Annotated in this window: 46 protein-coding genes, 1 tRNA gene and 3 pseudogenes (1 of these 50 running past the window's edge); 19 read left to right on the forward strand and 31 right to left on the reverse strand. The window is 49.9% G+C overall.

All coding sequences use genetic code 11. The features are described 5' to 3' along the window. The 3 genes and pseudogenes from CCB157_RS04640 to CCB157_RS17965 all read left to right on the forward strand — a co-directional run. On the forward strand, positions 1–320 hold a 320-nt coding region (locus tag CCB157_RS04640), incomplete at its 5' end, for a transposase (protein ID WP_193432254.1). A gap of 769 nt (positions 321–1,089) precedes the next feature. After that, positions 1,090–1,203 (forward strand): annotated as a pseudogene (locus tag CCB157_RS17960) (transposase); the annotation flags it as partial. A gap of 96 nt (positions 1,204–1,299) precedes the next feature. Further along, positions 1,300–1,713, forward strand: a pseudogene (locus CCB157_RS17965) (transposase); the annotation flags it as partial. A 494-nt stretch (positions 1,714–2,207) separates the two neighbouring features. Here CCB157_RS17965 and CCB157_RS04650 read toward each other — a convergent pair. From CCB157_RS04650 to CCB157_RS04665, 4 genes are all read right to left on the reverse strand, one after another. Then, positions 2,208–5,273 carry a type I restriction endonuclease subunit R gene (locus tag CCB157_RS04650; protein WP_077614761.1) on the reverse strand — a complete coding sequence of 1,022 codons (3,066 nt, stop codon included), beginning with the start codon at positions 5,271–5,273 and terminating at the stop codon, positions 2,208–2,210. Between the two features lie 31 nt (positions 5,274–5,304). Beyond that, positions 5,305–6,543 (reverse strand): restriction endonuclease subunit S, encoded by a 1,239-nt coding sequence (locus CCB157_RS04655; RefSeq protein WP_077614762.1) that lies wholly within the window; start codon positions 6,541–6,543, stop codon positions 5,305–5,307. Beyond that, positions 6,540–8,087 (reverse strand): type I restriction-modification system subunit M, encoded by a 1,548-nt coding sequence (locus tag CCB157_RS04660; protein ID WP_077614763.1) that lies wholly within the window; start codon positions 8,085–8,087, stop codon positions 6,540–6,542. Before CCB157_RS04660 ends, CCB157_RS04655 begins: the two co-directional genes overlap by 4 nt. Positions 8,088–8,589: 502 nt before the next feature. Further along, positions 8,590–10,530, reverse strand: a complete 1,941-nt coding sequence (locus CCB157_RS04665) for an N-6 DNA methylase (RefSeq protein ID WP_077614764.1) — start codon at positions 10,528–10,530, stop codon at positions 8,590–8,592. 698 nt (positions 10,531–11,228) lie between these two features. Between CCB157_RS04665 and CCB157_RS04670 the strand changes: the two genes are divergently transcribed. From CCB157_RS04670 to CCB157_RS04695, 6 genes are all read left to right on the forward strand, one after another. Then, a complete protein-coding gene (locus tag CCB157_RS04670) occupies positions 11,229–11,555 on the forward strand; it encodes a DUF485 domain-containing protein (protein WP_077614765.1) in 327 nt (108 codons plus the stop codon). Beyond that, positions 11,552–13,093, forward strand: a complete 1,542-nt coding sequence (locus CCB157_RS04675; protein ID WP_238594593.1) for a solute symporter family protein — start codon at positions 11,552–11,554, stop codon at positions 13,091–13,093. The genes CCB157_RS04670 and CCB157_RS04675 overlap by 4 nt, the downstream gene beginning before the upstream one ends. Positions 13,094–13,117: 24 nt before the next feature. Next, entirely contained in the window at positions 13,118–14,920 is a 1,803-nt protein-coding gene (locus tag CCB157_RS04680; protein ID WP_077614767.1) for a LytS/YhcK type 5TM receptor domain-containing protein, read from the forward strand. Beyond that, complete coding sequence (locus CCB157_RS04685) at positions 14,874–15,611, forward strand: LytR/AlgR family response regulator transcription factor (RefSeq protein ID WP_077614768.1); 738 nt, start codon at positions 14,874–14,876, stop codon at positions 15,609–15,611. Before CCB157_RS04680 ends, CCB157_RS04685 begins: the two co-directional genes overlap by 47 nt. A 206-nt stretch (positions 15,612–15,817) precedes the next feature. Continuing rightward, complete coding sequence (gene acs / locus CCB157_RS04690) at positions 15,818–17,773, forward strand: acetate--CoA ligase (protein WP_077614769.1); 1,956 nt, start codon at positions 15,818–15,820, stop codon at positions 17,771–17,773. Between the two features lie 79 nt (positions 17,774–17,852). Beyond that, complete coding sequence (locus tag CCB157_RS04695) at positions 17,853–18,428, forward strand: acetate uptake transporter (RefSeq protein WP_077614770.1); 576 nt, start codon at positions 17,853–17,855, stop codon at positions 18,426–18,428. A 173-nt stretch (positions 18,429–18,601) separates the two neighbouring features. On the opposite strand, the gene CCB157_RS04700 is transcribed toward CCB157_RS04695, so the two are convergent. The 5 genes and pseudogenes from CCB157_RS04700 to CCB157_RS04725 form a co-directional block, all read right to left on the reverse strand. After that, positions 18,602–18,844, reverse strand: coding sequence for a hypothetical protein (locus CCB157_RS04700; protein ID WP_238594594.1), 243 nt, complete (start codon positions 18,842–18,844; stop codon positions 18,602–18,604). A gap of 195 nt (positions 18,845–19,039) precedes the next feature. Further along, positions 19,040–20,182 carry a glycerate kinase family protein gene (locus CCB157_RS04705; RefSeq protein ID WP_077614771.1) on the reverse strand — a complete coding sequence of 381 codons (1,143 nt, stop codon included), beginning with the start codon at positions 20,180–20,182 and terminating at the stop codon, positions 19,040–19,042. Positions 20,183–20,536: 354 nt separating this feature from the next. Continuing rightward, positions 20,537–21,091: pseudogene (locus tag CCB157_RS04710) on the reverse strand (GNAT family N-acetyltransferase). A 500-nt stretch (positions 21,092–21,591) separates the two neighbouring features. Next, positions 21,592–21,667, reverse strand: a tRNA-Val gene (locus CCB157_RS04715). Between the two features lie 275 nt (positions 21,668–21,942). Further along, positions 21,943–22,491: a phosphatidylglycerophosphatase A family protein gene (locus CCB157_RS04725; RefSeq protein WP_077614773.1), complete on the reverse strand. Its 549-nt coding sequence runs from the start codon at positions 22,489–22,491 to the stop codon at positions 21,943–21,945. 169 nt (positions 22,492–22,660) lie between these two features. On the opposite strand from CCB157_RS04725, the gene CCB157_RS04730 reads away from it, so the two are divergent. Further along, a complete protein-coding gene (locus tag CCB157_RS04730; RefSeq protein WP_077614774.1) occupies positions 22,661–23,380 on the forward strand; it encodes an alpha/beta hydrolase in 720 nt (239 codons plus the stop codon). A 174-nt stretch (positions 23,381–23,554) separates the two neighbouring features. Here CCB157_RS04730 and CCB157_RS04735 read toward each other — a convergent pair whose 3' ends face one another. After that, a complete protein-coding gene (locus CCB157_RS04735) occupies positions 23,555–23,989 on the reverse strand; it encodes a GNAT family N-acetyltransferase (RefSeq protein WP_077614775.1) in 435 nt (144 codons plus the stop codon). Between the two features lie 6 nt (positions 23,990–23,995). Continuing rightward, positions 23,996–24,511 (reverse strand): 2'-5' RNA ligase family protein, encoded by a 516-nt coding sequence (locus CCB157_RS04740; RefSeq protein ID WP_077614776.1) that lies wholly within the window; start codon positions 24,509–24,511, stop codon positions 23,996–23,998. Between the two features lie 285 nt (positions 24,512–24,796). Here CCB157_RS04740 and CCB157_RS04745 point away from each other — a divergent pair, with 285 nt between their 5' ends. After that, entirely contained in the window at positions 24,797–25,486 is a 690-nt protein-coding gene (locus CCB157_RS04745) for a DUF421 domain-containing protein (protein ID WP_077614777.1), read from the forward strand. A gap of 227 nt (positions 25,487–25,713) precedes the next feature. Here the strand turns inward: CCB157_RS04745 and CCB157_RS04750 are convergent, their stop codons facing one another. The 5 genes from CCB157_RS04750 to CCB157_RS04780 all read right to left on the reverse strand — a co-directional run bounded on the left by CCB157_RS04750 (position 25,714) and on the right by CCB157_RS04780 (position 32,132). Then, complete coding sequence (locus CCB157_RS04750; RefSeq protein ID WP_077614778.1) at positions 25,714–25,965, reverse strand: hypothetical protein; 252 nt, start codon at positions 25,963–25,965, stop codon at positions 25,714–25,716. 125 nt (positions 25,966–26,090) lie between these two features. Then, positions 26,091–27,074, reverse strand: coding sequence for a hypothetical protein (locus CCB157_RS04755; RefSeq protein WP_077614779.1), 984 nt, complete (start codon positions 27,072–27,074; stop codon positions 26,091–26,093). Positions 27,075–27,417: 343 nt separating this feature from the next. After that, positions 27,418–28,608, reverse strand: a complete 1,191-nt coding sequence (locus tag CCB157_RS04765; protein ID WP_077614781.1) for a BMQ_0737 family morphogenetic spore coat protein — start codon at positions 28,606–28,608, stop codon at positions 27,418–27,420. A gap of 665 nt (positions 28,609–29,273) precedes the next feature. Then, the gene (gene fabI / locus CCB157_RS04770) at positions 29,274–30,053 is read right to left on the reverse strand and encodes an enoyl-ACP reductase FabI (RefSeq protein WP_077614782.1); all 780 of its coding nucleotides are present in this window, start codon (positions 30,051–30,053) and stop codon (positions 29,274–29,276) included. A gap of 252 nt (positions 30,054–30,305) precedes the next feature. Further along, a complete protein-coding gene (locus CCB157_RS04780) occupies positions 30,306–32,132 on the reverse strand; it encodes a monovalent cation:proton antiporter family protein (protein WP_077614784.1) in 1,827 nt (608 codons plus the stop codon). 319 nt (positions 32,133–32,451) lie between these two features. Here CCB157_RS04780 and CCB157_RS04785 point away from each other — a divergent pair, with 319 nt between their 5' ends. Continuing rightward, the gene (locus tag CCB157_RS04785) at positions 32,452–33,621 is read left to right on the forward strand and encodes an FtsW/RodA/SpoVE family cell cycle protein (RefSeq protein WP_077614785.1); all 1,170 of its coding nucleotides are present in this window, start codon (positions 32,452–32,454) and stop codon (positions 33,619–33,621) included. Between the two features lie 214 nt (positions 33,622–33,835). Further along, positions 33,836–34,582 (forward strand): bis(5'-nucleosyl)-tetraphosphatase PrpE, encoded by a 747-nt coding sequence (gene prpE / locus CCB157_RS04790; RefSeq protein WP_077614786.1) that lies wholly within the window; start codon positions 33,836–33,838, stop codon positions 34,580–34,582. Here prpE and CCB157_RS04795 read toward each other — a convergent pair. From CCB157_RS04795 to yjbM, 3 genes are all read right to left on the reverse strand, one after another. After that, positions 34,558–35,436, reverse strand: coding sequence for an RluA family pseudouridine synthase (locus CCB157_RS04795; RefSeq protein WP_238594599.1), 879 nt, complete (start codon positions 35,434–35,436; stop codon positions 34,558–34,560). The genes prpE and CCB157_RS04795 overlap by 25 nt on opposite strands. Before the next feature lie 271 nt (positions 35,437–35,707). Further along, positions 35,708–36,502: an NAD kinase gene (locus tag CCB157_RS04800; RefSeq protein ID WP_077614787.1), complete on the reverse strand. Its 795-nt coding sequence runs from the start codon at positions 36,500–36,502 to the stop codon at positions 35,708–35,710. 4 nt (positions 36,503–36,506) lie between these two features. After that, positions 36,507–37,157: a GTP diphosphokinase gene (yjbM, locus tag CCB157_RS04805; protein ID WP_077614866.1), complete on the reverse strand. Its 651-nt coding sequence runs from the start codon at positions 37,155–37,157 to the stop codon at positions 36,507–36,509. A gap of 93 nt (positions 37,158–37,250) precedes the next feature. Between yjbM and CCB157_RS04810 the strand changes: the two genes are divergently transcribed. The 4 genes from CCB157_RS04810 (at position 37,251) to CCB157_RS17230 (ending at position 40,438) form a co-directional block, all read left to right on the forward strand. Continuing rightward, entirely contained in the window at positions 37,251–37,865 is a 615-nt protein-coding gene (locus CCB157_RS04810) for a CYTH domain-containing protein (RefSeq protein WP_077614788.1), read from the forward strand. Further along, positions 37,840–38,682, forward strand: coding sequence for a lytic transglycosylase domain-containing protein (locus CCB157_RS04815; protein ID WP_238594595.1), 843 nt, complete (start codon positions 37,840–37,842; stop codon positions 38,680–38,682). Before CCB157_RS04810 ends, CCB157_RS04815 begins: the two co-directional genes overlap by 26 nt. A 656-nt stretch (positions 38,683–39,338) precedes the next feature. Next, a complete protein-coding gene (locus CCB157_RS04820) occupies positions 39,339–40,187 on the forward strand; it encodes a DsbA family protein (protein ID WP_158077206.1) in 849 nt (282 codons plus the stop codon). A 44-nt stretch (positions 40,188–40,231) separates the two neighbouring features. After that, positions 40,232–40,438, forward strand: coding sequence for a hypothetical protein (locus CCB157_RS17230; protein ID WP_143286929.1), 207 nt, complete (start codon positions 40,232–40,234; stop codon positions 40,436–40,438). Positions 40,439–40,644: 206 nt separating this feature from the next. Here CCB157_RS17230 and pepF read toward each other — a convergent pair whose 3' ends face one another. The 4 genes from pepF to mecA all read right to left on the reverse strand — a co-directional run bounded on the left by pepF (position 40,645) and on the right by mecA (position 46,998). Then, positions 40,645–42,459 (reverse strand): oligoendopeptidase F, encoded by a 1,815-nt coding sequence (gene pepF / locus CCB157_RS04825; protein ID WP_077614790.1) that lies wholly within the window; start codon positions 42,457–42,459, stop codon positions 40,645–40,647. Positions 42,460–42,840: 381 nt separating this feature from the next. Next, positions 42,841–44,070: a competence protein CoiA gene (locus tag CCB157_RS04830; protein ID WP_077614791.1), complete on the reverse strand. Its 1,230-nt coding sequence runs from the start codon at positions 44,068–44,070 to the stop codon at positions 42,841–42,843. A 287-nt stretch (positions 44,071–44,357) separates the two neighbouring features. Continuing rightward, positions 44,358–45,866, reverse strand: a complete 1,509-nt coding sequence (cls, locus tag CCB157_RS04840; RefSeq protein ID WP_077614793.1) for a cardiolipin synthase — start codon at positions 45,864–45,866, stop codon at positions 44,358–44,360. Between the two features lie 478 nt (positions 45,867–46,344). Further along, positions 46,345–46,998 carry an adaptor protein MecA gene (mecA, locus tag CCB157_RS04850; protein WP_077614795.1) on the reverse strand — a complete coding sequence of 218 codons (654 nt, stop codon included), beginning with the start codon at positions 46,996–46,998 and terminating at the stop codon, positions 46,345–46,347. Between the two features lie 302 nt (positions 46,999–47,300). Here mecA and CCB157_RS04855 point away from each other — a divergent pair, with 302 nt between their 5' ends. Next, positions 47,301–47,978: a TerC family protein gene (locus tag CCB157_RS04855; RefSeq protein ID WP_369688659.1), complete on the forward strand. Its 678-nt coding sequence runs from the start codon at positions 47,301–47,303 to the stop codon at positions 47,976–47,978. Positions 47,979–48,184: 206 nt separating this feature from the next. On the opposite strand, the gene spxA is transcribed toward CCB157_RS04855, so the two are convergent. Further along, entirely contained in the window at positions 48,185–48,580 is a 396-nt protein-coding gene (gene spxA / locus CCB157_RS04860) for a transcriptional regulator SpxA (protein ID WP_077614796.1), read from the reverse strand. A 184-nt stretch (positions 48,581–48,764) separates the two neighbouring features. Next, positions 48,765–48,893, reverse strand: coding sequence for a hypothetical protein (locus tag CCB157_RS18205; protein WP_274519616.1), 129 nt, complete (start codon positions 48,891–48,893; stop codon positions 48,765–48,767). Positions 48,894–49,198: 305 nt separating this feature from the next. On the opposite strand from CCB157_RS18205, the gene CCB157_RS04865 reads away from it, so the two are divergent. Further along, positions 49,199–49,738, forward strand: coding sequence for a flavodoxin family protein (locus CCB157_RS04865; protein WP_077614797.1), 540 nt, complete (start codon positions 49,199–49,201; stop codon positions 49,736–49,738). Between the two features lie 783 nt (positions 49,739–50,521). On the opposite strand, the gene CCB157_RS04870 is transcribed toward CCB157_RS04865, so the two are convergent. The 6 genes from CCB157_RS04870 to CCB157_RS04895 all read right to left on the reverse strand — a co-directional run. Then, positions 50,522–51,526: an ABC transporter ATP-binding protein gene (locus CCB157_RS04870; RefSeq protein WP_077614798.1), complete on the reverse strand. Its 1,005-nt coding sequence runs from the start codon at positions 51,524–51,526 to the stop codon at positions 50,522–50,524. Continuing rightward, complete coding sequence (locus CCB157_RS04875; RefSeq protein ID WP_077614799.1) at positions 51,523–52,545, reverse strand: ABC transporter ATP-binding protein; 1,023 nt, start codon at positions 52,543–52,545, stop codon at positions 51,523–51,525. Before CCB157_RS04875 ends, CCB157_RS04870 begins: the two co-directional genes overlap by 4 nt. A gap of 12 nt (positions 52,546–52,557) precedes the next feature. After that, positions 52,558–53,574 carry an oligopeptide ABC transporter permease gene (gene opp3C, locus CCB157_RS04880; protein WP_077614800.1) on the reverse strand — a complete coding sequence of 339 codons (1,017 nt, stop codon included), beginning with the start codon at positions 53,572–53,574 and terminating at the stop codon, positions 52,558–52,560. After that, on the reverse strand, positions 53,574–54,503 hold the full coding sequence (gene opp3b / locus CCB157_RS04885; protein ID WP_077614801.1) for an oligopeptide ABC transporter permease: 930 nt from the start codon (positions 54,501–54,503) through the stop codon (positions 53,574–53,576). The genes opp3C and opp3b overlap by 1 nt, the downstream gene beginning before the upstream one ends. Before the next feature lie 162 nt (positions 54,504–54,665). After that, positions 54,666–56,354 carry a peptide ABC transporter substrate-binding protein gene (locus CCB157_RS04890; RefSeq protein WP_077614802.1) on the reverse strand — a complete coding sequence of 563 codons (1,689 nt, stop codon included), beginning with the start codon at positions 56,352–56,354 and terminating at the stop codon, positions 54,666–54,668. Positions 56,355–56,708: 354 nt separating this feature from the next. After that, positions 56,709–57,671 carry the 3' portion of a peptide ABC transporter substrate-binding protein gene (locus CCB157_RS04895; protein ID WP_077614803.1) on the reverse strand. 723 nt of this gene lie beyond the right edge of the window, so 963 of the gene's 1,686 nt are visible here — the last part of the coding sequence; the start codon falls outside the window, past its right edge; it ends in the stop codon at positions 56,709–56,711.

Below are 57,671 nucleotides of genomic sequence, written 5' to 3' on the forward strand. Positions count from 1 at the left end.
TGCAAATCCTCGAAGAGGGATTCGAAGACGCCACCGCCGTATTGGACTATCCGGACCGTTACCGGCGGCGCCTGCGCACAACCAATGGCATCGAACGGCTCAATGAGGAAATCCGCCGCAGAGAACGGGTGATCCGCATTTTTCCGAACCGGGAATCGGTGTATCGTCTCGTAGGCGCCGTGTTGATCGAAATGGACGAAAAATGGATATCGGCACGCAAATACCTGGATATGTCCGACTATTGGCAGTGGCGAAAAACGAAAGAGTTAGGCGTTCAAACGATGAACCAGGAAGTTTCGGCGATCAAGAAAGTGGGATAATGACTTTGTCGTGTCAAGGTGAACGTGGAATACCGGAGCGAAGCGAGGATATGCCGCGAAAGCTCCTTGACTCGCCTGTTCCTTGACAACATGATCATTTGTCCGGGAAGGCGACCGGCAGGGAGACTTTCCGGTCTTACCTACCATACGTCAAGTCATCAGGTCCATGTTTCTATCAAAGGAAAATTTACACAATAAAATGGACTTGACCAACTTAATCTCGTTTGGTAGTGAAAAGTATTGTCGAGTCAGTTCGTGAAGACCCAATAACGGGAAATGGAATCCTACACCTTTTATATGTGGATTCGTAGAATTTATTAGTTGATATATAATATATGCACATTTAATCGTATTAACATTTGTCATGGTAGTCGCTCCTATACCTCATAAAGTAATATATTTAATTATAACATGTCTATTTTAAATATTAACATTTCAAAGACTATTAGAATTTACTCTTGACAAATTTGATATATTCATTTAAATATTGTGGATTCAGTATTTAAGGGATGACTCAAAAGTGGTAATAATTAAAGTTTATGATTATATGGTTACAGTCTTAAGTAGTAGTGTAAATTTTAAATCCCTTGATTGACAAAAAAGCCATCGAGTGCAATCTACTAAAAGTGACAATCCAAACCATTAGTAGGAGGTGCAACTCGATGGCTTCCATTGATAAGTTACCTTGTTGGACTTGATTCGAAAAGTGGGCATGGAGGGGGATGTCGATTTCTTACGGGAAGGCCTGAAAGTACTGGCAGAAGCGTTGATGGATGCAGAGGTGAGTCAGCACATTGGTGTCGAACGTTTTGAACGCTGCGAAAACCGCAAGAATGATCGAAACGGATATCGGAACAGGGAATGGGACACATGGGTCGGAACGATTGGCCTTAAGATCCCCAAATGCAAAAAGGCAGTGATCTCCCCAGCCCTCTTGAACCGCGGCGACGGGCTGAAAAAGCATTGCTTTCCGTCTTCGCAGATGATGGTGTCTGCGATTGTACGCACCATTTTTGCACAGCCGACGCAAGCCGCCGCGAAACAACAACTGTCCCCTTGTGGTTCGCCAGCTGGAAGAACGGTTTCCCAAAGCGATGGAGGTACTGAAACAGGCCGAAGAAGACGTCTTAGCTTATATGGCGTTTCCTCGTGAGCATTGGAAACAAATCTGTTCGACAAACCCGTTGGAACGCCTGAACCGGGAGATTAGCCGCCGAATCGAATTGGTTGGTATATTCACTAACCGTGACTCGTTCATTCGTCTAGTGGGCGTCATTTGCAAGAGCAGCATGAGGAATGGACGGTGGGACGGCCTTACTTTAAAAAGGAGTCTATGGCAAAACTCACTGGCGGACAGAACTTTTTGGACCCAACATCCATCCTTCAAAAATGAATCTTGTCACTGAGTAGATGCACTTGATAAATTTAAACCACTTGACGGGACACTACCTTCTTGGATGTTGGTACTTCCATTTTTTCGGAGAAGGGTAAATTCGCTTTTAATATTTTGCCCGCACGCAACCAACGATAATTGTTTTTAATGATGGCATTTCATCCTTTAGACGTTCAACTATTGATTCTGGTGACCAAGTCCATCCAAGCTTATCCTCAATATCTTGAGCAATCCCTTCGTCCATTTTAAGTGATGTTTAGAATTGAGACTTTACTTGGCAGTTAGCGGATTGACATATAAAAAAATTGGGGATTTCGTCACTTTGTTTTGCGTAGGCTAAAAAAGGTCCACATAAAAATGCGGCTCATCAATACGGCCTATAATCACATAAAAATGATAAACTCCTCAACAACATAGTGGTAAGAATACCCAATCGATGATTAAAAAGGGCTGACCATACTTTATTGTTACCTATGGGTCAGCCCTTCTCATTGTTACGCATTCATCGGCCAGTCTTTATACTGCCGTTCGGCTTGTTCCATGAATTTGTTCGTCAAGAATTGCAATTGTTGGCCCGTAATTTTTTCCTTCATTAACACTTGCTTGACGGCTAATTTCACTTTAGAGTAGACATCCCGGCGATGAGGACTTATCCAGTCGACGGCTAATTGTTTCTTTAAGGCTTTGACCACCTTATGGATTAAATCCGCTAGAAACTCGTTTGAAAACACTTCCTGCTCCATAGCAGTGATCGCTTTGTAAAATTCAATTTCTTCTTCTGACAATCCCAAGTCGTGTCGCTTGTGAATTTCTTCTTTCATTTCTTTGCGCATGTTAATCATAACCCTGACCACATCGGCAGCCTGAATAACACGATTATGATAATCCCTTAACGTTTTCTCTAGAAGTTCGCTAAGCGCCTTTGACTGTGGGCTTCCTTGGCGAAATGTTACCTTAATTTGATCCTCGACAAGTTTTTTCAGCAACTTCAATCGCAAGTCTTCATGCTCTTTTTTTGTTAAATCCGCCAAGAAGGCATCGTCCAAAATGCTGATATCTGGGCGTTCAATTCCTGCTATTTGGAAAATGTCAACGGTTTCTTTTGCTAACAGACTGTTATCAATGAGTTCTGATAATCGCTCTTCTAATGTTTGATTTTCACTCGGTTTTTCAATTGGTGGCCGCAAATGTTTGCGAAGTTGCGCTTTCATCATTAAATAGAGCATGACTTCGTCGGCAAGTTCAAGTGCTTTCGGCAGATGTTTCACCAACTGATACGATTTTTCCAGTTTGGAGGCTGCCTGGATATATTCCTCGGGGTCTTGATTTAAAAGAGCGTTAACAAGGTCGGCGATGAAGTCCTCGCGCTCTATTTTTGGTTTCATCCGCCAGTTTTGCACATCGATCTCGCTTGGAATAAATCCTCTTACTGTCTTCAAATGATCCATGAAGATGTTAACGGCCTCTGAAATATCATAAGTAGGACTTCCCGTGCCGCCGCTTTGCGTATATTTATGAGTTGCTTCTTTCAGGGAAGTGGCAATGCCAATATAATCAACGACCACACCGCCTTCTTTTCCCGGAAACACACGGTTTACACGGGCAATGGCCTGCATCAGGTTATGGCCCTTCATGGGTTTGTCGACGTAAAGATAGGAAAGCGGTTTAGCGTCCATTCCTGTCAGCCACATATCGACGACAATGACAAATTTCAATGGATCTTCCGGATCACGAAGTTTGGCCTTCACTTCTTCCTGCTCTTTTTTCGATTTAATATGCGCATATTTGCTTCCCGGCTGAACTTCGCGCCACTCTTTAGGATCCTTTGATACATCCCCTGTCATGATCACTTCAACAGGAGGGCATTCCGGAATTTTCCTTAGATGATCATACAATTCCACCGCAATGCGCCGGCTCATGCAGACGATCATCGCTTTTTGAAACGGATTGGCGGCTTGGTTAAAATGTGATACGATATCGTTTGCTAAACGACGGAGACGTTTGGGAGTACCGACGACTTTTTCCAGAGCAGCCCATTTTCTTTTATAGTTCTCTGACTCTTCATCGTCTCCTCCAGCCTCTATGATAATTTCCTTGTATTTTTCATCAATATCCCCGGCGGATAAATCAAGCGGAATGAGGCGGCTCTCATAGTAGATTGGCAATGTCGCATTGTCCTCGACCGCCTGAGCCATATCGTAGCGGTGGATAATATGTCCGAAAATTTCTTCCGTATTGTTATCAACAAAATCGACCGGAGTTCCTGTAAATCCAATATAGGAAGCGTTTGGCAAAGCATAACGCAACTGAGCGGCAAATCCGCCCGCAAAACCGGCTTGGGTGCGGTGTGCTTCATCAGCAATCACAATAATGTTTCGTCTTTCCGATAAAACCGGATGCTGAGTTTCTCCTTCTTTTTTACGGAACTTTTCAATGGTGGAGAAAATAATTTGCCCCGCTTCCCCACTCAGTAATGTTCGCAATTGTTCGGTATTTTCCGCGTGATGCACATGGCCGATGTATGATTTTCCTTGCACAAATGTATCATGCAACTGTTCGTCTAAGTCATTACGATCCACTTGAATGACAATAGATGGGTTTTCCATTTCAGGATGGCGAGACAAAATTCCTGCGAAAAATAACATGCTTAGCGATTTGCCCGAACCCGTTGTATGATACATAACCCCGATTTTCCTGTCTCCGTCAGGCCGTGTCGCACGTATCGCTTCATTGACAGCGAAGTTCACGCCGAAAAACTGGTGATATTTCGCGCCAACTTTTGTAATTTTACTACCTTCCTCCAAAAAGACAATGAAATTACGAATATAGTTTAGTAGACGATCTTTCGGGAATAATCCTTCAATCAGTGTGCGCATCGTATTGGCGCGGTTGTTGTCGATATTTCGCCCATCAATCGATTTCCATGAGGCAAAGAAATCGTAATCGGCAAACGGCATCCCATGCTTAGTTTCCACGTTATCGGAAATAACAACAAAAGCGTTGTAGTTAAATAATTGCGAGATATCATACGTATAGTTTTGAATTTGGGTATATGCATCATAAACAGTCGCTTGCTCGTTGTTTGGATTTTTTAACTCAAATACAATTAGCGGTAAACCATTAATATATATAACGATATCTGGTCTACGGGACATGCGCCCTTCGATCGGCAATTGATTAACCACTAAAAAGTCATTGTTCTCCGGATGTTCCCAATCGATCGGGAAGACATGAGGTGTGTACGTTTCATCGTTTACCTCATAAGAAAACTCAAGTCCTTTCGTCAGCATTTGGTGAAAATGCATATTTCGGTTAATCAATTTTACACCATCTGGCGCCGTAAAGACTTGGGCAAGCCTTTTGATTTCTTGTTCCGGTATGGCCGGATAAACCTTCTTTAAGAAGGCTTCCAACCGACCATAAAGAACTACTTCATGAAGACTGTCACGCTCTCCGCGCTGAAACAATTCCTGCGCATGAAGATAGTCATAACCTAACCGCTTTAAACGTTCAATCGTCGTTTCTTCAAATTCCGTTTCACCTAGAGGTCTCGTTGCCATGCTGCTTGCACCTCCAGTCGAATCACTTTGTTTAAAGTACAACCTCCACTTGTTTTTGCGCTTGAGATACATCAATTTCACCAGACAAAAGGCGGGGTAGGAGGTAGTCTCTAATATTTGTTAATTCCTCTATTTCAATTAAATTACTTTCGATTAATTTGAATAGCATCTCACATTTTCGGGTGAACTCTTCTATATTTTTAGGTTTTAAAATTTTTAACTTTTTAAAGTTTGTTTTACTTACTTCTTTAAAAGTACTGCCGTTTGCAATGGACAATATTAAATCAATATTAGTTTTTAACCAAAAATATAATTGGTACATTGTAAATGTTTCATTTGGAATTAAAGTAATAAATCCTTGATTAGTACATGCTTCTTCTTTATTAATAGAAATTTCTCCTATCGTCGCTCGACTTGTCATCATTACGCAATAAGGTGGAAATAGTTTAGCCGAACTTTTTTCAAGACCAAGTTTAGTAATTTTCTTTGACGATTTTGAGATAAATAAAGATTTTTGAGTAGTTAAATCAGTGGGAGAGAACCAATTAATATCTCCATTCTCCCAATATTCCTTTACACTAGTCTTTGGTGTACCTCCTCCTAATACAGATACAGCCTCACCAATTTCAATACACTCCCACCCTTCAGGTATCATCCCTAATTCCGACTCCACAAACTCTCCGTCTTGAAACGGTCCAAAATCAACAAACCAGTGCTTGTAAAGCGTCATGGCCGTTTCTTCGAGGGTTTTGTTCATCTCTACATTGAGTTCAATTTTCTTATCAATACTGCCTAGAATGGATGAAATTCTTTTTTGCGTTTCAAGGTCAGGTATCGAAATTATTTGGTCCTCAAATTGTTGTTTATCTACCCTCTGTCGCCCCGATGTACCTACCATCAACCTTTCAGCATTTTCACGGAATGCCTTGTTAGTCGCAAGATAATACACAAAGTCTGTATCTGTGACACCCTCTTTACCGCGTAGTACGATAAACTCCGTTGAACCAAAACCTTTCCCATTTTTAAGGTTTTTCACCTGTGCAATTTTGCCATTCTCAAGGCAAGGTGTTATTCGCGCGAAAAGTATATCACCATTTTCAAATTTTGCTCCGCCAGACCTAAATTCTCTTTCTTCCTTTGCTTCTACTGGTTTATAAAATGGTTGAATAACATCCATACTTACAAACGGATATCTTTCACCCTTTATAAGTTTTACGGTAGGGTTTACCTCGACTAAGTCCCTTAATTTCCCTTCAATCCATTTTGTCACATCAATTCCTCCAAGTCTTTCCTAATCATCTCTTGAAGGCGGTTCGATTCTTCAAATTGTTCCAAGAGACGCTGTGTCAATTCAGCCATTTTTTCTTCAAACGGTACATCGTCTTCATCAGGTACTTCCGTCCCAACATAAATCCCCGGTGTTAATTTATAGTCATTGGCTCGTACTTCATCAATTGTTGCAACTTTACAGATTCCAACAACATCTTCGTATCCTTCTGCCCCTTCGTATTTGTAGGCACGATAAACGGCTGCGATTTTATCAATTTCCTCTTTAGACAGCGCTTTTTGCTTGCGGCTGACGAGCCTTCCCATTTTACGGGCATCGATAAACAAAATTTCATTTTTTCGCGCCCGATAGCCTTTTTTGCCATCACGGTTTTTGCTTAAAAAGAATAAGCAGCATGGAATGCCTGTTGTAAAAAACAGTTTCTCAGGTAATTGAACAATGCAGTCAATATATCCTTCATCCACTAATTTTTGACGAACCGCTTTCTCCTCTTTCACATTCGTCGTCATCGCTCCGTTTGCCATGACAAATCCTGCGGTGCCTGCATCGTTTAAATGGTATAGAAAGTGCTGCATCCACATATAGTTCGCATTGCTGTTTGTGACCGGCCCGATTAAGCGCGGGTCATTTTTCGATAAACGGTCTGCTCCCCAGTCTTTTTGGTTAAACGGCGGATTGGCAATCACGTAGTCGGCCTTCAAGTCTGGGAACTGATCATTTAACAGCGAATCACCCAAGCGAATTTCCGCGTTGATGCCATGCAATAAGACGTTCATTTTTCCAAGGCGCACGGTCGTTACCACATTTTCTTGCCCGTAAAACGAAAGCGCGTGTTTGTTTGGCGTATATTCTTCACTTTGGATAAACATCCCACCGCTGCCACACGCCGGATCAAACACGATCCCGCTTTTCGGCTCCAGCATGGCCACAAGCAGTTTTACAATGCTCGATGGCGTAAAGAATTCTCCGCCCCTGTTGCCTTCGGAAGCGGCAAAAGAACTGATGAAATACTCATAGGTACGGCCCAATATATCCACACTGTCATCCGTATTGGCGCTAAATACATCTCGGGAAAAGATTTCAATTAAACCTGCCACGTTTTCAGGCGGCAAGTTCGAACCTTGATAAATACGCGGCAAAATGCCCTCAAGTTCCGGGTTCTCCTCTTCAAGGCGCTTCATCGCATTATCGAGAATCTCTTTGATATTCGGCTGCTTGGCGTTTTTCATAATATAGGACCAACTGGCTTCTTCTGGCACGACAAAGACGTTTTCCGCCTTATATTGATCCGGATCGGTGATGATGACTTGCCGCATATCATCGTCTTCCGTATACCAATCGCTGCTTGGATCTTTCACGATTTGCTCTAATTCTTTTCGGCGCTTTTCGTACTTGTTAGAAAGGTAACGCAAAAAGATTAACGGAAGAACATAATGTTTATAATCAGCGGGAGCCACACTCCCGCGCATTTTATTGGCCGCCTCAAACAAATCCTTCTGAAAATCGATGTCTGCTTTTACAGTCATACTTTTTCCTCCTGCTACTTTTTCATGCTAGGTTTGTTGAAAAATAGTATGGACTTTGGGCTCTAAAGTATTCCAACTCTAATTATATAGTGTTTCAATACGCCTTAGAAACTCACATTATAACAACTCTTACCAGTATACATTCTAATTTAACGCAAATATATGGTTAGCAAATCCGCTATCTAATTCCAATATAGGGAGGTCTTTGTCCAGATTAAGGTTTCATCAACAATGGACTTCTTACAGTCTTGAAACAGAAAACAAATTCCATCCTTGCCGCTGAAAAAAATCTATTGGCTGGAAATAGTTTACATTCGAAACAAGGGTACTCGGCTTTAGCCAAATCCCTTGTTTGCCATGCTGACACCAAACGAACACTCTCCATGAAATCGTTTTTTGAATACCATAGATCCTAAACTAATCCCTCATCTACTACGTTCACCCAAAGTCCTCATCTTCTTAAACCATTTCTTAATTCAAGAAGAAGTTACTTTTTCAACGCTCATTCCCCCCGATTTGTCATTGGTCGGATATAATCCCCGACGCCAAATTTTTGATAAGCATCAAAGTATTTTTTCTTTCTCTCTTCATAAGCTTTGCGAATTAATTCATCTGCTTCTTCCAATTGTCTAATCATATCCTGTTGCTGCTCAATAGGAAGCAAAGGTAACTCAATGGAACGAATATCATTTGGAGTTAAAACTGTTGCAATGGATCCGCTTTGATGAGCTTCAAAATAGTATTGTCCAATCGGACTTTCTAAGAAACGTTTGACATAGGCTGGATCAACTTCTTCCTTCGAATGGAGGCGAATGATAATAAACATATTCGAAACTAAAATCGTACCGTCGTATTCCGGAACAATGGCAATCTTCTGTTGGGTACCCCTGCTTGAGACTAAAATGTCCCCCGGCTGTGCGGCAACGCGCTGTACATCTCTTGTTTGAATCATGAATTGATCAATGGTTTCAAATCGTATTTCTCCGTTTTCGATATCCCGTATTTGAATAACCGGGAATAACTCCCCGTCTGCACTTTCGACTTGTCTACGGGTTGGAAGATTCACACCGCGGATGACCTCCGCAATGTCCCCGATCTGCACAAGGTTTTCCGCTTCAACTTCGTATTTCTTCCTATTAAAAACAATCTTGCCGAATTCTGTTTCCAGTTCCACATGAATTAAGTAGAGAGATGGGTTTAAGTCCCAATTGTTTTCGGCAATTTCATCTATAGTAACAATCCGTGAGTATTTTTCTTCATTTTCATATACCTCGAGCGTTTCAATGATTTTCTGGACATGTTTTGCGGTCAAGTAGTTTTGTGTTCTCGTTCGCTCATAACCCCCTTCGGCATTAATGAATTGCACTTTGCCTTTTTTGTGGCTTGGTTTATGTTTATTCAATAAAAGAAGCGCCACCTGAATACCTGTTCCGCTAAATAAATTGCTTGGAAGGGACACAATGCTTTCGATGACATCGTCTTTTAATAAGATGGAGCGGATTTTTCTTTCTGCCGCACCTCTGACCAGTGTTCCAAAGGGAACGATTAATGCCGCTTTTCCTTCCCGATTTAAAGAAGCCAATGCATGTAATATAAAGGAATAATCTCCTTGCGATTTTGATGGAAGATCATATAGTTCAAATCGATGATAAGGGTCATTGACGGCAAACTCATATCCCCAATCTCTTAAACCGAATGGGAAATTCATCATAATAAAGTCAAATTGCATCAAACGACCATTTTCAAGCCATTTCGGGTCACGTATGGTATCCCCTAATTTTATATCTCCCCGTTCGGGCAAGATGTGATTGACAAACAAATTCAGCTTGCCAATAACAAATAACTCTTCGTTAATCTCTTGACCATAAACAGTAATATCTTTTCCTTTGCTTTTGGCGTATCGGTAAGCATCAACCAGTAAATTTGCAATTCCAGCGGATCCGTCATATACGGATCCCGTGGTTGGCTTTAATGCTTGAATCATAAGCTGTGAAAGGCCATCCGGTGTGAAGTCATAACCCTTTGAAGGTGCAAGCAGCTCTTTTATTAATGCTTCAAAAAAAACTGCCGCAGCCTCGTTATTTTGATATTCCGTTTTCGTTAATCCATAGCGTTCAAGCAGGACCACTAATTTATAAAGAGTGGTTTCCTCAATTTTCTTAAATGTATCGTTAAGAAACACGCCAGAGAGTGAAGGCTCTATACTTTCAAGCATACGATATAAAGATTGGAGGGTTTCTTTTACATTTCCACGTCGATTTTTAAGTTCTTCCCTTGTTATGATGTTTGTGAGATTCTCACCATATTTTTCATTCTCCATGGCAAAAAACAGAGTATGCAGCTTTAATAACTCTACTGTTAATCCTTTTTCCGCTTCAATTTCTTTTTTACCAAATTGATTTTCTAACTCTTGAATAAATAACAACGCTTTGTCACGACTCATCGATTTACCTCCCAATTTTTAAATAAAGTATTTTTAATACCTTTTGGTTTTAAAGCCAAAAAGAACCATTCTTAAGCAATAATCCCATTGTCACAAGGATTATCCTTATAGACATAACTTCTTACTAAAGTAACTTATGGGTGATCATTTCTGTGTTTTTAATATATCATATAACGAAATTTTTGTAAAGGGTATTTTGGATTCTTTTTATGATAAATCCTAATCCCTTTACATCATTAATTATGCTGCGATAAACTTAGTAGGATTTTATTCCCCCTGATATATTGTTTTGCACCGTCTCAGCTATTTGGAGCGTATGTCGTCAAATCCAACGTCTAATATTTTAATCCCCTTTTGGGCTTTGTCACCGTCCCCCTCAACAACTTTCTCCATCAGAAACTTTACCGTCTCCATATCGGAGCCATCTGATTCTTGATATCCAAACCATATCAAAAGTTCCTTCACGGATGTCATTGGTCAAAATCCGACCATGGGAGAGCTGATTTTATTTCTTGCCACATTTTTCAACCAGCGCGTCATCAGGTTTTTGCATGAACGGAAGCGTATGGCACCGATGAATGGAATGCTGTTTGTACAGCGCCGACAAGGGTGAATAGACCATTTTAGTGCGCTTTGCTTCGCTATTTTATTGACTATTGGTAAAATTGTTTTAAAAAGACGAAAAAGGGGGGCGTGGTATGGATCAAAGCCGGGAAAGAATGAGAGAAGCGTTGGAGGAATCCGAAGAATGGCCGGAGCCGATGGAAGAACTCATCAAAAAGAAAAACCGATTTCTCGTCCGAATCACGCTTGGTTTTCTTGGTGTTTATTTCGCCTTACCTCTTGGCATCCTCTTTTTTCCGAACGGGATGGCCTTAGAAGTCTTTCATCATTCTACGGTCGCTTGGGCCATGGCCTTTTTTCAATTCGTCGTGATTTGGGGATTGGGGAGTCTCTATTATTTTAAGGCCAAACGCTTCGATCAACGGATGGAAAAAGCCGCGCCTTGGAGGCGGAAAACGTGAACCTGACCTACTTTTTGTTCTTTTTAGCTATTTTGTTCGGCACTTTAATCATTACCTATTGGGCTTCGCAACGGGAAAAAACCACCCGGCAATTTTACGTGATGTCGAGCGGCCTGACGGGAATGCAAAACGGGTTGGCGATCGCCGGCGACTTCATCAGCGCGGCGTCCTTTTTGGGCGTCACCGGTTCCATCGCTTTAAACGGGTTCGACGGATTCATCTACGCCCTCGGCTTCCTCGGTTCCTTTTTGCCGCTGTTCTTTCTGATCGCGGAACCGGTTCGGAATCTCGGCCAGTACACCATCGGCGACGTGATCTACTTCCGATTTCCGGAGGCCCGCATCCGCCTGTTGACATCGATGAGCACCATGCTTGTTTCGATGTTATACATGATTCCGCAACTCGTCGCGGCCGGCCTCGTCATCCGGTTCTTGCTCCACGTGCCATACCATTTGAGCGTCCTCATCATCGGGACGCTGATGGTGATTTATGTCGTCTTCGGCGGCATGATGGCGACGTCTTGGATTCAAATCGTCAAAACCATCCTGCTCTTATCCGGTGCCTTTCTCATGGTGCTGATCCTCCTTTCCCGCTTTCATTGGAACGTCTTGGCCATTGTTGAGCAAATTCCCGAAAAAAGCCCTTTGTCCGACCGCTTCTTTCGGCCCGGACAATTATTCGCTCACCCGGTCGACGCCCTATCGCTTCATTTGAGTTTGATCGCGGGCACCGCCGCTTTGCCGCATATCCTCGTCCGGTTTTACACCGTCAAGGATCGGCTGGCCGTGCGGCAATCCGTCCTCGCTTCGATCTGGCTGATCGGGCTTTTTTATCTCATGACGCTCATTTTGGGCTTCGGCGTCGTCTTGCTCGTCGGTACCAGCCCGCTCGTCGCCATGGATCCGAGCGGAAATCTCGCCGCGCCGCTGTTGGCCGATGCGCTCGGCGGAGACTTCTTCGCGGCCTTCATATCCGCCGTCGCCTTCGCCACCGTCTTGGCCGTTGTCACCGGACTGGTCGTGACCGCGACCACTTCGTTTGCCCACGACATTTACAATCACTTTCTGAAAAAGGGAAAAGCGACGGAACCGCAGCAATTGAAGGCGGCGAAAATGGCCGCGCTCATCATCGGCACTTTCGCGATCGGATTGTCTTTATGCATGCAAAATATGAACGCCACGTTCTTGGTGTCTTTAACGTTTTCCGTCGCTGCCGCCATGCACTTGCCGCTTCTCATCTTGACCCTTTATTGGAAACGCTTTAATAGCACTGGGGCGGTCTCGGGGATGATCGCCGGTTTCGCCGCGTCCTTCATTTGCGTTCTGTTGGGGCCCGCGGTGATGGATCCCGATCACGGCCTCATCCCCCACCCAGCGATCGTGCCTTTGGAATATCCCGGCATCCTTTCGATACCGGCGGCTTTTCTCGCCGCCGCAGCGGGCGCGTGGCTTTCCAAGCCCCATTCGGATGACGCTCGCTTTCGCTTGCTCCGATTCCAAAGCCATACCGGAATCCGCTTGGAACCAAAAGATTTTTAAGATCGGTAGGACGTGAGGCGAGGCATGGAAAAACTGACCCTCATCTTGTTCGAAAGAATCGGTTTGCTTCTGTTGTTGGCGCTGGCCATTACAAGAATTCCGGCCTTTAAAAATGTCGTCGAGCGAGACATCAAAGGAAAAAAGTTTTTTTATCATTCCGCTTTTTTCGGGGGATTCGGGATCGCGGCGACGCAGGCGGGCGTGATTTTATCAAACGGAGAAATCCAGACGCATTTATGGACGTCTTCCGTGCCGGATGGGGCGATGCTTGTCAGTGCAAACCTCGTCGCCACGGCCATCGCGGGACTGTTCGGCGGCCCGAAGGTTGGCGTCGGCTCCGGACTGATCGTGATGGTTTATACCTTTTCCCTAGGCGGGGATGGCGCCTTGGCCAACGCCGTCGTCCACCCCATCGCCGGGTTGATCGTCGGTTCCACCGCCCGCTTTTTTTCAAAGGAACGGGTGATTGCGCCGGAAAAAGCGTTATTCATCGGCATGTTTACCCCGATTTTGAACATGTGCCTTTTATTGATGTTCACCCGTCGGCCGGAACATACCATTCAACTGGTGAACACGATCGGGATTCCGTCGGTGATTGTGGACAGCATCGCCATCGCCGTGTTTACCGCGGTGATCCATTTGGTTTTAAGGGAAAAAGAACAAGAAGCCGCATGGGCGACGGCGCGGGCACTAAAGATCGTGGATGCGGCGCTGCCGTTTCTCAAGCAGGCCTTCCACCCGAAGTCGGCCGCAAGCCTTGCCGAACTTTTGTTGAAGGAATTGGATGTCGCCGCCGTCGCGCTGACAGATCGCCATGAAGTGCTCGCCCATGTGGGGGACGGTTCCGATCACCACATGCCGGGGCAACCGATCCAGGCCGTCCTTTCAAAGAAAGCCATTGAATCGGGCGAGATGCAGGTGGCGTATCAACGCGAAGACATCCGTTGCCGGGATGCGCGCTGCCCGCTGCAAGCGGCCATCATTGTCCCGCTCCTCCAATCCGCTGAAGTTCGCGGACTTATAAAAATATATTTTAAACGGGCCCAACACATCCGAAAGGTGGAACTGGCTTTGGCTAAAGGGCTCGGCCGGCTGCTTTCCAACCAATTAGACGTGTTGGCTGTCGAAAAAATGAAACACCTGATTCATGAGGCGGAGCTTCGAAATTTGCAGGCGCAAATCAACCCGCATTTTCTGTTTAACACTTTGCATTCCATCGATACGCTCGTAAGGATCGATCCGGACAAAGCGAGACACTTGATCGTTCAACTCAGCACCTTTATGCGCTTTAATTTGAAACTGACGGCCTTGCCGCTCATTCCTTTAAAAAAGGAGATCGAACACGTCAAAGCTTACGCGGAAATCGTTCAAGCGCGTTTTCCCGATCGGCTGGACATTCAGATTCGCGTTCCGGAAAAAGTGGATGAAGCCGTGATCCCGCCTTTTACGATTCAACCGCTTGTCGAAAACAGCCTCGTCCACGGCTTGAAAAACGTGGAAAACGGCGGCAGGATTGATGTCGATATTGCGGAACAAGCGAACGGCTTTCTCGTCAATGTAACGGATAACGGCCAGGGGCTTCCCCGGGAGCATTTGGACCGGCTCGGCAAGGAACCGCTGGCCGGCGAAAACGGGAACGGGACCGGGCTTTATAATGTCAACCAAAGATTGATCACGGTGTTGGGCGAAGGCGCACGGCTTTCCTTCACCAATCTCGAAGCAGGCGGATGCCGCGTTTCTTTCCGATTGCCAAAGGCGGTGAAAAAGGGGGAAGAGGAAAATGAAATTCAAGGCGTTAATCGCGGAAGACGAACGGCTCGCCCGTGAAGAATTGGCCTATCAGCTTCAGCGGGAAAAAGATATCATCCTGTGTCCTTCCGCGGAAAATGGTAGACAGCTTTTGGAATGGAACGAAAAATATGAACCGGACGTCATTTTTCTGGACGTCGAAATGCCCGTCCTGTCCGGCATCGAAGCGGCCAGAAAAATCGTCGAGCAACGTCGGAAAACAAACAAGCCCAAGCCGCTCTTTGTCTTTATTACCGCCTACGAGGAATATGCGGTGGAAGCCTTCGGGATCGAAGCCGTCGATTATTTACTGAAACCTTACGGCGTCGAGCGATTGCGGGAGACGTTGGGCCGGATTCGGAGCCGGCTCAATGAACCACCGCAACCTATGCACGGCGCGAAACTATTGATCGAAGACGGGGAAAAAATGGTCGTTTTGCACCCCGGAGAGATTTACTATGCCGCAAAGATCGACCGCTGGATTGAAATTTATACAAAAAATGAACGCATCCAAACGAAAATGACGTTGCAGAAATTGGAAAAAAAACTGTCCGGCTACCCCTTTTTGCGCACGCATCGCAGCTATTTGGTCAACCTCGATTATATTCAGGAAATCGTGCCGTGGTTTAATGGGGCTTACAATTTGATACTCAAAGGAAAAAAGGAAGTGAAAATTCCGGTGAGCCGGGCGGCCGCCAAGAAATTGTTTGAGCGCCTGCAAAACGTCTGACATTCCGCCCTTCTTCCTCGCGTTTGCGCGGAGGATATTTTTGTTTTTTGCAAGTTTTCACGCCGTTCGCGATGATTTTTCTGCATTTTAGGCACGATTCTGAACAATTGAAGCCCGGGTTATTCACATGAGGTTAATCCTTTATATATTTATATTTAGGAAGCGCTTTCATCATCCGTTTTTATCTCTCGGAAAGGGGTGGGAAAATGACTGTTGATGACCAACACCTTGACACGTTATTGAAGGAAAATCGCCGGTTCAGTCCCCCTGAAGCCTTTAAGGCGCAAGCCAATTTCAACGATCCGGCGATCTATGAAGAAGCGGCCAAAGATCCGGTCGCTTTTTGGGCGAAGCAAGCGGAGCATATTTCATGGTTCGAGCCGTATCAGGAGGTGCTCCAATGGGAGCCGCCCCATGCGAAGTGGTTTATCGGCGGAAAATTGAACGCGGCTTATAACTGTGTCGATCGCCATCGCGAAGGGGCGCGGAAAAACAAAGCGGCGATCATTTGGGAAGGCGAAAACGGCGGCAGCAAGGTTTACACCTATGACATGTTGGGCCGGGAAGTCGACAAAGCGGCCCATATGTTGAAAAGGCTCGGGGTCAAAAAAGGCGACCGGGTGGCCATTTATTTGCCGATGGTGCCGGAACTCCCGATCACCATGCTCGCCTGCGCCAAAATCGGCGCCATTCATACGGTTGTCTTCGCCGGCTTCTCGGCCAAATCCTTACGCGACCGGATTGAAGATGCCCAAGCCAAGCTGCTCGTCACCGCCGATGCCAGCTGGAGGCGGGGCAGCCAAGTTCCGTTGAAGGCCTATGCCGATGAAGCGGTGGACGGCACCACCGTCGAACAAGTCCTCGTCGTAAGAGTCGTCGGCGATTCGGCGGATTATTCCATGACCGCCGGCCGGGATTTGTATTGGGAAGATGAAATGGGGAAATCCCCCACCACGCCTTTTGCGCCTGAGAAAATGGATGCCGAAGACATTCTCTATGTGTTATATACGTCCGGCACGACCGGCAAACCCAAAGGGATCGTGCACACGACCGGCGGCTATATGGTCGGCGTGAACACGTCGTTGCGCAGCGTTTTTGACATAAAGGACAGCGATGTGTTCTGGTGCACCGCCGATATCGGATGGGTGACCGGCCATACGTACGTCGTTTACGGGCCGCTTTCGACCGGCGCCACGGTCGTCATGTATGAAGGTGCACCGGATTATCCGGACCGCGACCGCTTTTGGGAAATCATCGAAAAATACGGCGTTACCATCTTTTATACGGCGCCCACCTCCATTCGCACCTTCATGAAATGGGGGCCGGAACACGTTCAAAAGCACGATTTGAGTTCCCTACGCTTGCTCGGGTCAGTCGGCGAACCGATCAACCCGGAGGCTTGGATGTGGTACCACAAATATATCGGCGGCGAAAAGGCGCCGATCGTCGACACGTGGTGGCAAACCGAAACGGGTTGCATTTTGATTTCACCGCTTCCGGGCATTACGACGACCAAACCGGGTTCCGTGACGAAACCCCTCCCCGGCATCATCGCCGACGTCGTCGATGAAAATGGCCAATCGGTCCCACCGGGGGGCGGCGGTATCCTCGTCATCAAACACCCCTGGCCGTCCATGTTAAGGACAATATGGGGCGACGACGAGCGCTTCCGCAAAACTTACTTCGGCCAATTCCCCAATTGGTATGTGCCGGGTGACGGAGCACACAAAGACGAAGACGGTTATATGTGGATCCTCGGCCGCCTCGACGACGTCATCAATGTCTCCGGACACCGAATCGGTACATCGGAAGTGGAAAGCGCCTTGGTCAGCCATCCGGCCGTCGCGGAAGCCGCCGTCATCGGCCGGTCGGATGAGATCAAAGGGCAAGCGATTACCGCCTTTGTCACATTGAAAGAAGGATACGAAGGCTCCGATGAACTCGTTGCGGAACTAAAGCAAACCGTGGTGGAAGAAATCGGCAAAATCGCCCGCCCGGAAGAAATCATTTTCACGGCTGAACTTCCGAAAACGCGCAGCGGCAAAATCATGCGCCGTTTGCTTCGCGATATCGCCGAAGGCCGGGTGTTGGGCGACACGACGACCCTTGCCGATCCGAGCGTCATCGAGGAATTGAAGAAACTCAGCCATTATGCCTCATGATCGATCCTTGTCGATCGAAAGACAGATCAACGCGTGATGAAATGGAACGGTTCTCAATTTCATTAAAGGGGTGTTTTGAATGGCTCAAGAAATCAAGATTGCCGATCCGGGCCCGCTCGGCCTCGCCGGATTCGGCATTACCACTTGCATCTTAAGCTTGATCAACGCCGGAGTTTTGGAAGCCGGCGCCATGGGCGTCGTTTTGGGTTTGGCCTTGGCCTATGGCGGAGGCGCCCAGCTCTTGGCCGGCATGTGGGAATTCCGGAAAGGCAATACCTTCGGCGCGACGGCCTTTTCGTCCTACGGCGCTTTCTGGATTTCGTTCTATTTTATCATTAAAGCGGAACCGACGGCCGGCGTCGCCTGGTATCTCTTATTCTTCGGCATTCTCACTTTCTATCTGTGGATCGGCAGTTTCTATTTGAATAAAGCGTTGTTCTTTGTTTTTCTCACCTTGTGGATTACGTTCCTTTTGCTCGCCATCGGAGACTTCGGCGCCTCCGGCTTCACCAAAATCGGCGGTTGGGTCGGCGAACTTTGCGGTCTCCTCGCCCTTTATACTTCCGCCGCCGTTGTCATCAACGCGACGGCCGGAAAAACCGTCCTTCCCGTCGGCAATCCCATCAAGGAAACCCAAGTTTCGAAAGCCGCTTAATGCCAACGGTTTAAGGCCTTTAAGCCAATCCATCATCCGGACCCTTCATGGATAGAGGTCCGGATTTTTTCGTTTTATCGCCCACGACATCCGATGCCCGCACAAAGAAAAGAGCGATGGCCTGCTCTCCATCGCTCTTCTCTTTGAGGCGTCGACGATGAAACCTTCGCGGATCAATTGCCGGCACGATTGGAGCCGTCATTGCCGGGATGATAGCCATGGCCCGGATAGTAACCGCCGTGGCCATGATGATAGCCATGGCCCGGATAATAGCCCGCCATGGCCGGGATGGTAACCATGGCCCGGATAGTAACCGCCGTGACCAGGATGATAGCCATGGCCCGGATGATACCCCCCATGGCCGGGATGGTAACCATGGCCCGGATGATAACCGTCGTGGCCAGGATGAGTCCCATGACCCGGATGATAGCCCCCGTGGTCGTGATGTGCCCCATGTTCCGGCTGACCATGATATTGCCGATCCGTATCTTTATCCATTCCCATACCCCTCCCTTTTTTAATACAACATAGTATATGTGTCCAATTTTTAAAGGGGTATGGTTGATGGCCTATTTGCGAGCGGGGTAAATGGGGCTCGGCACATGAGAATGTCACGGGGTTTTATAGGTTAATTGAATAATTCTGCAAATATTTTCCACAGCTTCCGCCAAATTCTGTTTTCCATCTTTTAGCGCTTGATCCAATGGGGAGGCTTCTTTCAGGATGCCGATCATCGCGGTAAAACCGTGTTCATATAATTTCCACGCATCCTTGCCGATTCGGCCGGCAAAAGCAATAACCGGAATATTTAATGCTTTGGCGCGCACGGCAATGCCGTACGGCGTTTTTCCGTATAGCGTTTGCCCGTCGATGCTGCCTTCCCCGGTAAAAATGAAATCCGCGCCTTTCATCTTTTCCGTCAAATGCGTGTATTCAATGACGGTATCCACGCCTTGTTTGAACTCGGCGTTCAAAAAAGCGATCAAAGCGGCACCGATCCCGCCGGCCGCCCCGGCGCCGGGCGCATGAGCGACATCCTTCCCCGTCGTCTCATAAACGATTTTGGCGTAGTGCGTCAAATTCTCATCCAAAAGTTTAACCTGCTCTTCCGTTGCGCCTTTTTGCGGCCCAAAAACATAGGAAGCCCCATTTTTTCCAATGAGCGGATTGGTGACATCGCAAATTGCTTCGATGTGAACCGATCGGATGCGCGGATCGAGCCCATCGGCATCAATGGTTGCGAGCCGGTCGAGCGCTCCGCCGCCGAAAGGCAGTTCCTTGCCCTGCACATCTTTAAAAGAGACGCCAAGCGCTTGCAAGAGTCCGACACCGCCGTCGTTCGTGACGCTGCCCCCGAGGCCGATTAAAATTCTTTTCACGTTCAAACCGAGCGCCTCTTTGATTAACTCACCGGTGCCATAAGAGGTCGTATGAAGGGGATCCCGCTCCTCTTTGCGCAGAAGATGAATGCCGCTTGCGCTCGCGACCTCTAGGACAGCGGTTTCGCCGTCACCAAGGAGTCCGTACTCCGTCGTCACCTTTTTGCCCAACGGACCGGTCACTTCCGTTCGGATGATCCGCCCGTTGGTGGCTTCGACCAACGATGCCACGGTTCCTTCTCCGCCGTCGGCCATCGGAACGAGGACGCATTCCGCCTCCGGGAATACTTTTCTGATCCCCGCTTCCATCGCTGCGGCGGCTTCTTTTGCCGTCATGCTTTCTTTAAAAGAATCGGGTGCCAAAACAAATTTCATAAGATCTGTCCTTCTGAATGAGATTCGATCTTTTTCTTTAAAAGAGGGGAACCGCAAACCGCCTTCCCCTCTTATATTTCACCATATGCTCCAGCTGTTTGTTAAACAATGCGCAAATTAACGTCTGACTTCCGTATCGGCCAGTTTTTCATAAAATTTTACCAAACTGCTATGATCTTCGCCTTCAAGTCCATGGGCTTTCAAAAATTCCATCATTTCCCGTACGCGCCGTTTGGACTTTGCCTTCTTTAAGGTCGTCTTGACACGCGCGCGTGGCCACTTCTGATGACGAATTGAGAACGGCGCCGGCTTCTTTTTGGCATTGTGCAATCGATACGGATGAGTCTGAAGCGTTCAACTACTCGATCGTCCGACCATCCCTGAGATAAGAATACATAACGCATCAGTAGATTTTCCCCTACTTTTCTGATAGATATATCCACGGAGCAATCCTTCTCTTTGAAAACCCAACTTTTCCAATAACTGATTAGAAGCCTTGTTTTCCGGAAAAGTCACCGCCCCAATACGATATAAGTCCAGTTTTTAAAAACTATCATTTTAAAACTTCCTTTATGGCTCCTGACCTATATCCCATTCTCCAATAATCGGATGGGTTTCAAATCCAATTTCCGCCCTTTTGTTTCAAAGCTGAATATTGTTTAATCCGACTGTACCGATTAAAATCCCGTTCGTTTTGAGCACCATTCCCCAGCGAATCGCTTTGCCGTCTGCAAAATTTCTCCCGAATGATTCGATCATTTTAACAGCCGATTCAAAGGATTGGAAGGAATCCATACCATAATAGCGGGTCACCTCATCCAAAGAAAATATTTCATAAATTCTCCGGCTGTATTCCATGCCGATTTGAACAAGATTTAAACGCTCGGTTTCAAGAACGGGAAATTCTATTTTGTGGCCTCCATTTAACGAATAGATTGACAAAAAGGGCAGCAAAAAACATCTATTGTTTGCTTTTAAACAAGAACGCTCACTTTATTTTTCATCAAAATATTTTTCATATCTTTTTAATAATAATATATATTTCTAACCAACAATTCCATTGGACAACGTTTTTTATAAGATTCAGCCGGCCTTCCCGGAGCCCGTCATAAAAGGAATACCGTTTATTACAATCCTCTCCGTATGGAAGGAACTTGTCTGTCACGCGGTAAGGGGAAGCGCTAAAAAAAAGAGAACCTCACTCTGAAAAAATGAGGTTCTCATGTGACCATGCTCCATGTTTTCTCCTTTTTAGGGGATCAAAAAAGAGAAAAAGGGAGGCCTTTTTATATTTTTATGAAGGCAACGAATCAGCTGCCCAATGAGAAGCGCGTATTTCGTATAAACAGACAAACAAAAACGCGGTTCCTCATTTAAAACGAGAAACCGCATTGGTCAAACAGTATGTATGGTGACTCGTACTGGGCTCGAACCAGTGACCTCTACCCTGTCAAGGTAGCGCTCTCCCAACTGAGCTAACGAGTCGTGATTAAGTTCATTTTCCGAAAGACATTTACTAATATACACGCTCCCTGTGTGGACGTCAAGGGGTTCTATGAATAATTTATTGTTCTGACCTGTCAAAAAAACGAGACGAAGAGCGGACGGCAAGGACGGCTGTGAAACCAGACATGCGATTTCGGCCCGCTTCCCCCTGCGTAATATATTTTCGTTGGTTGGCGATTAAAGCAGACTGCGGTTCTTTTCGGCTGATAAAAACGGCCGGCCCGAGGCCGACCGAAATCATCGTTTTCCCCGCCTTAACCCGCGTCTTGTTCCTCTTGATGCCGGCCGTTATCCAATCGGCCCTCTTCCTCATCACGGAGGTGATGCGCCAGGCGGCTCGACGCGTTGGCGGCGATGGCCGCAACCAAATCGTCGAGAAAGGTGTGGACGCCCTTACCGGTTTTCGTATCCAATTTTTTAATGATACCGGTTTTGGCTTTATCGAGATGACCGTACGTCGTGACGGCAATGCTTCCATAAGTGAACACCGCGCCGATCGCGATCGTTTCATCGATGCCGAACAGTCCTTCATCCTGTTCGATGATGGACTGCAACGGTTCCGACAAACGGCCGGCTTCGGCCAATTTATCCAATTCAACGCCGACGAGAATGGCGTGCTGCATTTCCCGTTTCTCCAACACCGCGAGAACGCTCTCGATGCACGCATCGAGCTTCAAATCGGGTGCATAAGGCGACTGCATTTCATACACGATTTCCGCGATATCCTTTATGTCGACGCCCCGCTCTTTCAACAAGCGGAGTGCGGCATTTCTGACTTCTTGACTGTGCACGCGTTTTCCCATGGTTTTCGACCCCCTTTAAAAAAGTCGTGTCGGCCGGGTGTTCCCCCGCAACCGCCGCGCAAACGACACACGTTCATTATATCACTTGGGGTTGTGCGGATCATCATAAACGGTGTCCGATAGCTTTTGTGATAAAATCAGGGGGAACGAAAAGAACGGGGAGATCATCATGAAGAGGACGATTGAAGAATGGCGCCTGACGAGCCGCCACCTGAACGACGACGTGAACGTCATCGTCTATCTGCCGGCCAATTACTCGCCGCTTTACACTTATCCTCTCGCGATTGTCCAGGACGGCCTGGATTACCTCCGGCTCGGGCGACTCATCAGCTTGGCGGACCGGCTGATCGCTGAAAAAAGCATGCGGCGAACGATTTTCGCGCTCGTGCCTTATCCCAGCGTCAAGGAGCGCTGGCACCGGTACCATCCTGCAGGCGATCGCCATGACGCTTACATCCGCTTTATCGCGCACGAACTTTTACCGGAACTTTCAAGGCGTTATGCCATCGAAGCCTGCGCCTCCGACCGGACGCTCATCGGCGATTCGCTCGCCGGGACGGTTTCGCTCGCCGCCGCCTGCCGTTATCCGCACACCTTCGGCAAGGTCATCATGCAATCGCCGTTCGTGTCGGAAGCGATCATTGACACCATCAGCCGCTTCCCGCATGCCGCACAGCTGTCCATCTACCATTCCATAGGGATTCATGAAACGGCCGTCCCGACGACGTTCGGCGGCAAAGCCGACTTCCTCTCGCTTAACCGCCGGCTGAAGGATGTTATGTCGGCAAAAGGATTAGCCGATTACTATTATGAAGAAAACGGCGGCCAGCACACGTGGGGCCATTGGCAAACCGATTTGGAAAAGGCGCTGTCGCTGATGTTGAAATAACGAGGGAAGAGACGGGTCCGGGCATAGGGCAATAGGAGGCAAGCGATTCGGTATGGCGGATGAGAAAAAGGCAGGCTCAGGCTGGAAAGCGGGCGCTGCGGCCGTTTCCTTTTTTGCGCGGGACCATCGGGCCGCATGCCATGCCAAACCCGCTGCAAAACCTCCGGGTTCGTGTCAACGCGCGTCACTCAGCACCTTACGCATTTCGACATGCGGAATCCCCGCTTCCTCGAACTCCTCCGACGTAATTTGATACCCCAATTTTTCGTAAAAAGGAATCGCGTGGGTCTGGGCGTTTAAAAGAAGCGTTTGATAACCGAGCGCTTTCGCCTTGCGTTCGATCGCTTCCATGATGAGGCTGCCGATTTTTTTATGGCGATGGGATGGTAAGACGCAAATCCTTTCCACCTTGCCGAATCCATTTTTATTGCGGAGGCGGCCGGCGCCGACGGGCGTTCCGTCATCGTAAACGACAAAATGAACCGCCTCCTTTTCATATTCATCGATTTCGAGCTCGGGCGGCACCTTTTGTTCATGGATAAAAACCGTCTCCCGTACCTTCAAGGCATCGCGGTATTGTGCGTCGTTTTCTGCGACGATGACTTCCATGTCCGATTACTCTCCTCCCAGGTAAAAGGTTTCACGGATTTTCCATGTCCGATTTTTCGTTTGATAAAGCAAATGGAAGCGGTCCACGATTTCCTCGTGGCGGAACTCCAGCATTTTCAGGCGATCCAAAACGTCGGCATGTTCAATGTCGGAAAGATCTTGGGCGATCGTAATGTGCGGCACAAAGCGGTACTTCGATTTGGCTTGAATGAAACGGGCGCTGTTCAAGCGTTCATGGAGTTCCAGCAGCGTCGGATCGTCTTCGACGCGAAGATAAATAACATTGTTCACTGGATAGAACGACCCGACTTTCGTGACGACGAGGCGGATGGGGCGAAGATCGGAAGACAGCTCGCGGATGTTCCGGACAGCCGCTTCCACTTCATCGTCTTTCAGCTCAAACGCCTCCTTGAGCGTCACATGCGGCGGAATCCAAGCGTAATGCGTATCATAGCGCTTTCGGTAAGAATTGATTTTCTCTTGAAAAGACTTGGAAGGAAACAATGCGACGCCATACCTCATCCCCTGTCCTCCTTTTCTAAATATATAAAATGATTATATCATTTTTTGTCCGAAACCTCCATCCGCCCATCGCCCCCCATAAACGGACACGGCTTGTCCATTCCGCAACGATTTGTAAATCGCCGATCGCTTCTGCCCATGGTCAGCGGAGACCATCTTGTAAACGGCTCGCTGATTCATGATCCGCATGGCAGCCACCTCACTGCAGCGCCCACGCCCCTCCTTCGCCCGTGTGCGCATAAATGGCGGCAATGCCCGGAAAAATAAGGCGAAGGAGGGATCGGCATGGGCGGATACATGGAAACGACCGTTGAATTGATCGTCGGTTTTTTCGCTCTGCTTATCTTTACAAAGTTCACCGGACGCTCGTCCATTTCTGAAGCCACTCCGTTTGATTTTGTCGCCGCTTTGGTGCTCGGCGAATTTGTCGGCGGCGCCATTTATGATCCAAAGGTCGACATCTGGAAAATCCTTTACGTCATCGCTTTATGGGGTGTTTTGATCGGCGGCATCGATTTTCTCACACTGAAAGTCAATCGCATGCGCGGCCTGTTTGAAAGCAGTCCCGCCATTCTAATCAACGACGGCGTCATCGTCCGCTCGGAAATGAAGCGGAACAAAATCGACATGAACCGCTTACAAACCTTGTTGCGCGACAAGGATGTCTTTTCCATACGCGAAGTCGCTTTCGCCCTCCTCGAACCAAATGGCAAAATCTCCGTCATTAAAAAGCCGATTTTTGAAACGGTACGCCGCATCGATCTCGACTTGCCGACCACATCGGTCAGCCTTCCGGTCACGCTTGTGAGCGACGGCATGATCATCAAAGACAACTTTGTGCTGATCGGGCGCGACGTGGCATGGCTCAAGAGTGAACTGAAAAAGCGCGGCATCGAAAACCTTCGTGACGTCATGCTCGCCGAATGGCGCGAAGAAGACGGGCTCTATGTACAGACGATCTATAACGGCCCGTAATTTTATGACTCCGGTCGCCCCGCGGTCAGCAAACCTGAAAGGAAGAGAGCGATGCCGTGAAGTTTCGTCCCGATCCATTAACGGGGGCGTATGATTTCGCCTTCATGCGGGATGCGCGCGGACGGCATTCGGTGATTGGCGGCAGAACCGGGGATTTCCGGCAATACCACAGTTAGCATCCTTTCTTTCCCAAAAAAATAGGAGCAACCGCTTGGTTGCTCTCATCATTAAATCCAGCCGGGGGGCGGACCTTGAGGATTTCCATCCCTGTTTTGATTTTCTTCGCCTTTATTGTCATTTTCGTTTGATTCGTTTTGGACTTGACGAATCGGGAAACCCCAGAAATCCCTGGGCAAAGCGCGGGGATCGGGCGCCGGACCTTGCGCATCTTGATGCAGAACGATTTCTTTAGCATGTATATGCAGCGTATCGACATGTAACGTTTTCGGTTTTGACGCTTTCTTTTTATCTTCAGCCATTGGAATCCCTCCTGAAATGGTTTCGTGACACTATATGCGAATTTCCCGGTTTTTGTATGGTCACGGGCCTATCCTCGTCGGATAAAGCGGGGCGATGATGGCCCATTTCCAAGCGGCACCGGTGATTAAAAATTGATCAATATTTTATTCTCGGCTTTTGTCCGGTAATCGGCGCTTTGAAAATAGAGGAAAATTTCGATGGTGATGCGGTCGCTATATTTTTGCTCAAGCGGCGCTTGCCAATCGTTTAAGGTGATGCGTTCTCCCGGGGAAAGGGTGATCGCCGCCGTCGGACAAAGCCAAATTTCCCCCCGTTCTTTGGCCTCTTGCGCCCAATCGTTGTCCACAAAAGCCCATTGCCAATGCTCCGCATCCGCTTCCTCACCGCCCGTCTCGGCCAACGAAACGATTTTTCCTTTCAAACTCGCCACATCGCCCGGTGTAAAGCGAAAACAAACATAGGGCGTATCCAGGGGCTTTTCTCCGACGTTTTCGATGATGAGGTCGCCGCGAATCAAGGCGCGGTTCGGGCCGAGGATCAACGCATAATCGACGACGCCCACCGCATGATAGTGAGGCTTTTTGCTCTCCGCGGGCTGATTGAGGTCAGGCTTTGCCGCCATCCCTCCCGCCCCGCTCCAGTTTAAACGCTTCTCCAGCACGGCGAGGCGGCGTTTATAAACCGCGATCGCCTTGTCCTTTTCGTTGATTTCCGTTTGGATCTCCCCGAGAAGCCGTTCATAGCTTTTTATGCGTTTCCGGAAAGCCTCGGCATCGCCTTCTTGATCGCTTCGTTGATTTTTTTTCAGCTCGGCGATTTCCTGGTTTAAATCCCGGACGAGTTGCTCGTGGTTTTTTCGGGCTTCCTCATAGGTTTGCCGCAGTTCCTCATACATGGCGCGGATTTTCTCACGCTCTTCGGCCGTTTTTTCCGCTTTCTCTATATAATGTTGATTTTCTTGTTTCACCGCTTCGATTTGTTCTTCCAAAGCCGCGATCTGTTCGCTGGCAAAGATATATTGTTTCTCCAGATTCAAGGCTTTCTTCTTATAGTATTTTTCGCGGTCGATGAGGCGCGCGATGTTTAAGCTTTGTTTTCGCTCTTCCAAGCCCTCGCCCCCCGATGTTGGCATTGGTCATTTTTTATCATATGATCGCAAAGCGGCACGGTTGCTTGTCCCGGAGAAAAGACGGCCGCACCAGCGCACGCTTCGGCGCAAGAACCGCCTCGATTGCTCCGCCCCGACGTCTGTTAAAACCCATGCAAAGGAGCCGTTTTTGCTTGGATAAACCGCGCCTCATCGGAAAAAAGAGGCTTCGATCAAGCGGCACGGGCGATGTTGAAAAATCATCCGAGTCACCGCCGTCATCGGTCGGCTGGCTTCCCGAGCCCCGAGGCGCGCGATGCGCGCAAAAGAAAAAGAGTGAGAACGGATTCTCACTCTTATCGGATCAATCCGCTTTAACTTTCAGATCGCTGAAATCCACGCAATCGGCGATCTGGATCTTGCCTTTTTCGACATCCACGATCCCGGTATCGAAGGCGATGCGTCCGGACCGCTCGTCGATGAGCTGAACTTGAAACTGGTCGCACAGCGCGTTGTTGACAAGCGCCAAGTTAAAATCGAACCGCCGGCCTTCGGCCGTGCGGCCATCGCCACTGATGATCAACTTGAGCCCGCCATTGTGGCTTTTGCAGCTGAGCGTTTCCGGATCGAAACCCGTTGCATAAAACTTGATGTTTTTTAATCCGTCGCTCCGTTCCCGGTCATCGAAGGTAAATTCAAATATGCTGTTGGTTAAGCTGCAGTCCGGGCAAATATCCACGAGAATCCCCGCTTCGCCCTGCTCGGTGGCGTCTTCGGCTGTCTTCCCGCTCGCTTCGCCCCGCGCCTGGCAGTCGCAGCTTTTCATCGGGAAAATGCTCGGGCATTGGGCCGGAAACTCGATCGGCGGGCATTGGTTGTTGCTGACATCCTCTTCATTCACGACGATATTGTTTTCCCTCGGCGTGCAAAATCTCGCCAACACTTCCAGTTTGACCTCGGCTTCGACTTGGACATCGACGCAGAAAGTGACTTCCAGTTTAAAGGTTTCCGGACACGGATAGTTAAGAAGAAGCGATCCGGTCGTTATGCGTGAGATGATTTTGGAAATCCTGCACAACAAGTCGGTGCCGTCTGGGAAGCAGAGAACGAACGATTCCATGGCCGCGACGTCAACGATCATTTCGGTGACGACATCCCCGTTGCGATCGACGACAAGAATCTTCACTTCGGAGCTGAATAAGAGATCGATGAGTTGTGCTTCGACGAATTCGCCGCCGACCGGTACCGTGACACTCCGTTTTTCCCCGACTTGTTCACAGAAAAAGCCATTGTCGTCGTAGAGGTGCGGATCGCTTTGATCCAACGGGAAAAGCGGCGGCGTTTTCGGGTTTTTGCAAACGATTCTTAACGGGCGACGGCTCGGGTCTTCCATCGCTTCTTCAATTTCTTCGAGTTGTTCTTCATCGAAGCGGATGGTGTTGGAGACCGTGAGGGTATCCGTTACCCAGTCATATACCTTGGGGACGCGGATGCACTCATCTTGCAAACTGTTTGCGGCCGTGAGTACCTTCCTCGGTTTATGCTTGCTGCCCATTCATACCTTCCTTTCCACTCAACAAAAACTTGTTGATTGATTCATTACATCGTATGGAAGTGACCAAGATATTGGCACCGCATTGTTCGCCCATTTTTCCGCGAACGCCGGGAAAGCGTCGTCACGCCTGTGCAACCAAGGCGGTTGCGTCGCGAGAACCGTTGGACAGGCCGCCATCTCTATCGCATACCCCCCCCCCGCCTTCCACCGATTTAGCCATGGCTTGCATCCGTGCCCCTCATGAAGCTAACACGCCCTAAGCGGCGCGCGAATATACTCATCTATAAGAAAAGAGGTGAATCCCTTTGAAAAAAGAAGACGTCAGAAAGCTTTTTTATGAAGCCAAGCGGCGCCGGCTGACGGGAAAGCGAAGGAAAGATGATCTGTTCGATGCGCCTCTCAAAACACGCGGGAATTGCCGGACATGCGGAAAAGTGACGTGGAAACCGAAGTAAAAAAGCCCATGTCGGAAAACGTCAGCGCCCGTCCTTTGCGGCGGATGCCTTCAAGTATTTAAGTCAGGACGGTTCAAAGAGAATATTCTATGTCACGACGGAAATGAACGTGTATACACTTTTCAGCTTATATGGCGGTCTGCCAAAAAGACAAAAAAAGGCCCGCCCGGTATCAACCGGCGCGGAGCCCTTTTGTCTTCTATGTGGAAATCAAATGGCGATGATGTTAAAGCCGCTGTCGACGTGCAACGTTTCGCCCGTGATCGCCGTCGCTAAATCGCTCAACAGGAACAGAGCCGCGTTGCCGACATCCTCAGGCGTCACCGACCGCCGCATCGGCGCACGCTCTTCGATCATCTTGAGGACGGAATTAAAGTCGGAAATGCCTTTGGCTGACAACGTGCGGATCGGACCGGCCGAAATGGCGTTGACGCGGATGCCGTCCTTACCTAAGTCGTTGGCCAAATATTTCACGCTGGCATCCAACGACGCTTTGGCGACGCCCATCACGTTGTAATTTTGCACGACGCGCTCGCCGCCGAGATAGGTCAACGTGATGATCGCGCCGCCTTCCGTCATCAGCGGCCGCGCCGCTTTCGCCACAGCCGTCAGCGAATACGAGCTGATGTTGTGGGCGAGCAGGAAACCTTCGCGCGTCGTATTTAAATATTCTCCGGACAATTCCTCTTTATTGGCGAAGGCGATGCAATGGGCGATCCCATGGATCACGCCGACCTTCTCCTTAATCGTCCGGAAAGTCGCTTCAATCTCTTCATCGTTCGTCACATCACAAGGCAGGAGAAGGTGGGCATCGCTTTCGAGCGTGTCCACGAGTTTTTGCACTTCATTTTTGAAGCGTTCTCCCGCATATGTAAAGATGATGCGCGCTCCCGCCTGATGGACGGCTTGCGCGATTCCCCACGCGATGCTGCGCTTGTTCGCGACGCCCATGATCACGATGTTTTTGCCTTCCAACGAAAGATTGACCATATCATAACCTCCTCATGTTTCACGGCAAGTCCAATGCCATTATTATAACATGAACCGCTTTCCGTTGGCTCGTCACACCAAAAGAGATGCGCTTGCCGGCGATCCACCTTTGAATGGCGGCGACAAAAAATATGAAAAGCAAGAAACCAATATCCGAAACGGCCGGCGGTTGAAAGGGCGGCAACCCCCGCCTTTGATCGATCGGGGGTCCCGTTTGATCTTCCAATATGTTTTAAACTCGCCGCGGTGGCGTTATCTCGCACCGGCCAGCGTTTCCGCCAGCCGGTCGACGTGGGCTTTTCCGCCCGTGACGATCAGCTGATCGCCGAGCTGCAAAACCGTATCGCCGTTCGGGACGATGGCTTCCCCGTCCCGATAGAGGCGAATGATGATCGTATCGCCGAGAAACGGGAAACGCCTTAAAGCCATGCCGTGAAAAGCGGGATTTTCTATGGCGATTTGATATAATCCATTCTCCGCGGTCGTCAGCAAATCGATCATCCCCGGCAACAAAATCATCGCCTTCAAGATCGCTTTTGTGGAAAAGAGTGAGGAGAATACCGCGATGCCCTCATTCTTCAACGTCTCAAACAACGCGGGATTTTCGACGCGCGCGATGACGCGCGGCACGCCGTACTGCGCAGCCGCCTTGGCAATCGCCACATTCGTTTCGTCACTCCCCGTGGCGGTGACGAGAATATCCGCGTCAAACGCGGCCGCCCGCTCGAGCGTCTCCGCATCGTAATTCGGAAGTTCCGTCACTTCGAATCCGGCCGTATCATCCGCTTCCAGTTTTTCCATCACCGTATGGTAGAGCACCGTTTGATAGCGGGCGCCGTCCAATTCGACCGACAACGGCAACGTTAATTGATTGGCGCCGATCAAAACGATGCGCTTTTTTTCTTCGCGCGTTTTCGGAAAAACTTTGCGAAACAGCACCGGAGTGATCAAACACGTCACGATGGCGAGCAAAATGAGCGCCGAAGCCATGCGATCATCGATCACGCGGATGCGCTCGCCGACCTTCGCGGCGGCCACGACCAAGGAAAGCGTCGATGTCAACAATAGCCCCGAGCCGACGACCGTTCGAAAATCATACCACTTTTTTAAAATCAGCACGGGCACCATTTTGGAAATGAGCAGCGCGATGAACAACAGCGGGATCAACCACACGACTTTCGGATCTTTGAACAGTTCCCAAATATTGAGATCGACGCCGACCATGACGAAAAAAATCGGGATGAGGAATCCATAGCCGAACGAATCGAGCTTCTGCACCATCTCTTTATTCGGCGACAAAAGCGACACGAGCACGCCGGCGATGAACGCGCCGAGGATGTTTTCGGCGCCGACGGTCTCCGATAATCCGACGAGGACGATGATCAAGGCGAAGACGGCGCGCGTGCCGATCTGAAACGTGCCCTTCGACATCGTTTCCAAAAACGTCATGTGCTTAAAGACCTTGCCGACAAAATACAAGACAAAACCGGCGGCAAACAAAACGAAGAGCAGCCAAATATCGCCGCCGTTCGGGTCATATAAGGAAACGAACACCGCCAAGAGGATCATCGTGACGAGGTCGGCGATGACGGTGATGAGCAAAAGGATTTGCCCGATGCCGGTCTTCATCAAATGATTTTCTTTTAAAGTCGGCATGACGACCCCGAGCGAAATCGTCGAAATGACGAGCGTCATGAAAAAGGCGTTTTCCGCGAAACCCGCCCATTTGAAAAATAAAGCCAATAAAAAAGAAACAACAAAAATGGCGAGGAAGACAAGGCTTGCAGCGGCAAGGCCGTTCGGCTCCCGCCCTGATCTTTTTTTCCTAGAATTGAGAAACATGGAAAAGTCGATTTCAACGCCGCTCAGAAACATCAAGAAGATCAAGCCGAGCGACGATAAAATTTCGATCCAGGGCCCGTGTTCCACCCAATTGAACCCGCTTTTTCCGATGATCAAGCCGGCAATCATTTCAGCGACGACCACCGGCACCGATTTTAAGCGCAAGCGGTTCAGGACGATCGGTGTCAAGAACGCGGCAATGATGACGACAACGAGCGATACTAAGGATGCGTGCATGAATACCTCCTGAAAGCGGGAGAATCCTCCCCGTCAGTCCATATTTTCTTTAGACTAACCGATCCGCCTCACTTCTTCAAGGAATATATATGGCGGCGTACTCTGCGCCCTCATTCAAATGCTCCTGCGGCGGAAGCCCGGCCGCTCCGAAGATCGTTAAAATTTCATATAAACGCCAAGCTGGCGGTTTTCATTCACGGCGCTTTGCGCTATTCTATATGTTGGATCACATAAGAATATGCACCGGCATCCGCTGCCCCGCCACCGTTGAGAGGCCGACGGGGCGGCAGCTTTCCGGATGCGAAAAGGATAGGTTGGAATGAATAAGGACTCGTTGTTCGCAAAACTTGACTATACATTGATCTTTATCGTTTTTTTATTATTTTGCGTGAGTTTGACCGCCATTTATTGCGCCCCGCTGCCGTCCAAACTGGACAACAGTTATTTCGTTCTTCATCAGTTGATCTGGTACATCATCGGCGCGATGTTCGCCGTTGGCGTCTTCTTGATCGATTATGACCGATTCAGACAGATCGGCTGGGTGCTGTACGGCATTTGCCTCGCCCTCCTCGTCGGTTTGTTTCTGGCCAAGGGCGGGCTTCCGGTTCCTTTCGCTCACGAATCGCACGGCGCCTACAGCTGGTACGCCTTGCCCGGCATCGGCTCCGTGCAGCCGTCCGAATTCATGAAAATCGCTTTAATCCTTGTGCTCAGCCGCCTGATCGTCGAGCACAACGAAGAAACCCCCAATCGAAGCCTGCGCGATGACGTCCGTTTGTTGGGGAAAATGGCACTCGCGTCTTTGCCGCCGCTCGCCTTCGTGCTCATACAGCCGGACTTGGGCACGGTGCTCGTCATGGCCGCGACGGTCCTGAGCATGATCCTCGTCTCGGGCGTCCGCTGGCGTCTGATCTTGGCGATTTTGCTCGCGATCATCCTGGGCATCGCCGCGCTCGTCGTATGTTATTTCACTTTTCCGGCGGTCATCAGCCTCGTGCTTCAACAGCACCAATTGGACCGATTTTACGGTTGGCTTGCGCCTTACAAATATTCCAACCAAGAAGGCTTCCAATTGATCAATTCCTTGAACGCGATCGGTTCCGGCCAGCTTTACGGGACGGGGTTCGGCAATCAAACGATGGTGTTGCCCGAAAGCTACAACGACTTCATTTTCTCGGTCGTCGGAAACGCCTTCGGCTTTTTTGGAGCGAGCGCCCTCATCGCACTCTTCTTTTTGCTCATTTACAGAATCATCCATGCCGCGTTAAAAACGCACGATCCTTTCGGCACTTATATCTGCACAGGGATTATTGGCATGTTGATGTTTACGATTTTTGAAAATATCGGCATGACCATCCAAGTCATGCCGATCACCGGCATTCCGCTGCCGTTCATCAGCTACGGCGGCAGCTCCTTGTTGACGAATATGATGTCCATCGGTCTCGTGCTGTCGATTCAGGCGCGCTCGAGAAAATATATGTTTGATTGACGGCCATTTCGCCACGCCCTGCACAAAAAGACATGAGTGAATTTCGGAAAGAGTCCCTTTCATGGACTCTTTTTTCGTGCAGTGAGTATGGATCGCTTGACGGCGGGAGAGCCTAGGGGTTGCGGTTCTTTTAGAGGTTGTGGAATGATTTGCGGCGTTGATGGATGAGACAAAGAAGCGGAAAACGCTGAAAGGATTCCGACGAGGTGAAAACATGGCGTACGACATCATTGGCGATGTGCACGGCTGTCATGAAGAGTGCCTGGCGCTTTTGCGCAAGCTCGGCTATGTGCAAAAGGCGGGTTGGCCCGTTCATGCGGACGGACGCGTGCCGGTATTTCTGGGCGATATCACGGACCGCGGACCCGATTCGGTCGCGATGATCCGGCTCGTCACCGGGCTGGTCGAGCGGGCGTTGGCGCATTATGTCCCGGGAAATCACTGCGATAAACTGTATCGGTACTTGATCGGCCGCCCCGTTCAAATCAAAAATGGCCTGGAGACGACGGTTGCGGAACTTTCGGCGCTCGCTCGTGACGAAAGGCAGCGCATCACGTCCGCATTTTTGCACATCTACGAACAAGCGCCGCTTTATTTGATGTTGGCCGAAGGCGAACTCGTCGTCGCCCACGCCGGCATCCGGGCGTCCGATATCGGCCAGATGAACCGGCGCGTCAAATCGTTCGTGCTGTACGGTGACACGACCGGCGAGACCGATGAAAAAGGCTTCCCGATTCGCCGCGACTGGGCGAAGCATTATGAAGGCCACGCATGGATCGTGTATGGACATACACCGGTCCGCAAGCCGAGATGGTACGGGAAAACGGTCAATATCGATACCGGATGCGTGTTTGGCGGGCATTTGACCGCCTTCCGCTGGCCGGAAAAGGAGACCGTCTCCGTCCCGTCGCGCCAACCGTTTTTCCCTGAAAAATTTCATGCGTTCGAGTCCAACCCTTGAGGGCATCCGGCGGACGCCAAAACCCGCCGCATATCCTCCGGCAACTCGCTCGCAAAGGAGAGCAGTTTGTGCGACACGGGATGAACGAAGCATAGGCGGTAGCAATGAAGCGCTTGGCGGCCGATCCGGTCTGTTCGGCCGCCGTAGAGATCATCTCCCAATAACGGGTGACCGATGTGAGCGAAATGGACGCGGATTTGGTGGGTGCGCCCCGTTTCCAAAGCGATGTCGACGACCGTTGCCTCGTCCAGCCGCCGAAGCACGCGATAATGCGTCACCGCCCGCTGGCCGTCATCGCTTACGATGCGTTCAATGATGCTCCCCTCTTTTCGGGCGATCGGGGCATCGATGACGCCTTCATCGCGGGCCAGGCGGCCGTGAACGATCGCGATGTAACGCCGCTCCAAAGCGTGTGTCTTTTTTTGCCGCGCGACAGCTTCATGAAAAAATCCATGTTTGGCGGCGAGAACGAGCCCCGAGGTTTGCCGATCCAAACGCGTCGCGATATGAGCGGTCGAACGCAGGCCGTTTTTCCGCAAATGCCAAAGCACGCCGCCGGCAAGCGTGCCGCGCCGATGTTGAAATCCCGGGACGGTCGCCATGCCCGCCGGCTTGTTGATGATGAGCACAGCGGTATCTTCATAAACCACTTCGAGGGGGACGGGTTCGGGAATGAGCCCGTCCCCCGGCTCTTCCGGCGGAAAAATAAGGGTCAGCCGATCGCCCGCCGCCAATAAACGGCGCACGGAATCGGGCTGACCGTTGACGTAGATCCCCCCGCCGCGATGCTTAACCGCCGTGAGAAGGCGGCGCGACAACCCGATCTGCTTCCTTAGATAATCGCGCAATAACATGCCCTCAGCCTTCGTACCAATCGCAAAGGAGAGCGCCAGCTTGCCATCGACGACATCCACTTTGACTTCAGGCCGCGATTTCCCGCTGTACAGCCATTGATCCCCGCATTGATCCGTCACGCTGCAGCCACTCCTGTCCATGAAATCCCTGATACCCTTTTCGAATTCCTTCCGTGCTGAAAAGGTCATGTTGGATGGTTTCAGCGGGCTATCCAAATAGGCAGTACGGTCCTCTTTGGATAGTCTTCGCCAGCCGCGCAGCATTCGCTTCTCAATCGCCCACAAACGATTCTTTCACGCGGCGCCAAAACGGGAACGGCCGAAAGCGCGCAAACCGGATGCGCTCCTCGGCGACGCGGTATTGCAGCGAATGCACGTCTTTATGGACGAGAAAAAGATGGTCGATCGTAATGTTGAAATTGACGTCGTTCACCGGTTTTAATATGCACGTGTGATGTTCCGGCAGCACGAGCGGGGAACCGATCGTTCGATAGACGCGATTGTTGATCGAAGCCATTTCCGTCAGTTGGATGGCGGACAACGACGGGTGAAGGATCGCGCCGAAAAGCGCTTTATTGTAAGCCGTGCTGCCCGTCGGCGTCGAGATGCACAATCCATCGCCGCGGAACGTTTCGAATTTGTCGCCTTTGATGATGACGTCGATGACGAGCGAACCTTCCGTCGCTTTCACCGTGCATTCATTAAGGGCCAAATACCTTTTTTCGCTCTGGTTGTTGTTAAAACGGATGACGACTTCCAGAAGCGGATACTCGACGACCTGAAACGGCGTTTTCGCCAAATGAATGACGAGCTTTTCGACTTCGTCCGGCGTCCAGTCCGCATAAAAGCCGAGGTGTCCGGTATGGACGCCGACAAACGCCGTATCGGCCAAGCGGTGGACATAGCGGTGAAACGCGTGCAGCAAGGTGCCGTCGCCGCCGACCGAAATGACGATGTCGGGTTCCTCTTCATCGTAGATTAAATCAAAGCCTGTCAAATATCGGGTGATTTGCTCCTTGATTTTGTTGGAAGTCGGATCACCTTTGGATTGCACGGCAAATTTCATATGATCACCTTTGGAAAGGGTCGATATCGAGATCTTCGACCTTTTTATATGTAAAATGTTTCTGGGCTTCTTGAATTTCTTCGCGAATTTTGGACATCTCTTCATCGAGGAGAAACGCGGCTTCGCTCGCGCGTTGCAGCCGGTCTTTGATCGCTTTCGGAATGCGGCCTTCGTATTTATAGTTGAGCGAATGTTCGATCGTCGCCCAGAAATTCATCGCCAGCGTGCGGATTTGGATTTCCACAAGGATTTTGCGCTCGCCGACGATCGTCTGCACCGGATAACGGACGACCATGTGATAGGAACGGTAACCGCTCTCTTTCTTTTGGGTGATGTAATCGCGTTCCTCCACCACTTCCAAATCGGTGCGGTTCCTGATGAGGTCGATGACGGTTTTAATGTCGTCGACAAATTGGCACATGACGCGGATGCCCGCCAAATCCTGCATTTTCGTATCCAGTTCGCTTAATGGAATATTCTTTCTTCTCGCTTTATCAAGGATGCTTGGAACGGGTTTGACCCGTCCGGTCACGAACTCGATCGGTGAATGTTGTGCCGTTTTTTCATATTGCTCGCGATAACCCCTCAATTTGATTTTCAGTTCATCCACGGCTTGCTTGTAAGGGGTTAAAAAGAGCTCCCAATCCATGACCAACACCACCCTTTAAATGAACGTGTTGGGTTGTCTCCCAAGTAACATTATGTCATAATTTTAGTGACCTTACCAAATATCATCGGATGTGGCGCAATGACCCAAGAAATAGAGATCGAATATAAAAATCTTTTAACCCGCGCCGAGTTTGAGCGGCTGAGCAAGGCGTATGGCCTCACCCCCGAAGACTTTGTCCTCCAACATAATGATTACTTTGACACGGTGGATTTTCAATTGAAAAAACGGGGGGCGGCGCTGCGCATCCGCGAAAAAGAAAATGAGTTCGTCTTGACTTTAAAGGAGCCGAACGCCGTCGGATTGCTGGAAACCCATCAACGGTTAACGGAACGCGAGACGCGCCAAATGCTTTTAGGTGAGGCGCCGCGGGACGGCGAAGTGATCGCCCGGCTTTCTCACATGGGCGTCCGGCCTTCCGCTCTCCGCCATTTCGGGCGTTTATCGACGAAACGCGCGGAAGTGGCATTAAAGGAAGGAGTGCTCGTGCTCGATCACAGCATGTATGGCGCACGGGAAGATTTCGAATTGGAATTCGAAGCGGCCGACGCCGCTGCGGGCTGGACGGCGTTCCATGCGATTTTGCGTCAACATGGGATCCCGCGGCGCCCGGCCGAAAATAAAATCCGCCGCATGATGAAATCCATAGATCCAGAGGAGGCATCCGCTCATGGCGACCAATCCGCAAATGATTGAGGCACTCCTCCAACTTCAGGCATTCCGAACGATGCAACCGTCTTCATCATTGGGAAAACCGACTGCGGACGGCAACGCCGACATGTTTTCCGATGTGCTCGCCGCTTTTTTGGGCACGGATTCCGCATCATCCGGCGTTGATCCCCTCTTTTCCGTCGGGGCTGATCCGTCGTCATCCTTTGAAAACGATGACAGCCTGATTTCGGGATGGTCTGCGGACGCCGAAACCTATCTGCTTGAGGCGTTGGCGAGCCAAGGCACGATCGGGCGCGCGGCATGGAATGCCGGCGGAGTTCTGGGGACAACGGCGGATGATTCCGCCAATCTTTTATCCGCTCTATCCGGCGAAGCTTCGCTGCAAGGCGTTTTGAGGCAAATCCGACCGGCCGCAACGCGGGACACTGAATCGGTCGGGACATCCCATCAAACCCGCTCCGACGCTTTAGCGTTTGAGCCCTACATCGAAGAGGCCGCTAAGCTTTACGGCGTCGATCCGAAGCTTATCCGCGCGGTCATCCAGCACGAATCGAATTTCAATCCCGACAGCGTGAGCCCGGCCGGCGCGATCGGCTTGATGCAGCTGATGCCGCAAACGGCCAAAAACCTCGGGGTCAATGATCCGTTTGATCCGAAGCAGAACATCTTCGGCGGCACCAAATATTTGAGACGCCTGTTGGACGAATTTGGCGGCAATGAGGCGTTGGCACTGGCCGCCTACAATGCCGGGCCCGCAAACGTGAGAAAATACCACGGCATCCCGCCTTTCAAGGAAACCGAGGCCTACGTCAGAAGGGTGCTCCAATCTTACTACGGCTGATTGAGAACGACGGCGAAGCGTTGCGCTCCGCCGTTTTTCTTTGGATGCCGCTGCCCATTCAAAACACAGGGGAGCTTGCCGACTCCAATTCCCCGACAGCCGCCCGCCTATAGATTTTTTTCGTTTCACATCTTGGTTTACGGGCGGCCGATGAGCGGTTAGCATGTCGAACATTTGCCGAAAAATCAATCCCCTTGTTACAATAGGAATATCTTAAAACCCGATGCGCCGAACCGATGTGGCCGGATGCGCACTTATTCCATTCCATAGACGAAAATTCGATCGGCCATTGGAGAAACCGTCTGTACGCGAAAACCGGCGGCACAGACAAAGCCGCAGGGAAAAACGGCACGGTTTTTAAAGCGTCACCGGCAGTTTGCGATTCGGCCCCGTTCTTTCCGAATGTTTGAACGGACGGATTCTGTCTGCTAAAACCGGTTTCTCCCTCGACACGGAAACTTCTTGAATTCGTGGAAGGGCTGGCCATTCAAAGGTTTAGGCAGTGCTTCGCGGCGGCGCAATCCAGGCGGGTCTTGTGCGAACGATGCTGAACGGCAAAACGAAGGCGCCATGACGAAAGAGCACGTCAAGGCACGGCATGACAGCGCAGGACGCGGTCCTTACGGAGGATGATCATGGTGTGGGAGGCGGATAACATGACTCGGTCGGATTACCGTTCGCTGTGTGAAGGGCCGTCGGATAACCACTGTACGGTCTTCAACGAGCGCCAAAAAAAGCCGAAACCGATTGAAGTCTTCGTTTATATTGATCCGCTGTGTCCCAATTGCTGGCAGTTGGAAGCGGTCATGAAAAAATTGACGGTGGAGTACGGGCGATATTTGACGATGCGCCAGATCATCGTCACTGAACGGCCGATTCAGCCGATTCAAGGAAAAAAGCTGCGCGGCTCCGATATGCGGCGCGAGGAACCCCATCCCTTTCCGTCCTACAAAGCGGCCATCGCCATCAAAGCGGCCGAACTGCAAGGAAAAACTTATGGACGCCGTTTTCTGCAATCCTTACGGAGAAGGCTTTTTCTTGAAGATATCAACGTCGATTCCCCGGACGTGCTTTTGGAATGCGCGCGCTCGGCGAAATTGGACATCGGAGAGTTTCAAAAGGACATCGCTTCGCACGGACCGATCAAAGCATTGCAATGCGACCGCCGTTTAATGGCGGAAATGGATGTCCATGAATTTCCGACGCTCGTCTTTTTCAACATTCGCGACGACAAAGAAGGCATCAAAATCAGCGGCAATTATCCCTATAGCGTTTATGTAGAGATTTTAACAGAGGCGCTCGGCGAAACGCCGACGCCTGAAGCGCCCCCTTCTCTGCTCGATTTTATGAAGCGGTTCGAATTCGTCACGACGGAAGAACTCGCCATCGTTTATAACATGGATGAGCCGGATGTCATTCGGGAAATGAAAAAACTCAAGCTCAAGCAGCTGGTCGACGCGGTCGTCGCCAAGTCGAAGACGTATTGGCACTATATCGGCGAATGACGTTTTGCTGATCCATAACATGAAACGCGGTTCGGGCGCATAACATGTTTAACAAAAACGAGAGGAAGTGTACGTGTGCCATGCGGGCGCTCGTCGTCTTGTTTTCCATCGCCGTGACGATGATCGCGTTTTTCTTTTACATGCTCGGTTTGATGCACCTGAAACCGCTCGCCCTTTCCGGCCTGGTGTTCTTCCTGTCCCTCCTCGTGACCGTACGGCTGCTGACGCAAAGAAAGAAAACGACGATATAAAAGCCCGGCACGCCCAAACCCCGTCTCTCTAACCTGCGATCCTTAAAACGTTAAATGGACCGGCCGCAAGGATGATCCTTGTAGCCGGTCCGCTTCTTTACAAAACATCTGAATGCGGGCCGCCGCCTGGCACAAGCGGCGGGTCCCCCTCTCTTCGCTTTCGTCGCGCATCATTCGATGGGAAGCCCTTCATGGAATGGCGCGGGTCATTCAAAAATCAAGGCTTCCATTTCGTTTAAGACGTTCTCGAAGACTTTGAACGCTTGCCGGATCGGTTCAGGGGACGTCATATCGACGCCGGCGCGTTTCAAGACTTCGATCGGATAATCGGAGCTGCCGGCGGAGAGGAAGGATTTGTAACGCTCGACCGCCGGAGCGCCTTCGTTCAAGATTTGCTGCGACAATGCGGCTGCCGCGCTGTACCCGGTCGCGTATTGGTAGACGTAGAAATTGTTGTAGAAATGGGGAATGCGCGCCCATTCGATCGCAATCTCCGGATCGATCGTCATCCCGTCGCCGAAATATTTTTTGTTTAAGTCATAATAGATCGAAGACAAGGTTTCGGCGGTCAACGCCACGCCTTCCGCCGCTTTTTCATGAGCGATCTGCTCGAATTCCGCAAACATCGTTTGCCGGAACACCGTGCCGCGGAAGCCTTCCAATTGGTTGTTCAGCAAATACAATTTTCGCCGCTTATCGTTTGTTTCCCGCAAAAGATATTCGTTCAACAATGCCTCGTTGCACGTCGACGCCACTTCGGCGACAAAGATGGAATAGTCGGCGTACGGATACGGCTGATTGGCCCGCGTATAATAGCTGTGCAACGAATGCCCGAGTTCATGCGCCAGCGTAAATACGTCGTTGATGTCATCGGACCAGTTCAGCAATATGTACGGCATGGTGCCGTAAGTCCCCGATGAATAGGCCCCGCTCCGTTTGTTTTTCGTCTCGCGCACATCAATCCAACGGTTATCGAAGCCTTCGCGAACGATGTTCAAGTATTCTTCTCCGAGCGGCGCGAGCCCTTTCAAGACGATCTCTTTCGCTTCCTCGTAGCTCACGCGCATGTCCACATCTTTAACGAGCGGCACGTACAAGTCGTACATATGCAGATCATCCAGCCCGAGAACGCGGCGGCGCAGTTGGACGTAGCGGTGCAGGAGCGGAAGATGCTCATTCACCGTTTTCACGAGGTTATCGTACACTTCGACCGGAATGTTGTTGGCGTCAAGCGCCGCATGGCGGGCCGACGGATAATTGCGGATGCGCGCATAGAAATTGTCGCGTTTGATGGCGCTTCCGAGCGTGCTTGCAAAAGTGTTTTTATATCGTTCATACGTGCCGAACATCGCCTTGAAAGCGGCCTCTCGGACGTTGCGGTCGCCGCTTTTGATCAAGGTGAGATAACGGCCGTGCGAGACGACGACCTCGTCGCCATTTTCATCCTTAATCTTCGGAAATTCCATATCGGCGTTGTTCAGCATGCCAAACGTGTTGGCCGGGGCGTTCAGCACTTCGCTCGCTTCCGCCAAAAGCGCTTCTTTTTCCTCGTCGAGGACGTGCGGCCGCTGCCGCGTGATTTCTTCAAGCGCATGGCGGTACAACTTCAAATCGTCGTTTTCTTCAATAAATCCTTTAAGCTTCTCTTCATCGATGGCGAGGATTTCCGGCACGATAAACGAAAGCTTGCTGCCGACGAGAGCGCCGAGCCCGCGAACGCGGTCGTACAACGCTTGAAAGGTGGCGTTGGCCGTATCCTCATCGGCTTTCATGTGGGCGTAGGCGTACAATTTGTTGAGCGTCATCGTGAGCTCGTCTTGTTTTTGCAGGGCGCGATAGAGCGTTTCGCTCGATTCACCGAGCTTGCCTTTAAAGGCGACGACTTCAGGAATCAGCTCCTTCACCTTCGCAAAATCTTTCTCCCAGGCTTCTACATTTTCATAGATCGCTTCCAAATTCCATTTTTCACTCTCCGGGACTTTGTCTCTGGTCGGCAGTTCTCTCAGAGCTTCTTTGGACATATCGACACCTCCATGATTTCGTTCAATGGTTTTCTCATCGGGAATTCCCGGCGGCGGCACCCTCTCTTTCGTTAAACCGTTGGGAAAGTTGCCAAAACGCCCAGACGACCGGCGAAGTTTTGAAGCCGCCAAGGCCTCACGCGTTGCCGTCCATGCGGTAAAATAAAGGGAAAACGGGTGCTGTTAGAAGTTTTTCCACTTTTTTACCCATTCTCCCCTTTATTTTATTCCGTCTGACCGGTGTCCATCAACTTCATGTGCCATTCTCCGCTTATGGTCCCACATTAACCGTTTTTTTGGGATTTTTCAACAGTTTTTTGAAGAAGAATGGCGGGCCAGCGCTTCCGGTTCCATGGATGCCGTCCGGAATAGGATGGCCTCTTAACGCGAAAGCGACTCAAACGAGAAGGCTTTCCAACGCCGGAGCAATGCCCGGTCTTCCGCCATCCATTCATTCCATCCTTTCGGGCGCCATTCGATCGGCTTTATGAGCACATAACGGTCCGCACCGATCCTTTTTAAAAAGCCAAGACGGGCGAGAGCCGCGAGATAATCGGCGATCGGCCGGGACGGCGGCCGCGCCTGATCGGGCAGGGTCCGAATCTTAAAAACCCCTTTTTCGCAAAGATTCATGAACCGCTTTTCCATCGCCTGCAAGAAAACCATGGTTCCCGGCTTCTTGCCGTATAAAAAGCAGAGGATCAACCACGCTTGCCACAAAAACGGCTCCGTCGCCAGCCGTATTTGGCTGTCTACGGGCAAACCGACGCAAGCCGGCACATGGGACAGCGAAAGCCCGTGCCCGGCGGCGCTGACTTGCACGTAGCGAAACGCGCGGTGGGTTCTGGGAATCGCGGAACTTCGCCAACGCATTTTTTGTTCAAGCCATGCCGTGAGATTACGGTCGAGCCCGCTTGCCTCAACCGACGGTCGAAGCAAGTCGGTAAACGTCAAACGGCCCAACGCTTGGCTGTGTGCCTGGGCGATGATGGTCGCCGGTCCTACCGGCCAAATATGGTGTAAAACGGTCATTTTGTCCGTCAATGGGTCGAAATAGAGAAGGCTGAAAAACGAGGGGGAGACTTCGGAGGAAGGCGTGCGGCGGATGGTCATGACATCGGTTTCCGTCCATTTGTAAAGCGACGGACCAAGGCGTTTCAAGCGGTTGGCGCCCAATATCCACAGCGTTTGATAGCCGAGCGCCCGATACCCGCCGTCTCTCGCGCGAAATCGTTGCGGCGATAGGCTAGAACATTGATATTCGACGATGAACGGGGAAAGGCCGTCATGCAAACAAAGATCGGCCCGCTGCCGCAACGCGGGAAAGTATTGTTCCAGCGTCGGTTGGTCGTATTGTTTTTTGAGCCAATGGTAAATTTTCGTTTTGCCCAACCGGTGGCGGAACGATTCCGGCTCATGTTCAGCCGGGCAGGTTTGCTTCGGATGATGGGCAAAATGCCATGACACCTTTTCACCCAATTTAAGATGAACCCGGGCGCCACAAGCCTCACAATAAAAGCGGGTCTGTTCGCGAAGCCGTCTCCATTCGTCAAGGCGGCGGTCGTCCGTGAGAGAAAGGCGTTCACCGTCCGATGAAAGCGCGGTGAGCATGCTTTGATCATCTCCTTGTCTCGAAATCGGGAAAAGGATGGGAGCAACCTTCAAGGACAGCTTAAGGGGATGGGAATCGAAGAGAGTATGGGGCGCGGAGCGTCACCTCACCTGGGAAACAAACAGGCCATCGGAAACCTCCGCTTTTTAAACGGCATGAGGCAAGCGAACGGTCAGCGGCATGGGGATTTCGTTCAAAAAGGGACCCCGCGTCGTGAAAGAACAATGTTTTCGGCGGACCAGACGATAAAACGCGGCGCCATGCCATGAGCCAACCGACCTTTCGACTATAACAACGGGGACAGAAGCCTTGAAGTGGATTCCACGACGCGGCGGATGATCGGGCGCTTTTTGAACGCCTCCCATTCGATCTTCTTCGCATTGGCCAAGTCCTCGATGAAATCGCGAACGAGTTGGACCGTGCTCTCGGTCTTGTACAAAAACGCGTTTACTTCAAAATTCAAATGAAAACTGCGCATGTCCATGTTTGCCGTTCCGATGGAAGCCAATTCATGGTCGACGATGATGACTTTGCTGTGCATGAATCCCAATTGATATTCATAAATCTGGACGCCCGCCTGCAGCAATTCCGGGAAATATGAGTGCGAGGCATAAAAAACGATGCGCTTGTCGGGGCGGTTCGGAAAGAGCAATTTCACGTCGATGCCGCTCAACGCCGCGACCTTTAACGCGCTCAAAATGTCTTCATCCGGAATGATGTACGGCGAAGCGATCCATATCGAGCGCTTCGCCGAGACGATCATGGAAAAGAACAAATGCTTAATCACTTCCCACTCGTCATCCGGCGAAGAGGAAATCATTTGCACGGCGCCGTTTCCGGGCTTGATGACCGGCTCGGCCAGAAAGTAGTCATGATCGGAAATAAATTCCCCCGTCATGTAGTACCAGTCCTGAAGAAAGATGGCCTGCAGGCTTTTGACGGCCTCGCCGCGCACTTCCAGATGCGTGTCGCGCCAAAAACCGAAGGCAGGATGTTTCCCCAAATATTCGTCGCCGATGTTCAAACCGCCGACAAAGCCGATTTCACCATCGATGACGGCGATCTTCCGGTGATTGCGAAAATTGATTTTATGGTTAAAAAACGGCAAACGGACGGGGAAAAACGGCACGATTTCGACGCCGGCCGCCCGCAGCTCGGCAATGTACTTTTTGGAAAGCCGCCAGCTGCCGACCGCATCGTAAAGAAAGCGGACCTCGACGCCCTCCTTGACCTTTTGAATGAGCAACTCCTTCAATTGGTTGCCCAAATGATCGTTGCGGACGATGTAGTACTCCAAATGGATGTGTCGTTTCGCGTTCGCGATCGCCTCGAAGATCGCCGCAAAGGTCGCCTCGCCGTTCGTCAGGACTTTCGTCTCCGTCGCAAAGGAAACGGGATATTGGCCGAGCCGCTGCGCCAGCCGAAGGGTGGATTGTTGGTGTTCCCCGACGATGTCCATTTTTTCGCGGTCAAGGATGCGCGACGCCGTCGACTCTTCAAAAGACAATTCATCTAAATAAGCCCGTTTGCGAAACAATCGCTTTTTGCGATAGCTTTGCCCGAAAAGGATGTAAAAAATGAAGCCGACAACGGGAAATACCGCGAGCACAATCAACCAGGTGATCGTGCGCGACGGGTTGCGGTTTTCCAAAAAAATGATGATGCCGATAAAGACAACGGTCAAGGACAACCCAATGTTCAGCGTGTCGAGCATCCACCGCTGCCAATTTTGCAATAAGAAAAGAATAAGAACGACGATGATGATCAAAAACAATAATTGCGCATTTTTTTTCATGATCGGTTGCCTTCTCCTTCGTTCACCCGAACTACCGCAAATGCTCCAGGAAAGTTCGATAAAAATGCCGGATCGGTTGTGAACGGAAGTGTCTATGATGCATTGGGATGATACGGTTTTCCGGTAACCGGTCAACCATTCGATCCATTTTTTTCGCTCAAAGCGTGTGGAGGGATACCTATTTTTATAATTTTACATGAAATGCAAGCATTTTGAAAGGAAAATTCGTCTGGACTCAGGCCAGACTTTGCCGAAAGGGGCGGGCTTCAACACGGGAATGGTTGAGGAAAATAAAAAAGCTTACTTTCAAGTTAGAACATACATTCCCTTTTGTCAAGAAACCCCCGGCCATACGGAAGCGGCGGCGCACCAGAATATCCTTCAAGAAGACTTCCATAAGACCGCTTCGCTTTTCCGTGAGGAACGGCTATAAAGTGAACCGGCTCCCATTCCGGAAGCCGGCTATTATTATACACTATTATAGGAAATGGCGGCGAATGACGTTCAAGGCATCGTGTTCAATGATCGCTTTTCCGTATTCTTGCAAAACATGAATCGTGATTCCGGTCTCTTCGCCGAACTCCAACATTTTGCTGAGATCGTTTTCCCATTCGTATTCCGTGGCATTTTCATCAAATAGCGCATAAAGATAGTAATGATCGTCATAGAGATAGATCGCCGTGTCGACGGTCGATTCCACCGTGCGCCGGCTCAAGTCGATGAGATCTTCAAAGTCATCGAAGCGCATGATAAAGGATAATTCTTCATCGCCCGCTTCGTCTTCAAAGGACGAAGGATCCTCGCTGTCCGGTTCCTGAAAATCGGGCGATATCGGAATGTCAATGCGCTTATCTTCGGAAATCGGCAATTCCAGTTTTTTGCCGTCTTTCGACAACTGTGCTCGCGTCACGATGATTTCGAGCCCTTTTTCCAACGCCTGGACTTGAATCCAAAGCGGTCCTTCGATTGGAAACGATTCGATATGATGAACTTCATCCATCATATCCCAGAACAATTCTTCGCCGCGTTCCCGATTAAACCATATTTCTTCACGATCAAAGCCGCGATCTTCGATGTCCCGATAGCTGATAAAAAACTTTATCGTGTGCTCGTTTACCCGTTCGATATCCATAGGAACCTCTCCCTTCCTGTAAAGTCGTAAAGTCGGGAGACCTCTCTCCTTTGAGACCGGATATCGGGACAAACCGCTCAGGCTTGTCTTCAGATGATCTTTCAACGGTCTCACCTCTATTGTATGACATCTCGCGAATAAAAGAAATAAAAAACAACAATCATCAGAACAATCAACGATTATCCCCCGCAACCGCCGAAAAAAATCCCTTCATTCAGCCGTCGCCGTTCATCCCGACCGTCCGTCATATTTTTAGGACAAGTCCGCATATGATGGATGTAGAGAAGGAAAGGGGCGGTTAAATGATGACATGGTCCGGCGAAGCCATCATCCCGGTGATCAACATCATCTTCATTGATCTTATGCTCGGCGGCGATAACGCCGTCTTAATCGCCATGGCCTGCCGAAAGCTGCCGCCCAAACGGCGCAGTAAAGCGATCATCGTCGGCACCGGACTCGCCGTTATCCTCCGCGTGTTGCTGACGGCGATCGTCTTATCGCTCTTGCAAATCCCCTACCTATTAATCGTCGGCGGACTCTTGCTCGTGGGAATCGCCTACCGGTTGATCATCGACAAAGCGAACGATCTCAACGTCCAGGCCGGCACGACATTCTTCGGCGCCGTCCGGACGATCGTGTTCGCCGACCTCATCATGGGCCTTGACAACATTCTCGGCATCGCGGGGGCTGCCCACGGCAATCTCACCCTTGTCGTCTTCGGCTTATGCATTTCAGTGCCGATCATCATTTGGGGAAGCAAGCTGATCCTCACCGCCCTCGACCACATACCGGGATTGATCTACCTCGGCGGCGCGATCCTCGCGTACACCGCCGCTCAAATGATCATCAGCGAACCAAAGTTCCGCGCCTTTTTCGCCGCCTATCCCGCCCTCAAATCGACCGTAACCGTACTCATCATCGTCGGCGTGTTGCTCGGGGGCTGGATTCATAATCATGGCGAATCATCGCGGGTCTACTGATGCGGCTTCTCGGTCGGTCCGGATGCCGCCGAATGAATCATCTGTCGGTAAACGCGCCCGTAAAATCTCGAGGCGCTGCGCTTTTCCAGCCGACCGCATGCCGTTCGGTGAAACACGCCATTCCGATGACGAATCCGGATAATCAAAAAGCTGGCTTCCTAAGGCCATCGGCCATGACCTTATGAGCCAGCTTTTTTAAATGGTGATTAATTGACCATGCGTTGCGCTTCTCTTAATTGGTATGTCCGTACTTTTCGCGGCAAGAAACGGCGGATTTCATCATCGTTATAACCGACTTGCAATCGTTTTTCATCGATGAGAATCGGGCGGCGCAGCAAACCGGGATTGTTTTGAATCAGCTCATACAAATCTTGAAGCGGCATGTTGTCCAATTGGACATTCAGCTCTTGAAACGCCTTGGAACGCGTCGAAATGATTTCATCCGTGCCTTCTTCCGTCATCCGCAAAATTTCTTTGATTTCTTCAATCGAGAGCGGCTCCGCAAAGATGTTCCTCTCTCTGTACGGAATGTTATGTTCTTCAAGCCAAGCTTTCGCTTTCCGGCATGACGTGCAACTGGGAGACGTATATAGTGTAACCACGCGGCTTCACCCTCCTTAATGGACTGTGGTTCAACGAGCTCAGTTTCATCCTCTCATTATTATATTATAATGTTTCTAATTTGGCTAGACCCCAAAATTGAGAAACATTAAATCCATTCTTGTTCACGGACGGGTGTATTCTCAATTGTAATCAAAAAGAGAGAACCATGCGCGTTCGGTTCTCTCATGCGGGTATTTTCACTTGCGGCGCAGGGCTTTGCTGTTGCTTCGGCTGCCAGCTTCCCAGCCGTTCTTTCAGCCATTTCTTTAAAACGTCACGACGTCTTCGTTTTGCTTGCGCTTTCGGCTTCATCTTCAACGCCTCCCATGGGTTAAAGATTCAAGCACCGTGCCGTTCGTACGACGTCGTACCACGCAGCGTCGACGCTTCTAACTTATATTCTCCTCCTGAAGCCTCTCTTTTGTCAAGACTTCGGCTTAACGGATCGCATCCTGATAAACGGGTAGGTCTTATTAAGAACAAATGGAGTGGTTAGCTGATGTTCAGCTCCTTTTGTATTATAATGAAGGCATTGGATTCATCTTGAAGGTTACCGTTTGTTAACAATTCCCATTTTTCGAGGGACAAAGTATAGAAAATAAAGGAGCGGGATTTAAGTGACAATCGCGGTCATTTATGGAGGGACACGGCCAAAAGGCAATACAGAGATTCTAACCGAAATGGCCATAGAGGGGCTTGACGTAGAAAAAATATATTTAAAGGATTATCATATTCAACCGATCACCGATCAACGCCATACAGAAGAAGGATTTCAGGAGATCAATGATGATTACAACTCTGTGATTGAACGTGTTTTAAAGCATGACATTCTGATTTTTTCAACACCTATTTATTGGTACAGCATGTCAGGAACCATGAAGAATTTCATTGATCGATGGTCACAGACATTAAGGGATCCCAAATTTCCTGATTTTAAAAAGAAAATGTCTGCCAAACAAGCCTATGTTATTGCAGTCGGGGGAGACAATCCCTATATAAAAGGGCTGCCCATGATCCAGCAATTCCAATTTATCTTTGATTTTATGGGGATTTCGTTTGCGGGATATGTACTCGGAAAAGGAAACAAGCCCGGTGATATTTATCAAGACAAAAAGGCGATTTACGCTGCCGAACAGCTGCTAAAGAATACCAAGTAATCATGACCAAAAGGAAACTTTTTTATTGAATGGGTTCTGATTCCGGCATTTATGGAGAATCAGAGCCTTTTTCTTCAAAAAAGAAAGCAATCGTTTCGTTTTCCATTTTTCTTTTTTTTCAATCGCTAAAATGTATGAAACATGGATGGGCTCCTTTGCCCTCACCCACTCAAATTTATTTAGGTCTTGATCTATTTTATAAGATTCATCTTTTTTCTCCTTTCTTCGCCTGATCCTGCGAATCTGAATGCCACGGCAACTGGCACAAGCCCGTGCAACCGCCTCCATGACGTGATATATTTAAAAATAGATATTTACATAGGAAGAAACAGGATACCGAGAAACGTTCGCTCATCATTAAGTCACTTTTTAATGTGGACAAAACAGGCGAGCTTATCTGCCCGTTGTACGCGATGGCTGCCAACATGAGAAAAGGCAGGCTATCGCCGACGCTCCTCCTGCCTAATATTTAAACAGCGCAGAATAAAAGAAATAGGTGATGGTTGTGTTGATGAAGGCGGTCTCCGTTGCTGCCGTGATCCTTATTGTCCTTATCCTCGTCCAATATTTCACGAATGCCTTGCCCGCGTTACTCTTGCAAATCGTCTTATGGATAACGGCTCTTTTGTTTATCCTCCATTTGGCGCTTAAACATCGCAAAAAAACATGAGCGGGTTCGAGCGCCGGCCGCAACCGCCCGCCATCGAAACCGACCGGGAAAACGATCAATTAAAGAATCGGTAAACATGAAAAGGTGTTCCGCAACAAACGGAACACCTTTTCTCATTTATTGAACGCGTGCTTATATTCGTCGTCATAAAGATGGCAGGCCACCCAGTGACCTTCCCGCGCTTCCCGCAACTTCGGCGCGACTTGCGCGCAAATATCCGTCGCCAATGGGCAGCGCGTCCGGAAACGGCAGCCGCTCGGCGGGTTCACCGGGCTCGGGACGTCGCCTTTTAAAATGATGCGTTCGCGGCTGCGTTCATAGTTCGGATCGGGAACCGGGATCGCCGACAAGAGCGCTTCGGTGTACGGGTGAAGCGGATTGTCGTAAAGCTCGTCGCTTTCGGCGACTTCCACCATGTTGCCGAGATACATGACGCCGACGCGATCGCTGATGTGTTTAACCATCGACAAATCGTGCGCGATGAACAAATAGGTCAGGCCGCGTTCTTTTTGCAGTTTCTGCAGAAGATTGACAACTTGCGCCTGAATGGAAACGTCGAGCGCCGAGATCGGTTCGTCGGCAATGATGAAATCCGGGTCGACCGCCAAGGCGCGGGCGATGCCGATCCGCTGCCTTTGCCCGCCGCTGAACTCATGGGGAAAGCGGTTGGCGTGCTCCTTGTTCAATCCTACGGTTTCGAGCAATTCATAAACTTTTTCGTCGCGCTCTTTTTTGCTCTTTGCCAAGCCGTGAATATCGATGCCCTCGGCGATGATATCCTTGACCGTCATGCGCGGATTGAGCGAGGCATACGGATCTTGGAAGATCATTTGCATTTTCTTGTTGAATTCTTTTAACTCTTTGCGCGACATTTTGGCGTGGACGTTTTTCCCCTCAAAGAGGACTTCTCCGTCCGTCGCTTCATACAGGCGGATAATCGTGCGCCCGGTCGTCGACTTGCCGCAGCCGGATTCTCCGACGAGGCCGAACGTTTCCCCTCTATATATATGGAAAGATACGTCGTCGACGGCTTTTAAGATCGCCTTTTTGCCGACTTTAAAATATTTCTTCAGGTTCTTTACTTCGATTAATTTCTCCCGTTCCGCGGTTTCGGTCATTTTCCGGCACCTCCGACTGCGATGATTTCAGGCGGTTCGACTTTCGGGGCCCGTTCATCGAGCAGCCAGCATGCGGTTTTCTGCGTTTCCGACAACGTCGTATAATCCGGCATATATTCCACACAGACTTTCATCGCATGCGGGCAACGCGGCGCGAACGGGCAGCCCTTCGGCGGATTGGAGAGATCCGGAGGGGTGCCGGGAATCGCCAACAGTTCGTCCGTCTTCGAATGCAGACGCGGCATGGACGACAACAAACCCCATGTGTACGGATGTTTCGGCCGGTAAAAGATTTCATCAACCGTTCCCGTTTCCACGATCTTTCCGCCATACATGACGGCAACGCGCTGCGCCATGTTGGCGACCACGCCGAGGTCATGGGTGATGAGGATGATCGACGTCTGCATTTTATTTTGCAGATCCTTCATCAAGTCCAGAATCTGCGCTTGGATCGTCACGTCGAGCGCGGTGGTCGGTTCGTCGGCGATGAGAACCTTCGGGTTGCAGGCGAGCGCGATCGCGATGACGACCCGTTGCCGCATCCCGCCGGAAAATTGGTGCGGATATTGTTTGACCCGCGCCTCCGGATTCGGAATGCCGACGAGATCGAGCAGCTCAATCGCCCGTTGCAACGCTTCTTGCTTGCCCAACTTCTGGTGTTTGCGCAAGCCTTCCATGATTTGTTTGCCGATGCTCATGGTCGGGTTGAGCGACGTCATCGGGTCTTGGAAAATCATCGAGATTTCCGAACCCCGTATCTTTTGCATCTCCTTTTCGGAGAGCTTCGTCAAATCTTTGCCGTTAAACCAGATTTCCCCGGATTTGATGCGGGCCGCCGGCTTCGGCAAGAGCCGCATGATCGTTTTCGACGTGACGGATTTGCCGGAACCGGACTCGCCGACGATGGCCAAGGTTTCGCCTTTTTTCAGTTCGAGATTGACGCCGCGGACGGCTTGGACCTCGCCCCCATACGTATCAAATGAAACGTGCAAGTCTTTGATCTCTAGGATGTTCTCCAATCGTGTCACCCCCTATTGTCTTAACTTCGGATCAAATGCGTCGCGCAAGCCGTCGCCGAAGATGTTGAAGCAGATGAGCAGAAGGCTGATGATGACGCCTGGGAACAGCGCCTGATACGGATGAAGCGACAACATTTTGTAGCCTTCGTTGATCAACACCCCTAGAGATGCCTTCGGCGGCTGGAGACCGAGACCGATGAAGCTCAAAAACGCTTCGAAGAAAATCGCGCCGGGAACCGAAAACATCGTGTGGATGATGATCATGCTCATCGTGTTCGGCACCATGTGCTTCGAGATGATCCGACTATCGCTCGCGCCGAGGGTGCGGGCGGCGAGGACGAATTCCAAATTTTTAAGTTTTAAAACTTCTCCGCGTATGATCCGCGCCATTCCGATCCAACCGGTCATGGCGATCGCCAGGATGATCGCGGGTATGCCCGGTTGCATGACGATGATCAACAATATGATGATCACCAGGTTGGGAATGCCATTGAGCACTTCGAGTATCCTCTGCATGATGTTGTCGACCTGGCCGCCGAAATAGGCGGAAATCCCCCCGTAAGCGACGCCGATAATCAGGTCGGCCGCAGCGGCGACGACGGCGATGAAGAGGGAAATTTGCGTGCCTTTCCAAACCCGTGTCCACAGGTCGCGGCCGAGTTTGTCCGCGCCAAACCACAAATCTTGTTTGATGCCGCGCTCTTTGTAAACGTCGACGCCTTGTTCGTTTTTGCCGTCAAAAGGCAGCCAATGAATGTTAGCCAATGCGGAAATGCGCGGCGGCAAGTTCGAGCGTTTCAAGTCTTGGTCATCGATGCCGTATTTGCTCATGTGCGGCCCGACGAGCGCCATGATGACGATGAGCAGGATAATGAACGCGCTCACCATCGCCGCTTTATTTTTGCGCAGGCGCCGGAAACCGTCGCTCCAAAAGCCGATGCTCGGTCCCGAAACTTGTTCTTGCAGGCTTTTATCGATGACCGCCGGCTGGAACATGTCTTGGGTGATTTCTTTTTTTGACACAGCCATCATGATTCGCCTCCAGCCAGCCGAATTCTCGGGTCTATGACCCCGTACAAAAGATCGACGATGAACACAACGACGATGAAAGCGACCGAATACATGATCGTCGTCCCCATGATCATCGGATAGTCGTTTGTATAAACGGACGTGACGAACTGGTCTCCGATGCCGGGAATGGCGAAAATGTTTTCAATGACGAGCACCCCGGTCATCAGGTTGACGGCCATCGGACCGACGATCGTCACGATCGGTATGAGCGAGTTGCGCACGGCGTGTTTAAACGTCACCGCCGGCCGGGACAGCCCTTTGGCCCGCGCCATTTCGATGTAATCTTGGTTGAGGGTGTCGACCATCGCCGTTCTCATGTACCGGGCAATGGTTGCGACCGGCCCGAAACCCAAAGCGATGTCCGGCAAGATGTGATACGCCGGCCCTTCCCAATAAGCGACGGGCAGCCAATGGTGCTTAACGGCGAAATAATATTGCATCAACTGGGCGAGAACGAACGACGGCACCGACACGCCGATGACGGCGACGATCATCGAGCCGTAATCCCAAACGGTGTTTCGCCGCAAGCCGGCGATGATGCCGAGCAGAAGGCCGAAGACGAGCCCGATGACCATAGCCTCGAAGCCGAGATCGGCCGATACCGGCAGGCGTTCGCCGATGATTTCCGTGACGGGGCGTCCGTCAAATTGGAAAGAAACCCCCAGATCGCCTTTCAGCAAGTCTCCGACATATTTGACGAACTGCACGGGAAGCGGTTTGTCGAGCCCGTATTTATGGTTCAAAAGTTCGATCATTTCGGGTGAGAGTTTCTCCTGGTTTTTATAGGGCGTACCAGGCAATAATTTCATAGAAAAAAACGTGAGCGCGACAATCACGAACATTGTCACGATCATGTAGATGATGCGCTGTACGATATAACGTCCCAATGCTGCAGTCACCCCCTGTGAATTCTATGTGTCTATTTTCCGGGATAATAGGACTAAAGTCAAGGATTAATTCCATTTTTCGCAATTATTGATAGGCATGAAAAGAAGAGCATGCGCCGCGATGACGCATGCTCTCCTGAGAACCGCCGCGGTGAAACGCGATCAGTGTTTATAGACTTTGGCGTGACGGAAGTCAGTCCTCGGGCTGCTGTTTTGGAATTCGAGGCCTTTGACGTACGGCTTCACGAGGAACGCGGAACCATCTTGATACGTCGGGATGACCGGCGCTTCTTCAAGCAGCACTTTTTCGGCTTCTTGAAGTTTTTTCCAACGTTCTTCGGGCTTGTTGCCGAGGTTTTGGGCTTCGTTGATCAATTGGTCATATGTTTTGTTCGACCATTTGCCGGTGTTTTCAGCATTGCCGGTCGTGAACATGTCGAGGAACGTCATCGGGTCTTGATAGTCCGGGCACCAGCCGCTGCCGCCGCCGATGTCATAGTTGCCCGCATCGTCGCGTTTCAAATATTCGCCCCACGGTTGTTTGTTGATCGTGATTTTCAGGCCGTCGAGCGTTTTTTCGATCTGGTTGGCATTATATTCGGCGAGCTTGCCGGCGACCGTCGTGTCCGTCGTCATGAATTCAAGCTTGGCCGTCTTAATGCCGAGTTCTTTCTTCGCTTCATCCCAAAGCTTTTTCGCTTCATCCTTGCCGCCGAGGAGATAACCTTTCGGGGCCGCGGCGCGGAAATCCTTGCCGTCCGGTCCGAAGGTGAAATCTTTCGGCACAAGGTAATGGGCCGGAATCGAGCCGTCATTCAACAGCGTTTTCGTCAAGCCTTCGCGGTCAAGGGCCATCGCGATCGCTTGGCGGGCTTTTTTGTTGGCCAAAATTTTGTTTTTCGAAACGTTCAATTTCAGGAAGAAGACGCAGTTGCCGGCTTGCGTATGGAATTCCGGGCTGTCCTTGTATTGATCGATGTAATCAGCAGTCAAGGTGTCCATATAGATTTTGTCGGTCTTATAAAGGTTAAGCGCTGTGACGTCGTCTTTCACGACGTTGTAATTGACTTCGTCGATCGTGATGTTTTTCGCATCCCAATAATCCGGGTTTTTCACGAGCGTCCAGCCTTTGCCGTGATCCCATTTGGCCAGCTTATACGCGCCGCTGTAAATCATGTTTTCCGGTTCTTTCGCGTATTTGTCGCCTTGCTTTTCAACAAAATCTTTCTTGAGCGGGAAGAACGGCGGGAACGCCATCAAGCTCAAGAAATACGGCGTCGGTTTTTCCAGCGTGACTTGCAGCGTTTTATCATCGAGCGCCTTCACGCCGAGCTGGTCGACTTTTCCGAACAGGTCGCTGTTTTTGTCCATGATTTTCGCCGCATTTTTGATATTCGCGGAAGCGTAAATGTACCCGTAAGCCGCGGCGGTCTTCGGATTGACAAAACGTTGCCAAGCATAGACGAAATCTTGGGCCGTGATCGGCGAGCCGTCCGACCATTTGATGCCGTCGCGCAACTTAAATGTATATACTTTGCCGTCCGCGCTCACTTCCGGTTGACCGGCCGCGAGATCCGGAACGGGCTTATCCTTGCGCATCGTCATGAGACCGCTAAAAATGTTCGTCAACACGCCAAAGGATGTCGTATCGGTCGCTACGCTAAAATCAAGCGACGGAATGTCAGATCCTGATGCAAAGTACAAGACTTGTTTGTCGGCGAGCTGATTTTCGCTCTTCTTTTTGCCCCCGCCGTCGCCGCTGCTTTGGCTGGAGCCGCCGCAGGCCGCGAGGAACAAGCTCAAGACGAGCATGATCGAAACAAAAATCGACCATTTCGCTTTGCCTCTCATCTCAAGTATGACCTCCCTAATATTTTGTATACAACGGGCAATATGAATTATTCTAATTATACTGTCATATCGCCCATATCGGTATTATACAAGTTTTCCTTTAACTTTGCATCAGTTATTTTTGTTTTTTTTCAATCATGGCGAAATGATAACGATTTCATTACAAAAATACTACTTTCGGCGTACTTGTTTTCTTACTATTTTCTGCCATTTATGTCATTGATTCGAATGGCCGTGAATGTCAGACGCTTTAAAGATAAGCGCTTACGGAAACGGATTTGCAGAAACGAGCAAAATATGGAAAAGAACCCGGAATCAGCGCTCCGGGTTCTGTTTTCCTGCCGACCGCCGCACTCAGTGTTTGAGCAGCTTCGCGTGGCGGAAATCGGTGCTCGGTCCGTAGCTTTCATAAACGAGCCCCTTGACGTAAGGCTTCGTCAGGATCGCGTCGCCGCTTTGGTAAATCGGAATCATCGGCGCTTGTTCGATCAAATATTTCTCCGCCTCTTGGAGTTTTTTCCAACGTTCGGCCGGTTTGGTGCCGAGCGCCTTCGCTTCGGCCATCAGTTGGTCATAATGCTTGTCGTTCCATTTGCCGGAGTTGATCATGTTGCCGGTGGTCCACAGATCGAGGAACGTCGTCGGGTCTTGATAGTCCGGGCACCAGGAGCTGCCGGCGCTCACGTCGAAGTTCGTGCTCTTTGAGCGTTCCAAATAATTGGCCCAAGGCTGTTTGTTGATTTTAAATTCGATGCCCGGCAAAGTCTTTTCGATTTGATTCGCGTTGTATTCCGCGAATTTTTCCGCCTGCGGCGTATCGGTCGTCAAATATTCCAGCTTCAGCGTTTTGATTCCCAGTTCTTTTTTCGCTTCTTCCCACAGTTTCTTCGCTTCCGCTTTATCGTCTTTCAAATACCCCTCCGGAGCGACGTCGCGGAAGTCTTTGCCGTCCGGTCCGAACGTAAAGTTTTTCGGAACGAAGAAGCGCGCCGGAATCGAGCCGTCGTTCAGCAAGGTATTAACCAGGCCTTCCCGGTCGACGGCCATGAACATCGCTTGCCGGACTTTAAGATTTTTGAACGCCGGGATCTTCGCGATGTTCAGCTTCATGTAAAAGACGCAGTTGCCCGGAATGGCTTTAAATTCAGGGCTGTCTTTGTATTTGTCGACGTATTCTTCGGACAGTCCGACGTCGTAGATTTTATCGGTATTGTAAAGATTCAAACGGGTCGTTTGGTCTTTGACGACTTTATAGTTGACCTCATCGATGGTGATGTGTTTGGCATCCCAATAATCGGGGTTTTTCACCAAGGTCCA

The organism is Caenibacillus caldisaponilyticus (assembly GCF_002003465.1).
GTDB lineage: Bacteria > Bacillota > Bacilli > Bacillales > Sporolactobacillaceae > Caenibacillus > Caenibacillus caldisaponilyticus.

Excerpts from the sequence above, each read along its gene's own strand:
- CCB157_RS04650 (WP_077614761.1), bottom strand. The coding sequence starts at position 5,273 with ATGGCAACGAGACCTCTAGGTGAAACGGAATTTGAAGAAACGACGATT.
- CCB157_RS04660 (WP_077614763.1), bottom strand. The coding sequence starts at position 8,087 with ATGACTGTAAAAGCAGACATCGATTTTCAGAAGGATTTGTTTGAGGCG.
- CCB157_RS04665 (WP_077614764.1), bottom strand. The coding sequence starts at position 10,530 with ATGAGTCGTGACAAAGCGTTGTTATTTATTCAAGAGTTAGAAAATCAA.
- CCB157_RS04670 (WP_077614765.1), top strand. The coding sequence starts at position 11,229 with ATGGATCAAAGCCGGGAAAGAATGAGAGAAGCGTTGGAGGAATCCGAA.
- CCB157_RS04680 (WP_077614767.1), top strand. The coding sequence starts at position 13,118 with ATGGAAAAACTGACCCTCATCTTGTTCGAAAGAATCGGTTTGCTTCTG.
- CCB157_RS04685 (WP_077614768.1), top strand. The coding sequence starts at position 14,874 with ATGAAATTCAAGGCGTTAATCGCGGAAGACGAACGGCTCGCCCGTGAA.
- acs (WP_077614769.1), top strand. The coding sequence starts at position 15,818 with ATGACTGTTGATGACCAACACCTTGACACGTTATTGAAGGAAAATCGC.
- CCB157_RS04695 (WP_077614770.1), top strand. The coding sequence starts at position 17,853 with ATGGCTCAAGAAATCAAGATTGCCGATCCGGGCCCGCTCGGCCTCGCC.
- CCB157_RS04700 (WP_238594594.1), bottom strand. The coding sequence starts at position 18,844 with ATGGGACTCATCCTGGCCACGACGGTTATCATCCGGGCCATGGTTACC.
- CCB157_RS04705 (WP_077614771.1), bottom strand. The coding sequence starts at position 20,182 with ATGAAATTTGTTTTGGCACCCGATTCTTTTAAAGAAAGCATGACGGCA.
- CCB157_RS04725 (WP_077614773.1), bottom strand. The coding sequence starts at position 22,491 with ATGGGAAAACGCGTGCACAGTCAAGAAGTCAGAAATGCCGCACTCCGC.
- CCB157_RS04730 (WP_077614774.1), top strand. The coding sequence starts at position 22,661 with ATGAAGAGGACGATTGAAGAATGGCGCCTGACGAGCCGCCACCTGAAC.
- CCB157_RS04735 (WP_077614775.1), bottom strand. The coding sequence starts at position 23,989 with ATGGAAGTCATCGTCGCAGAAAACGACGCACAATACCGCGATGCCTTG.
- CCB157_RS04740 (WP_077614776.1), bottom strand. The coding sequence starts at position 24,511 with ATGAGGTATGGCGTCGCATTGTTTCCTTCCAAGTCTTTTCAAGAGAAA.
- CCB157_RS04745 (WP_077614777.1), top strand. The coding sequence starts at position 24,797 with ATGGGCGGATACATGGAAACGACCGTTGAATTGATCGTCGGTTTTTTC.
- CCB157_RS04750 (WP_077614778.1), bottom strand. The coding sequence starts at position 25,965 with ATGGCTGAAGATAAAAAGAAAGCGTCAAAACCGAAAACGTTACATGTC.
- CCB157_RS04765 (WP_077614781.1), bottom strand. The coding sequence starts at position 28,608 with ATGGGCAGCAAGCATAAACCGAGGAAGGTACTCACGGCCGCAAACAGT.
- fabI (WP_077614782.1), bottom strand. The coding sequence starts at position 30,053 with ATGGTCAATCTTTCGTTGGAAGGCAAAAACATCGTGATCATGGGCGTC.
- CCB157_RS04780 (WP_077614784.1), bottom strand. The coding sequence starts at position 32,132 with ATGCACGCATCCTTAGTATCGCTCGTTGTCGTCATCATTGCCGCGTTC.
- CCB157_RS04785 (WP_077614785.1), top strand. The coding sequence starts at position 32,452 with ATGAATAAGGACTCGTTGTTCGCAAAACTTGACTATACATTGATCTTT.
- prpE (WP_077614786.1), top strand. The coding sequence starts at position 33,836 with ATGGCGTACGACATCATTGGCGATGTGCACGGCTGTCATGAAGAGTGC.
- CCB157_RS04795 (WP_238594599.1), bottom strand. The coding sequence starts at position 35,436 with ATGTTATTGCGCGATTATCTAAGGAAGCAGATCGGGTTGTCGCGCCGC.
- CCB157_RS04800 (WP_077614787.1), bottom strand. The coding sequence starts at position 36,502 with ATGAAATTTGCCGTGCAATCCAAAGGTGATCCGACTTCCAACAAAATC.
- CCB157_RS04810 (WP_077614788.1), top strand. The coding sequence starts at position 37,251 with ATGACCCAAGAAATAGAGATCGAATATAAAAATCTTTTAACCCGCGCC.
- CCB157_RS04815 (WP_238594595.1), top strand. The coding sequence starts at position 37,840 with ATGGCGACCAATCCGCAAATGATTGAGGCACTCCTCCAACTTCAGGCA.
- CCB157_RS04820 (WP_158077206.1), top strand. The coding sequence starts at position 39,339 with ATGACTCGGTCGGATTACCGTTCGCTGTGTGAAGGGCCGTCGGATAAC.
- CCB157_RS17230 (WP_143286929.1), top strand. The coding sequence starts at position 40,232 with ATGTTTAACAAAAACGAGAGGAAGTGTACGTGTGCCATGCGGGCGCTC.
- pepF (WP_077614790.1), bottom strand. The coding sequence starts at position 42,459 with ATGTCCAAAGAAGCTCTGAGAGAACTGCCGACCAGAGACAAAGTCCCG.
- CCB157_RS04830 (WP_077614791.1), bottom strand. The coding sequence starts at position 44,070 with ATGCTCACCGCGCTTTCATCGGACGGTGAACGCCTTTCTCTCACGGAC.
- cls (WP_077614793.1), bottom strand. The coding sequence starts at position 45,866 with ATGAAAAAAAATGCGCAATTATTGTTTTTGATCATCATCGTCGTTCTT.
- mecA (WP_077614795.1), bottom strand. The coding sequence starts at position 46,998 with ATGGATATCGAACGGGTAAACGAGCACACGATAAAGTTTTTTATCAGC.
- CCB157_RS04855 (WP_369688659.1), top strand. The coding sequence starts at position 47,301 with ATGATGACATGGTCCGGCGAAGCCATCATCCCGGTGATCAACATCATC.
- CCB157_RS18205 (WP_274519616.1), bottom strand. The coding sequence starts at position 48,893 with ATGAAGCCGAAAGCGCAAGCAAAACGAAGACGTCGTGACGTTTTAAAG.
- CCB157_RS04870 (WP_077614798.1), bottom strand. The coding sequence starts at position 51,526 with ATGACCGAAACCGCGGAACGGGAGAAATTAATCGAAGTAAAGAACCTG.
- opp3C (WP_077614800.1), bottom strand. The coding sequence starts at position 53,574 with ATGGCTGTGTCAAAAAAAGAAATCACCCAAGACATGTTCCAGCCGGCG.
- CCB157_RS04890 (WP_077614802.1), bottom strand. The coding sequence starts at position 56,354 with ATGAGAGGCAAAGCGAAATGGTCGATTTTTGTTTCGATCATGCTCGTC.